39 protein-coding genes, 1 pseudogene and 1 riboswitch (2 of these 41 only partly in view) are annotated in these 57,671 nt (G+C 63.9%); of the genes and pseudogenes, 21 read left to right on the forward strand and 19 right to left on the reverse strand.

Going from position 1 to position 57,671, the window contains the following annotated elements:
* A protein-coding gene (locus AC1PLU_RS04595; RefSeq protein WP_481107837.1) for a GH92 family glycosyl hydrolase crosses the window boundary here: on the reverse strand, positions 1-3,161 show its 5' portion. Its footprint begins 208 nt before the window's first position; only the first 3,161 of its 3,369 coding nucleotides appear in the window; its start codon is at positions 3,159-3,161; the stop codon falls past the left edge of the window.
* A 314-nt stretch (positions 3,162-3,475) separates the two neighbouring features.
* On the opposite strand from AC1PLU_RS04595, the gene AC1PLU_RS04600 reads away from it, so the two are divergent.
* Genes AC1PLU_RS04600 through AC1PLU_RS04610 form a run of 3 tightly spaced genes read left to right on the forward strand, consistent with a single transcriptional unit; the run spans position 3,476 to position 6,111 of the window.
* The gene (locus AC1PLU_RS04600) at positions 3,476-3,673 is read left to right on the forward strand and encodes a zinc-finger domain-containing protein (protein ID WP_006451050.1); all 198 of its coding nucleotides are present in this window, start codon (positions 3,476-3,478) and stop codon (positions 3,671-3,673) included.
* 10 nt (positions 3,674-3,683) lie between these two features.
* On the forward strand, positions 3,684-4,796 hold the full coding sequence (locus AC1PLU_RS04605) for a glycosyltransferase (protein WP_481107838.1): 1,113 nt from the start codon (positions 3,684-3,686) through the stop codon (positions 4,794-4,796).
* Positions 4,777-6,111 (forward strand): O-antigen ligase family protein, encoded by a 1,335-nt coding sequence (locus AC1PLU_RS04610; RefSeq protein ID WP_481107839.1) that lies wholly within the window; start codon positions 4,777-4,779, stop codon positions 6,109-6,111. Before AC1PLU_RS04605 ends, AC1PLU_RS04610 begins: the two co-directional genes overlap by 20 nt.
* A gap of 187 nt (positions 6,112-6,298) precedes the next feature.
* Here AC1PLU_RS04610 and AC1PLU_RS04615 read toward each other — a convergent pair whose 3' ends face one another.
* Positions 6,299-7,219, reverse strand: a complete 921-nt coding sequence (locus tag AC1PLU_RS04615) for an LpxL/LpxP family Kdo(2)-lipid IV(A) lauroyl/palmitoleoyl acyltransferase (protein WP_268214232.1) — start codon at positions 7,217-7,219, stop codon at positions 6,299-6,301.
* 76 nt (positions 7,220-7,295) lie between these two features.
* On the opposite strand from AC1PLU_RS04615, the gene waaA reads away from it, so the two are divergent.
* Positions 7,296-8,612, forward strand: coding sequence for a lipid IV(A) 3-deoxy-D-manno-octulosonic acid transferase (gene waaA / locus AC1PLU_RS04620; protein WP_481094917.1), 1,317 nt, complete (start codon positions 7,296-7,298; stop codon positions 8,610-8,612).
* Positions 8,613-9,250: 638 nt separating this feature from the next.
* Here waaA and AC1PLU_RS04625 read toward each other — a convergent pair.
* From AC1PLU_RS04625 to AC1PLU_RS04635, 3 genes are all read right to left on the reverse strand, one after another.
* Positions 9,251-10,633, reverse strand: a complete 1,383-nt coding sequence (locus tag AC1PLU_RS04625; protein WP_481094918.1) for a TolC family outer membrane protein — start codon at positions 10,631-10,633, stop codon at positions 9,251-9,253.
* Between the two features lie 20 nt (positions 10,634-10,653).
* Entirely contained in the window at positions 10,654-11,310 is a 657-nt protein-coding gene (locus tag AC1PLU_RS04630) for a protein-L-isoaspartate O-methyltransferase family protein (protein ID WP_481094919.1), read from the reverse strand.
* Between the two features lie 128 nt (positions 11,311-11,438).
* Complete coding sequence (locus AC1PLU_RS04635; protein ID WP_481094971.1) at positions 11,439-12,092, reverse strand: TetR/AcrR family transcriptional regulator; 654 nt, start codon at positions 12,090-12,092, stop codon at positions 11,439-11,441.
* Between the two features lie 286 nt (positions 12,093-12,378).
* Here AC1PLU_RS04635 and AC1PLU_RS04640 point away from each other — a divergent pair, with 286 nt between their 5' ends.
* Positions 12,379-15,393 carry a two-component regulator propeller domain-containing protein gene (locus tag AC1PLU_RS04640; RefSeq protein WP_481107840.1) on the forward strand — a complete coding sequence of 1,005 codons (3,015 nt, stop codon included), beginning with the start codon at positions 12,379-12,381 and terminating at the stop codon, positions 15,391-15,393.
* 3 nt (positions 15,394-15,396) lie between these two features.
* Here the strand turns inward: AC1PLU_RS04640 and AC1PLU_RS04645 are convergent, their stop codons facing one another.
* Positions 15,397-16,281: a LysR family transcriptional regulator gene (locus tag AC1PLU_RS04645; protein ID WP_481107841.1), complete on the reverse strand. Its 885-nt coding sequence runs from the start codon at positions 16,279-16,281 to the stop codon at positions 15,397-15,399.
* A gap of 120 nt (positions 16,282-16,401) precedes the next feature.
* Between AC1PLU_RS04645 and leuC the strand changes: the two genes are divergently transcribed.
* The 4 genes from leuC to leuB all read left to right on the forward strand — a co-directional run bounded on the left by leuC (position 16,402) and on the right by leuB (position 20,457).
* Positions 16,402-17,850 (forward strand): 3-isopropylmalate dehydratase large subunit, encoded by a 1,449-nt coding sequence (gene leuC / locus AC1PLU_RS04650; RefSeq protein ID WP_481107842.1) that lies wholly within the window; start codon positions 16,402-16,404, stop codon positions 17,848-17,850.
* Between the two features lie 66 nt (positions 17,851-17,916).
* The gene (leuD, locus tag AC1PLU_RS04655) at positions 17,917-18,564 is read left to right on the forward strand and encodes a 3-isopropylmalate dehydratase small subunit (protein WP_481107843.1); all 648 of its coding nucleotides are present in this window, start codon (positions 17,917-17,919) and stop codon (positions 18,562-18,564) included.
* The gene (locus tag AC1PLU_RS04660) at positions 18,561-19,346 is read left to right on the forward strand and encodes a class I SAM-dependent methyltransferase (RefSeq protein WP_481107844.1); all 786 of its coding nucleotides are present in this window, start codon (positions 18,561-18,563) and stop codon (positions 19,344-19,346) included. Before leuD ends, AC1PLU_RS04660 begins: the two co-directional genes overlap by 4 nt.
* 37 nt (positions 19,347-19,383) lie before the next feature.
* The gene (gene leuB, locus AC1PLU_RS04665; RefSeq protein ID WP_481107845.1) at positions 19,384-20,457 is read left to right on the forward strand and encodes a 3-isopropylmalate dehydrogenase; all 1,074 of its coding nucleotides are present in this window, start codon (positions 19,384-19,386) and stop codon (positions 20,455-20,457) included.
* A 710-nt stretch (positions 20,458-21,167) separates the two neighbouring features.
* Here the strand turns inward: leuB and AC1PLU_RS04670 are convergent.
* The 6 genes from AC1PLU_RS04670 to AC1PLU_RS04695 all read right to left on the reverse strand — a co-directional run bounded on the left by AC1PLU_RS04670 (position 21,168) and on the right by AC1PLU_RS04695 (position 27,099).
* Complete coding sequence (locus AC1PLU_RS04670; RefSeq protein ID WP_023905033.1) at positions 21,168-22,730, reverse strand: 2-isopropylmalate synthase; 1,563 nt, start codon at positions 22,728-22,730, stop codon at positions 21,168-21,170.
* Positions 22,727-23,797, reverse strand: coding sequence for a threonine dehydratase (locus AC1PLU_RS04675; RefSeq protein WP_228996136.1), 1,071 nt, complete (start codon positions 23,795-23,797; stop codon positions 22,727-22,729). Before AC1PLU_RS04675 ends, AC1PLU_RS04670 begins: the two co-directional genes overlap by 4 nt.
* Positions 23,798-23,920: 123 nt before the next feature.
* The gene (locus AC1PLU_RS04680) at positions 23,921-24,178 is read right to left on the reverse strand and encodes an ACT domain-containing protein (protein ID WP_006451059.1); all 258 of its coding nucleotides are present in this window, start codon (positions 24,176-24,178) and stop codon (positions 23,921-23,923) included.
* On the reverse strand, positions 24,162-25,883 hold the full coding sequence (gene ilvG, locus AC1PLU_RS04685) for an acetolactate synthase 2 catalytic subunit (protein ID WP_023905031.1): 1,722 nt from the start codon (positions 25,881-25,883) through the stop codon (positions 24,162-24,164). The genes AC1PLU_RS04680 and ilvG overlap by 17 nt, the downstream gene beginning before the upstream one ends.
* A 42-nt stretch (positions 25,884-25,925) precedes the next feature.
* Positions 25,926-26,927 carry a ketol-acid reductoisomerase gene (gene ilvC / locus AC1PLU_RS04690; RefSeq protein ID WP_115040918.1) on the reverse strand — a complete coding sequence of 334 codons (1,002 nt, stop codon included), beginning with the start codon at positions 26,925-26,927 and terminating at the stop codon, positions 25,926-25,928.
* Positions 26,928-26,964: 37 nt separating this feature from the next.
* Positions 26,965-27,099, reverse strand: coding sequence for a hypothetical protein (locus tag AC1PLU_RS04695; RefSeq protein ID WP_274521486.1), 135 nt, complete (start codon positions 27,097-27,099; stop codon positions 26,965-26,967).
* A 472-nt stretch (positions 27,100-27,571) separates the two neighbouring features.
* On the opposite strand from AC1PLU_RS04695, the gene ggt reads away from it, so the two are divergent.
* Both ggt and AC1PLU_RS04705 read left to right on the forward strand, forming a co-directional pair.
* Positions 27,572-29,281 (forward strand): gamma-glutamyltransferase, encoded by a 1,710-nt coding sequence (ggt, locus tag AC1PLU_RS04700; protein ID WP_481107846.1) that lies wholly within the window; start codon positions 27,572-27,574, stop codon positions 29,279-29,281.
* 80 nt (positions 29,282-29,361) lie between these two features.
* On the forward strand, positions 29,362-31,200 hold the full coding sequence (locus AC1PLU_RS04705) for a methyl-accepting chemotaxis protein (protein WP_481107847.1): 1,839 nt from the start codon (positions 29,362-29,364) through the stop codon (positions 31,198-31,200).
* Positions 31,201-31,209: 9 nt separating this feature from the next.
* On the opposite strand, the gene AC1PLU_RS04710 is transcribed toward AC1PLU_RS04705, so the two are convergent.
* Positions 31,210-33,174 (reverse strand): S9 family peptidase, encoded by a 1,965-nt coding sequence (locus AC1PLU_RS04710; RefSeq protein ID WP_481107848.1) that lies wholly within the window; start codon positions 33,172-33,174, stop codon positions 31,210-31,212.
* A 301-nt stretch (positions 33,175-33,475) separates the two neighbouring features.
* Positions 33,476-36,246: pseudogene (locus AC1PLU_RS04715) on the reverse strand (TonB-dependent receptor).
* Between the two features lie 304 nt (positions 36,247-36,550).
* A riboswitch (TPP riboswitch) is annotated at positions 36,551-36,648 on the forward strand.
* A gap of 115 nt (positions 36,649-36,763) precedes the next feature.
* Here AC1PLU_RS04715 and thiC point away from each other — a divergent pair.
* The 4 genes from thiC (at position 36,764) to AC1PLU_RS04735 (ending at position 45,341) form a co-directional block, all read left to right on the forward strand.
* Positions 36,764-38,641, forward strand: coding sequence for a phosphomethylpyrimidine synthase ThiC (gene thiC, locus AC1PLU_RS04720; RefSeq protein WP_481107849.1), 1,878 nt, complete (start codon positions 36,764-36,766; stop codon positions 38,639-38,641).
* 422 nt (positions 38,642-39,063) lie between these two features.
* Positions 39,064-41,400 carry a winged helix-turn-helix transcriptional regulator gene (locus AC1PLU_RS04725; protein WP_481108466.1) on the forward strand — a complete coding sequence of 779 codons (2,337 nt, stop codon included), beginning with the start codon at positions 39,064-39,066 and terminating at the stop codon, positions 41,398-41,400.
* A 110-nt stretch (positions 41,401-41,510) separates the two neighbouring features.
* A complete protein-coding gene (locus AC1PLU_RS04730; RefSeq protein ID WP_268214245.1) occupies positions 41,511-42,404 on the forward strand; it encodes a helix-turn-helix domain-containing protein in 894 nt (297 codons plus the stop codon).
* A 48-nt stretch (positions 42,405-42,452) separates the two neighbouring features.
* Positions 42,453-45,341: a TonB-dependent receptor plug domain-containing protein gene (locus tag AC1PLU_RS04735; protein WP_481107850.1), complete on the forward strand. Its 2,889-nt coding sequence runs from the start codon at positions 42,453-42,455 to the stop codon at positions 45,339-45,341.
* Positions 45,342-45,663: 322 nt separating this feature from the next.
* Here AC1PLU_RS04735 and AC1PLU_RS04740 read toward each other — a convergent pair whose 3' ends face one another.
* Positions 45,664-46,812 (reverse strand): HDOD domain-containing protein, encoded by a 1,149-nt coding sequence (locus tag AC1PLU_RS04740; protein ID WP_043889416.1) that lies wholly within the window; start codon positions 46,810-46,812, stop codon positions 45,664-45,666.
* 113 nt (positions 46,813-46,925) lie between these two features.
* On the reverse strand, positions 46,926-47,462 hold the full coding sequence (gene ppa / locus AC1PLU_RS04745; RefSeq protein ID WP_006449843.1) for an inorganic diphosphatase: 537 nt from the start codon (positions 47,460-47,462) through the stop codon (positions 46,926-46,928).
* Positions 47,463-47,658: 196 nt separating this feature from the next.
* Here ppa and AC1PLU_RS04750 point away from each other — a divergent pair, with 196 nt between their 5' ends.
* Positions 47,659-48,141 (forward strand): hypothetical protein, encoded by a 483-nt coding sequence (locus AC1PLU_RS04750; RefSeq protein ID WP_023905018.1) that lies wholly within the window; start codon positions 47,659-47,661, stop codon positions 48,139-48,141.
* 193 nt (positions 48,142-48,334) lie between these two features.
* Here AC1PLU_RS04750 and AC1PLU_RS04755 read toward each other — a convergent pair whose 3' ends face one another.
* Complete coding sequence (locus tag AC1PLU_RS04755) at positions 48,335-50,362, reverse strand: sodium-translocating pyrophosphatase (RefSeq protein ID WP_481107851.1); 2,028 nt, start codon at positions 50,360-50,362, stop codon at positions 48,335-48,337.
* Positions 50,363-50,615: 253 nt separating this feature from the next.
* Here AC1PLU_RS04755 and AC1PLU_RS04760 point away from each other — a divergent pair, with 253 nt between their 5' ends.
* Positions 50,616-51,140 (forward strand): hypothetical protein, encoded by a 525-nt coding sequence (locus tag AC1PLU_RS04760; RefSeq protein ID WP_115040908.1) that lies wholly within the window; start codon positions 50,616-50,618, stop codon positions 51,138-51,140.
* A gap of 288 nt (positions 51,141-51,428) precedes the next feature.
* Here AC1PLU_RS04760 and AC1PLU_RS04765 read toward each other — a convergent pair whose 3' ends face one another.
* On the reverse strand, positions 51,429-52,685 hold the full coding sequence (locus AC1PLU_RS04765; protein WP_115040907.1) for a 6-phosphofructokinase: 1,257 nt from the start codon (positions 52,683-52,685) through the stop codon (positions 51,429-51,431).
* Between the two features lie 156 nt (positions 52,686-52,841).
* Here AC1PLU_RS04765 and AC1PLU_RS04770 point away from each other — a divergent pair, with 156 nt between their 5' ends.
* From AC1PLU_RS04770 to AC1PLU_RS04785, 4 genes are all read left to right on the forward strand, one after another.
* The gene (locus AC1PLU_RS04770; RefSeq protein WP_006451255.1) at positions 52,842-53,405 is read left to right on the forward strand and encodes an adenylate kinase; all 564 of its coding nucleotides are present in this window, start codon (positions 52,842-52,844) and stop codon (positions 53,403-53,405) included.
* Positions 53,406-53,765: 360 nt separating this feature from the next.
* Positions 53,766-55,133, forward strand: a complete 1,368-nt coding sequence (gene mpl / locus AC1PLU_RS04775) for a UDP-N-acetylmuramate:L-alanyl-gamma-D-glutamyl-meso-diaminopimelate ligase (protein ID WP_481107852.1) — start codon at positions 53,766-53,768, stop codon at positions 55,131-55,133.
* Positions 55,133-55,729, forward strand: coding sequence for an LON peptidase substrate-binding domain-containing protein (locus tag AC1PLU_RS04780; RefSeq protein ID WP_115040906.1), 597 nt, complete (start codon positions 55,133-55,135; stop codon positions 55,727-55,729). Before mpl ends, AC1PLU_RS04780 begins: the two co-directional genes overlap by 1 nt.
* Before the next feature lie 146 nt (positions 55,730-55,875).
* A complete protein-coding gene (locus tag AC1PLU_RS04785) occupies positions 55,876-56,760 on the forward strand; it encodes a bestrophin family protein (RefSeq protein WP_115040980.1) in 885 nt (294 codons plus the stop codon).
* Positions 56,761-57,311: 551 nt separating this feature from the next.
* On the opposite strand, the gene AC1PLU_RS04790 is transcribed toward AC1PLU_RS04785, so the two are convergent.
* Positions 57,312-57,671, reverse strand: the final stretch of a protein-coding gene (locus AC1PLU_RS04790; protein ID WP_481107853.1) for a bifunctional DedA family/phosphatase PAP2 family protein. Its footprint extends 1,743 nt past the window's final position; 360 of the gene's 2,103 nt are visible here — the last part of the coding sequence; its start codon lies off the right edge, out of view; it ends in the stop codon at positions 57,312-57,314.

Below are 57,671 nucleotides of genomic sequence, written 5' to 3' on the forward strand. Positions count from 1 at the left end.
CCACCTGCAGAAATCGCTGCATTGCCGCTGGTCAGTGTGTAGAGCGTCGGCGTACCGCGCGCAATGCCGCTGAGCGTCAGCGTCGATTTCGATGTCGATGCAATTGCAGCGACCGTTTCCGCATTGTCGTCATGCAACGCAGCGACATCGCCACCATCGTCCAGCGTAATGCGCGCGGTGTCTCCGAGCAGATCCTTCAGCGGGGCAGGGTGCTCCCCAGGCGCAGTCAATGACGGCGGCATATCGTCAGGACCGGTGCCCCAGCGCGACGGCGTCGGTCCCATTACGAAGTCCAGCGTCGCGCCCTTTGCAATGTCCGCATGCGGCAACCATGTCTTGCGCCAGGGTTTTCCATTGACCCTGAGCGATTGCACATACACGTTCTGCGCCGAATTCTGCGGCGCATTGACCACCAGCATGCCGCCATTGGGTAGACGCACGCTGGCATGCTTGAACAGCGGCGAGCCGATCACATACTCCGGCGCACCCATGCGCAGCGGATACAGCCCCAGCGCCGCGAACAGATACCACGCCGACATTTCGCCGTTGTCCTCATCGCCGGGATACCCCTGGCCGATCTCGCTGCCCAGATACAAGCGCGCGAGGATCTCGCGGGTAATGCGCTGTGTCTTCCATGGCTGCCCGGCGTACAGATACATCCACGGAAGATGGTGCGCAGTCTGATTGCTGTGCGCATACATGCCCATGCGCACATCGCGCGCCTCGGTCATCTCGTGGATGGTGTCGCCATACGATCCGGCAAACTTGGCTTCGGCGGTTTCGGGCGTGGCAAAGAATGTATCCAGTTTCGCGGCCAGTCCCGCGCGCCCGCCATACAGCGTGGCCAGGCCTTCGCCATCGTGCGGTGCGGTGAATGCAAACGTCCAGCCGCTGGATTCGGTGTAATCGTTGCCCCATACGCGCGGGTCGTAGTGCGCAGCATCCACGCGCCAATCGCCATTCGCCTTGCGGCCCTGAAAAAAGCCGATCGCTGGATCGAACAGTGCCGAATACCCGGCCGCACGATGACGAAAATACAGCGTTTCGGTGGCATAACGCTCGCGCGCTGTTGCCGTCGTCGCCTGCTTTGACAAGGCATCGGCCATGTTGGCAATACCGAAGTCGTTGAGCGCGCCTTCCATCGACCACGACATGCCTTCATGCGTCTCGGTATCGGCGTAACCGCGAAAGGTCGAACGCGCCATGCCTTTGCGGCCGACGTGGCGATCCGGCGCCACCACGGTCGCATTCTTCAGCGCGGCAGCGTACGCCTCGGCCGGGTCGAAACCCTGCACGCCCTTGAGCCACGCATCGGCAAACGCCACATCGGAACTGGTGCCCACCATCAGATCGGCGTAACCGGGCGAGGACCAGCGCGCCACCCAGCCACCTGCACGCGATTGCTCCAGAAAGCCCTGCACGAATGCGCCGGCATCGTCGGATGCGAACAACGCATACGCCGGCCACGCGGTGCGAAAGGTGTCCCACAAGCCGTTGTTGACGTAGACCCGGCCATCGCGGATCGGCGCGAAACTGCGCACCGCGCTGCCATCGATGTTGGTGTCCGACCAGCTGCTCTGGCTGGCGTAACGCCAGTCCGGCGCCGTCGCGCTGCCGACGTTTTCATGGCCGGAATTCGGATACAGATGCAGCCGGTACAGATTGGAATACAGCGTGGTCTTCTGGTCGGTCGTGGCGTCGGGCACCTCGAAGCGTCCCAGCAGCCCATCCCATGCATCCTGCGCATGCGCGGCGATCTGCTCGAAGGTCGCCTGCGGCGCGATCTCCAGCGCAAGGTTGTGCTTGGCCTGGTCGAGCGAGATCAGCGAGGTGGCGATGCGCATCTGCACCTGCCGCGTGCTGCCCGCATCGAACTTGATCCAGCCGGTGGGCCGGCCGGTGTCGCTCAGTCCGCTGGTTTTCCATGGTGTATCGAAGCTGGCATAGACATACATGCGCGTCGCGCCGGTTGACAGGCCGCTACGCACATCGGTGTAGCCGGAGAGCGTCTGTGTTGCAGCATCCAGGTGCAATCCACCGCGCGCGTCCACATTGTCGAACAGCAGATTGGCATCGCCCTGCGCCGGGAAGCGAAAGCGGAACAGCGCTGCATGATCGGTCGGCGCGATCTCGGCCTGGATCCCGTTGTCCAACTGCACTGCGTAGCGATACGGTCGCGCGATTTCAGTGTCATGCGAGAAGGGCAGGGCGCGCTTGCTGCGATCGGCCTCAGGCGCGCCCGTACTCAACGACGGCATCACCTGAAAGGTCTGGCGGTCGCCCATCCACGGACTCGGCTGATGGCTGAGCGATAGCGCCTGCAAGCGCGGGCGGTTGTCCGCAGCGTTGTGCTCGTTCCAGCGATACAGCCAGGTCAGCGTTCCTGCATCGGTCACCGGCGTCCAGAAGTTGAAGCCATGCGGCACTGCGGTTGCAGGGAAATTATTGCCGCGCGAGAACGTGCCATTGGACTGCGTGCCGCGCGTGGTCAGCACCCAGTCCGAAGGACGCGTTGCAGGAGTGAGCGGCACATCGGTAATGGCAATATCGTCGATCCAACCGGCACTGGCCGCACCTGCAGGCGGCGCAACCTCCAATTCGATCGCCACCACGCGGCGCCCACGTAAAGCGGCCACGTCCCCCAGCCGTACCGCCTTGCGCGCCCATTGCTGCGGATACAGCGTCTTCGAGTCGCCCTGCGCACGTGCACCAAGTGCGACGCCATGTTGATCCTGCGCGGCGCTGGCAGACACGCGCGTGCCGTTGTCCAGCAACAGATCCAACGACACATAGGTCGAGGCCACATGATCGCTGCCCACACTTTCCGGCAACACCAGCCACGACAGCGTCGTATCGGCACCGATCAAACTATCGCTACTAAACAAGGTGCGTCGCCCGCCCGCACCACGGCTGTCATACCGCAACGCATGGGCACCGCTGTAACCGGCGTTCGGCTTGGCTGCATACGGCGCAGCGGGGCCCGTGCCGATCGCAATCTGCACATCGCCTGCCGCAGCGCTGACCGGCAAGGGCTGCCCCTCTTCGAACGAACTCGAAAAGCCGGTCGCCGCCCCAACCGGCAGTGGCGCGACGCAAGCCAGGACAACGGCAATCGAGAACAACGAGCCACGCGGACGCAGCAGAACGACAGGCGAGGTCACGTGGTGATGTCTCCTTGGCTAGCGACGTAGCAGGGCGTGTACGGTTGACGGATGTGCGCGGTCTTTGCAGATCACCCAATCTGATCCCGATGCGCAATTGCCCAGCGATGATAAGCGCGATGTTCCGGCGTGGTGGCGTGGCGCTGCCACGCCGGCGGCGGGGCAGGTCATTGCCGGACCAGCCACATCGCCATCCGCCGCCCGGCCTCCCGCCGAGACCAGCGCAACCCTACCCACCCAGCCCGGTCAATGGGCCGATCACCACGCAGGCTGCTAGAATCCGCGCTCTGCCTTGCCTTTACGATCGTGCCGCCATGAGCCAGACCGCCACCGCGCCCGCCAATGCCGAATCGCGCTACACCGTGCACCGCGGCGATCTGCCGCTGAGCTGCCCGACGCCGCAGATGGCGCTGTGGAACTCGCATCCGCGTGTGTACCTGCCGATCGAAGACGAGCCCAACTGCGAAGCCAAGTGCCCGTATTGCGGCGCGTTGTTCGTGCTCGCCGACTGATCCTGGCCGGATGCACCGCCTGACCGTGGTGCAACTGCTGCCGGCGCTGCAGTCCGGCGGCGTCGAGCGCTCCACCCTGGAAATCGCCGCTGCGCTGGTGCGCGCCGGCCACCGCGCCGTGGTGGTCTCTGCCGGCGGTCGCCTGGTCCAGCCGTTGCTGGAGGCGGGCGGCGAACATCTCACTCTGGAGATTGGGCGCAAGTCGCTGCTGACCTTGCGCCACGTGGCCGGCCTGCGCCGGCTATTTGCCGAACTCGGTGCCGACATCGTGCACGCGCGCTCGCGCCTGCCGGCCTGGCTGGGCTGGTACGCGCTGCGCGGCATGCCCCAGGTCGCGCGGCCGCGCTTTGTCACCACTGTGCACGGGCTCAATTCGCCCAGCCGTTACAGCGCGGTGATGACATACGGCGAGCGGGTGATCTGCGTCTCGCAGACGGTGCGCGATTACGTCTGCACGCACTATCCGCAGACCGACACCACCCGCTTGCGCACCATCCCGCGCGGTGTCGATATCGCGCAGTTCCCGCGTCGCCCGCACCCCGATCACCGCGCACGCAAATGGGTGCAGACACTGTTGCCCGGTTGGCCGGCCGACGCCCCATTGCTGCTGCTGCCCGGCCGCGGCACGCGCCTGAAAGGCCATGCCGACGGCCTGCAATTGCTCGCCGACGTGCGCGCTGCCGGCGTGCCTGCATGGTTGTGGCTGCCGGGCGCGCGTGAGCCGGGCCGCGAAGCCTATGTGCGCGAGCTGGAAGCCGAGGCTGGCAGACTAGGCGTGGCAGAGGCGGTCGCCTTCACCGAGCCCACCGCACGCATCGCCGAGGCCTATGCGGCCAGCGATCTGGTGCTGCAGCTCTCGCGCAAGCCCGAAGCGTTCGGCCGCACCGTGGTGGAGGCCTTGTCGGTGGGCCGGCCGGTGTTGGGCTGGGCACACGGTGGTGTCGGTGAGTTGCTGGCCGAACTGCAGCCTGCCGGCGCAGTGCCGGCGTTCGATGCCCAGGCGCTAAGCGCCCAGGCGCTCGGCATGCTGCAGCAAGCGCCGACACCGCCAGCTGCGCTCCCCTATACGTTGCATGCCATGCAATCGGCCACCTTGAAGGTCTATGACGAACTCCGCCGCTGAGGCCATCCCACCCGCGCCCACGTTGACGCCCGATGCCGGTCGCTGGGCACCGCTGTGGGTGATCCTGTTCGTGGCGCTATGGCCCACGCCCGGGCTGGCCGAAACGGTGTTGTCGCTGGGCGCAGTGTTCGCCGCTTATCGCCTGTTGCATGCGCGTTTCCGTGGTGGCACGCGGTTGCTCAGCGGCGCGGCGTGGGCGCTGACCAGTGTGTTGTTCTTCGCGTACTGGTTGCCGCAGATGTTGTCGGCATTCGATGCGGTGGACGTAGGGCGCGCGTTGCGTAAATCGGCCACCGATCTGCGCTATCTGCCTTTCATGTGGTTGTGCGCGATTGCGGTGGCCAATGCGCAGCGCCGCCGGCGCACCTTCATCGGCCTGGCGGTGATCGGCGGGGTGTGGACGCTGGACGCACTGCTGCAGGCCGCATTCGGCAGCAGCCCGTTGTTCTTCGGCCTGGATCAGATCAAGCAATTGATCAGCGGGCATGGCCTGTGCACGGCGGAAGAATTGGCACTGGTCGACCGCCTCAGCGGCGTGCTGGGCCCGTGCAATCTCAAGTTCGGGCAGACCCTGGCCAGTCTGTCGCCGTTCCTGCTGCTTGCGCTCGGGCGGCGCACTGCCTGGGCATGGGCGGGCGCTGCGGCAGCTGTTGGCGTAGTGCTGGTATTGGCCGGTTCGCGCGCCTCGTGGATCACCTGCGGCGTGATCGTGCTGCTGTCCGGCTGGCAGTTGCTGGGCGGCCGTCGGCTGCTCGCGGTGGCGGTGGTCGGCGCGCTGTTGGCCGTTGGCGTGGTGGCGATGGCACCGCAAGCGCGCGAGCGCATCCAGCGCACCGCGTTGGCCTTCAGCAATGGCGAACAAGGCGTCGACCAGGCCTTGTCCGGGCGTGCGCAGATCTGGGGCGCGGCGCTGTGCATGATCCGCGCGCATCCGCTCAACGGTGTGGGCGCGCGCGGGTTCCGACAGGCATATCCGGCCTGCAATCCGGCACCCGAACAGGCGCCGGCATGGGGCGGTGGCCCGGCCTTCCATGCACACCAGATCGTGCTGGAAATTCTTGCCGAAACCGGCGTCATCGGTTTGCTGCTATGGCTGGCCGGTGCGGCGCAGGCGTGGCGCGCGTGGCGCTATTCCAGCGTTGCGGCGCGTGAGCAGGCGCGTCCGGCGATGATCGCGTTGGTGGCAACGGTCTTTCCGCTCAACACGCATCTGGCGTTCTATTCCAGCTTCTGGGGTGGCCTGAGCCTGATGCTGGCCGGCTTGTATGCCGGTGCCTTGCTCAACGACGACGCGGATCAGCCACCGTCGCGATAGGCGTGGCGTTCAAGACGATTGCGCCCAGCGCCAGATCGGCACGGCAGGCGGGAATCACGCGTCAACTGCGGTTGCTTGCGCGACGTGCGCACTCATCCCAACGCCCACTCGCGACGGACTCCTGGCTGGTTCTGTAAACCAAGGCAGTCATCTGCGAACGCATGCGTGACGCAGCTGCGCATCTACATCACCGATAGAAATCGCTGCGCCCGCCCGGCTGGCGTTTGAAGCGCCGATGGATCCACAGGTACTGATCCGGCGCCTCGCGCACCATGTCCTCGATTGCCGCATTGACCTGCGCGGTATCGGCGATCACATCCTCGGAGGGAATGCCTGCCAGCGGCGGTGCGATCTTGAGGATGTAGCGGCCACCTTCGCGCCGATGGAAATACGGCACCACCGCGCAACCGGTCAACCGCGCCAGCTGGTGCGTGGCGGTAATGGTGGAAGCCGGATGCCCGAAGAACGGCACGAACACGGTGTCCTTGCCGCGCATGTCCTGATCGGGCGCGTACCACAGAAAGCCACCGCGCTTGAGATGCTTGATGGTGGCGCGCAGATCCTCGTTGGCGAACATGTGCGTGGCATAGCGTAGCCGCCCGCGTTTGACCGCCCATTCGAACACCGGGTTGCGATGCTTGCGGTACATGCCGGCCAGCGGCACGTGATCGCACAGCAGCCGCCCGCACATTTCCAGCGTCATGAAGTGGCCGGACACCAGCAACACGCCGCGCTTCTGCTCCTGCAGACGCTGCAGATGCTCCAGCCCTTCGACCTGCACGCCCGGACGAATGGCATCGATACTGCCCCACCAGGCGCGTGCGAATTCGAACAGGCCCACGCCCAGCGCATCGAAACTATCGCGCAATAGCCGCGCTCGCCAGGCATCGTCCTGCTCGGGAAAACACAGCTTGAGATTGACCTCGGCAGCGCGCCGACGCGTGCCGGCCAGACGCAGCGTGAGCCAGCCGACCCCGCGGCCCAACGCGCGTTGCAGCATCCAGGGCAGGCGCCCGGCCAGTACCATCAATGCAAGGCCCAGATACATCGGCCAGTGCTTGGGGGTGCGCAGGGAAGGGCGGACGGCGACGTTGGCGGGCTCGGACATGGCCTAATTCTAAGTGATTGCGTGCGCCGGGCAGCGTGCACATGCGCACGTGTGGGCGCTCCCGTATCCTGCACGCATGCGGAAAGACCCGATCGAATGGCTGTTGCGCGGGCTGTACTCGGCGCTGTTGTACCTGTTGCTGCCGGTGACGGTGTACCACCTGGTGTGGCGCGGGTTTCGCGTGCGCGAATACTTCAATCGCTGGAACGAGCGCTATGCGTCCTACACGCATGCCTGCGGTCGCCCGCGCGTGTGGGTGCATGCGGTGTCGGTGGGCGAGGTCAATGCCGCCGCGCCGCTGGTCAATGCCTTGCGTGCGCAGCGTCCGGATATCCGTTGGGTCATCACCACCATCACCCCCACCGGCTCCGAGCGCGTGCGCGCGGTGTGGGGCGATGCGGTGGACCATGTGTATCTGCCCTACGACGTGCCCGGCAGCGTGGGCCGGTTCCTGGAGCATTTCCGCCCGCGGCTGGCGTTGATTCTGGAGACCGAGCTGTGGCCGAACATGTTGTTCGGTTGCCGCGACCGCAACATTCCGGTGTACATCCTCAACGCGCGGCTGTCGGCGCGTTCGCTGCGCGGCTATCGCGTGCTGGCACCATTGATCAGCCGCGCACTGCGCACCGTCACCTGCGTGGCGGCGCAATCGCACGACGATGCCGAGCGTTTCCTCACGCTGGGTGCGCGCTCAGATCAAGTGATCGCGTTGGGCAATCTCAAATTCGATATCGCCGCGCCCGCACAGTTGCAGGCCCTGGTCGCGCAGTTTCATACGCACGTGCCGGCAACGCGACCGGTGTGGATTGCCGCCAGCACGCACGAAGGCGAGGAGGCGGCTGTGGCCGACATCCATGCGCGCCTGCTGATGCAATTTCCTGATCTATTGATGTTGTGGGCGCCGCGGCATCCCGAGCGCTTTCCCAAGGTCGAGGCGCTGGCGCGCGAACGTGGTTGGTCCGTGTCCACACGCAAGATCCAGCAGTGGCCGCAAGCGCGCGACAAGGTATTCGTCATCGATACCTTGGGCGAGCTAATGAGTTTCTATGCCTGCGCGCAGGTCGCCTTCGTCGGCGGAAGTTTGCAGCCGATCGGCGGACACAACCTGCTCGAACCGGCAGCGGTTGGCACGCCGGCAGTCACCGGCCCGCATCTGCATAATTTCTCGGAGATCTCGCGGCGCATGCGCGAGGCCGATGCGGTGACCATCTGCGACGATGCCGACAGCGTGTATCACGATCTCGCGCGTCTGCTCGGCGACCCGGCCCAGCGCGAGGCGATGGCTTCCGCAGGCCTGGCGCTGGTCGCCAACGGCAAGGGCGCAGTGGCACGCACGCTGGTGCAGATCGCGCCGGACCTGCCGCCTGTGGTCAGCGAGGGTGTGGCGTCCTGAAGATGTAGCTGCGTTCGCTCTGCATCGTTGCGGTGAAACTGTGGCAGTCATGCTCAGTCACATCATCAAGCCGCCTTGGAGCTGCTAACAAGACGTGGCGATCGCACAGTCGGTTTGTTAGCCGTTTTCGGCGTCATCTGGAGAGTCTCAAGCCACATTGGTCGAGCGTGCGGTGCCCTCACCGCTCGCGGGACACGCCGCAAGTACGTCCATGTAGGCTCGGTGGCGGCATCCATGCCGCCACACGGTCCCGCAATCGGCAAGGACACCGCACCAGAGAGTTAATCGGTTGCTTTGTTCAAAACCATGCACACCGACCATCTTGATTGGTCCTTGCCCGCCCACCGTCGCGGGACCTTACGCGGCAAGGATGCCGCGTAAGAGCCTACACGGACGTACTTGCGGCGTGTCCCGCGATGGTGGGCGGGTAAGGGCCCTGCAGCGAAGCCGCAGATGCTCTGCCTTGCAGCGTATCCCGCGATGGTAGGCGGGCAAGGAAGGGGCCCTGCAGCAAAGCAGCAGATCACCCGCTGATGCGGCAGTCATCGCAGGTATCGCACGCAGCCAGGTATGCGCTTGCATCGGACATAAAAAAGGCGGGCCTGCGCCCGCCTTTTTTAGTTACCTATCCGCTCGCATTACTGCAGTGAACCACTGCCTTGCAGCTTGGACTCGGCATCCTGCGACAGCAGGCGATTGACGTCCTGCAGATCGGTGATGTCGAGCTTGCCAATCGCCTGGCCCAGCAGCAAACGGTTCTGCAGGAAGTTGTAGCGCGACTGCGCGTAGTTCAGCTGCGCCTGGAACAGCGTGCGCTGGTTCTGAACCACGTCCAGCACGGTGCGCGTGCCGACTTCCAGACCCACCTGCGACGCGTCGTATGCGGCCTGTGCGGAGACCACGGCCAGACGACGTGCTTCCACTTCGCTGATGCCGGCGACCACAGTCTGATAGGCATTGCGCGTGTTGCGATCGAGTGCGCGCTTCTGCTGCTCGTAGGTGTCCTGCTGGATATCGCGCTGCGACAGCGCCTGACGCACGGCGGACTGCGTGGCACCACCGGCGAAGATCGGAATCGACAGCGTGATGCCGATCGAATCGGTATCGATGTTGCGACTATCGCTAGTAAAGTTGCCGATGGTTTCATCCACCGGACCACCACCTCCCCAACTATTAGTACGACCGATGCTTCCGGAAAGATTGAGTGTTGGGTAGTGGCCCGCTCGCGCGGCGTTGACCTGCGCTTCGGCCGCGCTGACCTGCAACTGTTGCGCTTTCAGTGCCGGGTTGTCGGCAATGGCAGTAGACACCAGCTGGTCGACATTGGCATACGCGGCTGGCACTTCCGGACGGAACTCTTCCGGCAACGCACGCAGACTAACCACCGGCTGGCCGGTGAGCTCGGTCAGCGCTTGGTAGTAGTCTTTCAGCGTATTGCGGGCATTGATGGTGTCGGCGCGCGCCTGGTCGTACTGGGCGCGGGCTTCGTGCACGTCGGTGATCGGGGCCAGGCCCACTTCCAGCCGCTTGTCGGCGTAATCGAACTGCTTCTTGGCAGCCGCTTCGTTTGTTTCTGCCGCAGCTAGCGATTCAATGCCGACCAAGACCTGGAAATACGCCGCCGAGGTGCGGGTGATCAGATCGTTATTGGCCGATGCCAGCGTGAAATCTGCCGCCTTGGCAACCTCGCGCTGCGCACGCAAGTTGGCGAACTGCGCCCAATTGAAGATGGTCTGATTACCCTGGATCGCGTACTGGCGTTGTTTGGTGGTAGAACGCCCCGGCAGGCCTTCCAGTTCACGATGCGACTGGGTAAAACCAGCGCTACCATCCAACTGCGGCAGCAACGCCGCACGCGCCTGTACCTGTCCCTCCCGATTGACCAGGCGAGTGGACTCGGCCACGGCCAGCTGCGGATCGCCGTTGCGGGCCATTTCGTAGACCTGCAGCAGATCGGTGGCATGTGCTGCCATCGGAGACAGGGCGGCGGCCAGGGCCAGAACGAGGGATCGGCGGATCATCGGGGAAGCTTCCTTGGGAATCAGAATTGGAATCGGGGCGTCGGTGCGGCGCCCTGAAGATAGGCGAGGTCGGTTTCGAATAACGATTCGATGCGCGGAGCGTTGACGTCGCCACGCACCAGGACTGCTTCCATCACCGGTTCGTGACCACGCACGACAAACAGCCGGCCATTCGGGCGCAACCACTGCAGCCACTGGGTCGGTAGCGTGTCGACTGCGCCGGTGATGCAGATGGCATCGAAACGACGCTCGCTCTGCCAGCCGAACACGTCGGCGGTTTCAATGCGGACGTTGCTGCCCAGGCCGGTGCTGTCCAGATTGGCGCGTGCGGCGGTGGCCAGTGCCGGATCGATCTCCAGGCTCACCACTTCGCGGGCCAGTGCGGCCAGGCAGGCGGTGGAAAATCCACTGCCGGTGCCGATTTCCAGCACGTCTTCGCCCGGCTGCAGATCCAGCGCCTGCAGCATGCGGCCTTCGACCACCGGCTTCATCATCTTGTGGCCGGCCGACAGCGGAATTTCCACATCGACGTAGGCCAGGGTCTTGTAAGCCTCCGGCACGAAGGCCTCGCGCGGCAGGCGCGCCAGCACCTCGAGCACGCGCAGATCCAGCACATCCCACGGCCGGATCTGCTGTTCGACCATTTTTTCGCGGGCTTGGGAGAAATCGATCGTCATGGTGCGGCTATCCAACGCAGTGGGGCAGGCATTTTACCGGTGCGCGAGGCAACTGGCGCATCTAGCATCGCCGCGCGCGGCCAAAGCACGCAGTGCCGGAAGTCATCGCCACCAACGTCTCGGTGCAATCAGCGCGGCGCATACGCCCTCAAAAAGAAATCCACACTGGCCTGAATGTGCTCATCCACCTGCGCGCGGGTGGGCTGACCATGAAGGCCGCACATCATCAGCGCATACAGCTCGCCTTTGAGCAGGCAGAAAAACTGTGAAGCAGCGCGCTCCAGCTCGGGGATTTCCAATTGGCCATCGGCGACCCGCGCCGACAGGAAATCCGCCAGCGCCTGTTGGGTGCGCTTGGGACCGGCATCCCAGAACATCTCGCGGACATGCACATCGCCGGTACCGGGCGCCATCATCATGCGATGGGTGGCGATTGCAGAGTCGGCGCTGACCATCGTAAAAAAGGCGTTGGCGATTTCGATCAGCTGGTCGCGCAAGTTGCCTTTGGGCGCGTGGTCGAACAGATCGTCCGGCATCATGTGTTGGCATTGTGCGCGGATCGCCTCGGAAAACAGGCTTTCTTTGTCGCCAAAGTGACTGTAAACGGTCAGCTTGGAGACGCCGGCGGCTGCAGCGATGCCGTCCATGCTCACCCCTGCAAAGCCCTGCTCCATGAACATGGTACGGGCGGCGCCCAGGATGGCGGCGCGTTTCCCAAGATCCTTGGGACGCCCAGGACCGTTGCTCTTGGTCTTGGACTTGAGGGGGGGCAAACTGGACATATCGCCAATACTAGACCATCGGGTTCTATATTTATACTCGGCGCCTATGGAATGCATTGAAGCGCTCATAAACTGTGGCGTCTGCCCCGCCACCGATGCTGAGCGTCGCGCACCAGCTTGCTTATCGCCGTTAATTGTTTCATCTGAATGCCTCTCGGTGTCATTACTCGCCGGGCCGCTGTAGGGGATACCCCTAGGGCGCTGAAAAAACCCCGGTGATAGATTGACTGACGGTACGTCGGCGTATGTCGGCGACCTTCAGACGGGACAGACGAGGGACGAAAGCGTGGACAGGGTCGGGGCGCAAACGCGTACAGGCTGCGTCCGCAGCAGGTACGTGCTGCGGATCGGGCCGTTGTGGCCGTCGCTGTGGCGATGCGCGTTGCTGTGCTGCGTGCTGCTCGGCGGCTGGCCGACCTTCGCCCAGCCGCTCAAACACACCGCGTATCACACCGTCACCCGCTGGAGCATGGACGACGGCCTGCCGCACAACCTGGTGCATGCGGTGGCGCAGGGCGAAGATGGCCTGATCTGGCTCGGCACCTGGGAAGGCGTGGCGCGCTTCAACGGCCGCGATTTCACGGTCTACGACCGTCAGAACACCCCGGGCGTCGAGCTGGGCGGTGTGTTCGTGGTGGTGCGCGACAGCACCGGCGGGATGTTGTTCGGCACTGCGTTCGATGGGGTCTACCACTATCAGGACGGCCACTGGCAGCAGCTGGGCGATGCCTCCGCGCGGCATCTGGCGGTCAGCGCATTGCTGCGGCGTGCCGATGGCGCGTTGTGGGCGGGCACCCCGCAGACGCTGTACCGGATCGAGGCCGATGGGCGGGTGGTCGATGTGGGCCGCCAGGCCGGGCTGCCGCGTGCACGCGTCACGGCCCTTTCGGCCGACGACGACGGCGATCTGTGGGTCGGCACCGAGGTCGGGCTGTATCGCCTGCCGCAGGATGGCAGCCCGGCAACCGCCTGGGGCAAGGCGCATGGCATGCGCGATGCGCCGGTGCGACGGCTGGCCAGCGACCGTGAAGGCGGTTTGCTGGTGGCTGGCGACGACGGGGTGTGGTGGTGGAGCCGCGGCGGTGGCCTGCAACGCTTCCGTCAGGGCCAACGCGTGGATTCGTTGTTGCTGGATCGACGCGGGCATCTATGGATGAGTCTGTCGACCGGGCTGCTGGTGGTGCACAGCGGCGCAAACGATCCGGACGAGCAGATCGCCATTTCCGGTGTGGCCAGCCCGGCCTTGCTGGAAGACGCCGAAGGCCTGATCTGGGTCGGCAGCACACACGGTTTGTTCCGGGTTGCCGAAGGCGCCGCGCATGGCGTCACCCACGAGGATGGCCTCACCTCCGATTACGTGCGCAGCGTGCTGCAGACGCCCAATGGCACGGTGTGGGTGGGCAGCGCGGTGGGCCTGGACCGCTGGCGCGGCGAGCAGATCAGCCGGGTGTCGTTGTCGCCCAGCGAGGGCGGGCGCGTGCTGGAACAGTCGGTGCTGGCGCTGGCCGACGCCGGCGACGGCGGTGTGTGGGCCGGCACCTATAGCCAGGGCGTGGTGCGTCTGGATGCGCAAGGCCGCGTGCTGGTGCGCATCGGTGCAGCCGAGGGCTTGCCGTCGATGTCGGTGCGCGCGGTGCTGCCCGATGGCGAGGATCTGTGGATCGGCACCACCGCCGGGCTGGTGCGTTGGCGCAACGGCAAGGCGCGCCACTACACCGCCGCCGACGGCGTGCCGGACGGTTCGGTGCAGGTGCTGTATCGCGATGCGCAGGGGATTGTGTGGAGCGGCACCGATCGCGGCATGACCGCGCTGTCGCCTGACGGCAGCACCCGCGCATGGCTGGGCGAGCAGGATTTCCCCGGGCAGAACGCGTTCGATTTCCTGCGCGATACCAACGGCGATCTGTGGATCGCCAGCGATCGCGGCCTGTTGCGCTTGCGCGGAGAAACGTTCCGCGTCTACGACCACCGGGTCGGGCTGCCGCGCGACAAGGTGTTTCGGGTGATCGACGACGGCCGCGGCTATTTCTGGTTGTCGAGCAACCATGGCGTGTTCCGCATCGCGCGCAGCGATTTCGACCAGCTCGATGCGGGCACGCGCGACCAATTGAGTGTGGAAGTGGTGGATCGCAGCGACGGCATGCCTGGCAATCAGGGCAACGGCAGCAGCGCGCCGGCCGGCTGGATGACACGGTCCGGGCAGCTGTTGTTTCCTACCGCAGCCGGTCTGGGGGTGATCGATCCGGCGCGCGTGGGCACCTTGCAAGGCCATCGCTTGCCGATCGTGTTCGAGCGCTTGCTGGTCGATGGCATGGTGCAGCCGTTGAACGGCCCGCATCGGTTTGGCGCAGATACCCGACGGATCGCCATTGGCTATGCCGGGTTGAATTTTCGTGGGCCGGACAAGGTGCGTTATCGCTACCGGCTGGAAGGCTTCGATCCGGAGTGGGTGGATGCCGACAGCGCCATCGAGGCGATCTACACCAATCTGCCGCCGGGCCGTTTTCGTTTCCGTGTGCAGGCGATGTCGCTGCCGGTGGACTGGCGGCAGACCGCGTTGCTGGGCGAATCCAGCCTGGTCATCGAACTGGCGCCGCCATGGTGGCGGCGTGGCGAAGTGATCGCGCTGGGCATCCTTGGCCTGGGCAGTGTGATCTACATGTTTTACTTATGGCGCACGGCCAGTTACCGCCGACGCCAGCGTCAGCTCAACACGGTGATCGACCGGCGCACACGCGAGTTGAGCGACAAGAACCTCGCGCTGCAGCAGGCCAGCCAGGAGCGCGAAGCGTTGATGCGCCAGCTGGAGTATCGCGCCAGCCACGACGTGCTCACCGCGCTGCCCAACCGGCGCGAGGCCGAGCGCGTGCTGCAGCAATGGTTCGACGAAGCGCGCGCCGGTGGTGCGGCATTGGCGTTGGCGCTGATGGATATCGATCACTTCAAACGCATCAACGATGCCTACGGCCATGAGGTCGGCGATGCGGTGTTGTCTGCGATTGGCGAGGCATTGAGCGAACACGATCAGGCGCAGTGCTTTGCCGCCCGGCATGGTGGCGAAGAGTTCCTGCTGGCGGCCATCGGGCTGGACGCGGCGCAGGCGCGCGCGCTGTTCGAGCGCATGCGCCAACGGCTTGCAACGATCGATGTCGACGCCCAGGGCACCACCGTGCGTTGCACCGCCAGCATGGGCATGGCGATGAGCGATGAAGCCCCGAGCCGGCGCGAATTGCTGGCATTGGCCGATCGCCGTCTGTATCAGGCCAAGCGGCAGGGGCGGGATCGCTTGGTGGGGCGATGATGTTTACAGCTGCCCCTGATCCGCCTGCGCATGCAGTAACGCAACAAACGCCTGCGCCGCACGCGACAAGGTGCGCCCGCCATGCGTCACGCAACCCAGCTCACGCGACAGCGCGACATCGGCCAGCGGCAGCGCCACGATCTGATGATCGATCATGCGCTCCGGCAACACGCTCCAGGCCAGGCCCACCGACACCAGCATCTTGATCGTCTCCAGATAGTTGGTGGTCATGCGCAGGCTCGGCACCAGCCCGCGCTCGGCGAACAGGCCGGCGACGATGCGATGGGTGAAGGTGCCCGGGTCCGGCAGCACCGCCGGGTGCGCCACCACATCCTCCAGCGTCACTGCGCGCATCGCCGCCAACGGATGATCCGGCGCCACCACGAACTGCAGGCGGTCATGCCAGATCGGCTCCGCCCGCAGCGGCGCACGTGTGTCTGGCGCCAGCGTGGTCACCGCCAGTTCCACCTCGCCGCGCAGCACAGCTGCATAGGCCAGTTCCGAATCCAGAAACTGGATGTCCAGCGCCGCCTGCGGATGTTCTGCAGCAAAGCGGCGTAGCAGGGCGGGCAGGCGATGCAGGCCCACGTGGTGGCTGGTGGCCAGGCTCAGGCGCCCGCCGACCGCCGCACCAAGGTGTTCCAGCACGCGGCGGGTGTCCTGCAGCTCGGCCAGGATGCGTTGCGCGCGTGGCAGCAGGGCCTGGCCTGCTTCGGTCAGCACCACCTGGCGGCCGAGGCGATCGAACAGGCGTGCAGACAATTGCCCTTCCAGCAAGGCGATGCGCTTGCTCACCGCCGGTTGGGTGAGGTGCAGCGCCTCGCCGGCGGCAGAGAAGCTACCGCTCTCTGCAATTGCCACGAACGCGCTGAGGCTGCCCAGGTCCATTACTATTCCTGAAATTCATTTGTTGAATAAACAATATGAATTTGCGTTATCCAAGGCAAGCTCCTAGCATCGAACTCAGCCAGGTGGGCGCACCCACCATCCGCCAATCGGGTTGCTGCGATGACTGCCAAGACGCTGTACGACAAGTTGTGGGAACTGCACGAGGTCACGCGCCGTGACGATGGTTCGTCGCTGATCTATATCGACCGCCACATCCTGCACGAAGTGACCTCGCCGCAAGCCTTCGAAGGCCTGCGCCTGGCCGGGCGCAAGCCTTGGCGCATCGACGCCAATATCGCCACGCCCGATCACAACGTGCCGACCACGCGCGCCGAGCGTCAGGGCGGGCTGGAGTCGATCACCGACGAAGTCTCGCGCTTGCAGGTGCAGACCCTGGACGAGAACTGCGACGACTTCGGCATCCTCGAGTTCAAGATGAACGACGCGCGTCAGGGCATCGTGCATGTAGTCGGGCCGGAGCAGGGCGCCACCTTGCCGGGCATGACCGTGGTCTGCGGCGATTCGCATACCTCCACGCACGGCGCGTTCGGCGCGCTGGCGCACGGCATCGGCACCTCTGAGGTCGAGCATGTGCTGGCCACGCAATGCCTGATCGCCAAGAAGATGAAGAACATGCAGGTGCGGGTGGAGGGCACGCTGCCGTTCGGCGTGACCGCCAAGGACATCGTGCTGGCGGTGATCGGTAAGATCGGCACCGCTGGCGGCAACGGCCATGCGCTGGAATTTGCCGGCAGCGCGATCCGCGATTTGTCGATCGAAGGCCGCATGACCATCTGCAACATGTCCATCGAAGCCGGCGCGCGCGTCGGCATGGTGGCGGTGGACGACAAGACGATTGCCTACGTCAAAGGTCGCCCATTCGCGCCCAAGGGCGCCGACTGGGACGCGGCGGTCGCGTTGTGGAGCACGCTGGTGTCCGATGCCGATGCGCACTTCGACACAGTGGTGGAATTGCGCGCGGAAGATATCAAGCCGCAGGTCAGCTGGGGTACCTCGCCGGAGATGGTGCTGGCGGTGGACCAGCACGTGCCGGATCCGGCCGTCGAACAGGATCCGACCAAGCGCGACTCGATCGAGCGCGCGCTGAAATACATGGGTTTGCGCGCCAATCAGCCGATCACCGACATCCATCTGGATCGCGTGTTCATCGGCTCGTGCACCAACTCGCGCATCGAAGATCTGCGTGCGGCCGCTGCGGTTGCCAAGGGCCGCAAGGTCGCTTCCACCATCAAGCAAGCATTGGTGGTGCCGGGCTCCGGTTTGGTGAAAGCGCAAGCCGAAGCCGAAGGCCTGGACAAGGTGTTTCTGGACGCCGGCTTCGAATGGCGCGAGCCGGGTTGTTCGATGTGTCTGGCGATGAACCCGGACAAGCTGGGCAGCGGCGAGCATTGCGCTTCCACTTCCAACCGCAATTTCGAAGGCCGCCAGGGCGCCGGCGGCCGCACCCATCTGGTCAGCCCGGCGATGGCAGCGGCTGCTGCGGTCAGTGGTCACTTCGTTGATGTGCGTGAGCTTGGGGATTTGGGAGTGGGGATTCGGGATTCCTAAAGACCAGTCTGCGCATTCCAGCTTTTTCGAATCCCCAATTACCAACCCCTAATCCCGGCACTCCTAATGACCCCTTTCACTCAACACACCGGACTGGTCGCGCCGCTGGATCGCGCCAACGTCGATACCGACCAGATCATTCCCAAGCAATTCCTCAAGTCGATCAAGCGCACCGGCTTCGGTCCGAACCTGTTCGACGAGTGGCGGTATCTGGATATCGGCGAGCCTGGTCGCGACAACAGCCAGCGCCCGATCAACCCGGAATTCGTCCTCAATTTCCCGCGCTATCAAGGCGCCAGTGTGTTGCTAGCACGCGAAAACTTCGGCTGCGGTTCCTCGCGCGAGCACGCGCCGTGGGCGCTGGACGAATACGGCTTCCGCACGGTGATTGCGCCGAGCTTTGCCGACATCTTCTTCAACAACAGCTTCAAGAACGGCCTGCTGCCGATCGTGCTGGCAGAAGCGGAAGTGGATGCGTTGTTCCAACAATGCCTGGCGACCGAGGGCTATCAACTCACCGTGGATCTGGCCGCACAACGCGTGCGCCGCTCCGATGGCGTGGAATACAGCTTCGAGATCGATGCGTTCCGCAAGCACTGCCTGCTCAACGGGTTGGACGACATCGGCCTGACCTTGCAGGACGCCGATGCGATCGGTCGCTTCGAACAAGGCCATCGCGCGCGTCAACCGTGGTTGTTCGGCGCACTGCAATGAACTCGGTTGCCAACGCCACCGATGCGGGAGCGCAGCGCGCGCATGTCGCTGCGCAGTTCGGGCCGCAGGCGCAGGCCTATCTGCATAGCGACGTGCATGCGCAAGGCGCCGAGTTCGCCGAACTCCGCGCTGGTCTGGCCGGTCATCGCAACGGCCGATTGCTCGACCTGGGCTGCGGTGCCGGGCATGTGAGTTTCCAGCTGGCGCCGTTGATGGCCGAGGTGGTGGCCTATGATCTGTCTGCCGATATGCTCACCGTGGTGGCGGCCACCGCCGTCGAGCGTGGGCTGACGCAGGTGCGCACCATGCAAGGTATCGCCGAGCGCTTGCCGTTCGAGAGTGGCAGCCTGGATGCAGTGGTCAGCCGCTACTCGGTGCACCATTGGAGCGACCTGGGACAGGCACTGCGCGAAGTGCGGCGCGTGCTACGTCCAGGCGGGATCGCTGCCTTTATCGACGTGGTGGCGCCTGGGCTGCCATTGCTGGACACGCACCTGCAGGCGATCGAGCTGCTGCGCGATACCAGCCATGTGCGCGACTACAGTGTGGCGCAATGGTTGCAGATGCTGGGCGATGCCGGCTTGCAGGTGCAGCGCCATCAGTGCCAACGGCTGCAGCTGGACTATCAGAGCTGGGTAGACCGCATGCGCACACCCGAGGTGTTACGTGCGGCCATTCGCGCATTGCAGGACGCGGCGGTGGACGAGGTGCGCGACTACTTTCAGATTGCCGCCGATGGTTCCTTCAGCACCGATGTGCTGGTTGTATGGGCCACACGTTGATTTTCAGGGCGCTACGGCGCCAACTCACGAGGATTGCATGAGCAAGCAGATTTTGATTCTTCCCGGAGACGGCATCGGCCCGGAGATCATGGCCGAAGCGGTCAAGGTGCTGACGCGGATCGATGCGCAACATGGCCTGGGTTTCAGCCTGGTGTACGACGAACTGGGTGGCGCGGCCTACGACAAGTACGGCAGCCCGCTGGCCGACGAAACGCTGGAGCGCGCGCGCGCTGCCGACGCGGTGCTGCTGGGCGCGGTCGGCGGGCCGCAATGGGACAGCATCGATCCATCGCTGCGTCCGGAGCGTGGGTTGCTCAAGATCCGCTCGCAGCTGGGTTTGTTCGCCAACCTGCGTCCGGCGCTGTTGTATCCGCAGCTGGCCGATGCCTCCACGCTCAAGCCGGAGGTCGTTGCGGGGCTGGATCTGCTGATCCTGCGCGAGCTCACCGGCGGCATTTACTTCGGCCAACCGCGTGGTACGCGCACATTGGAAAATGGTGAGCGTCAGGCTTACGACACCTTGCCGTACAGCGAAAGCGAGATCCGTCGCATCGCCAAGGCCGGCTTCGAGATGGCGCGTTTGCGCGGCAAGAAGCTGTGTTCGGTGGACAAGGCCAATGTGCTGGCATCGAGCCAGCTATGGCGTGCGGTGGTGGAGGAAGTCGCGAAGGATTATCCGGACATCGCGCTGTCGCACATGTACGTGGACAACGCGGCGATGCAGCTGGTGCGCGCACCCAAGCAGTTCGACGTGATCGTGACCGACAACATGTTCGGCGACATCCTGTCCGATCAAGCATCCATGCTCACCGGGTCGATCGGCATGCTGCCCTCGGCCTCGCTGGATGCCAACAACAAAGGCATGTACGAGCCGTGTCATGGCTCGGCACCGGATATCGCAGGGCAGGGCATTGCCAATCCGTTGGCGACCATCCTGTCGGTGGCGATGATGTTGCGTTACACCTTCGCGCAGGCCGCCGCTGCCGATGCGATCGAGCGCGCTGTCGGCAAGGTACTCGACCAGGGCCTGCGCACCGCCGACATCTGGTCGGAAGGCACGACCAAGATTGGCACCATGGCGATGGGCGATGCGGTGGTTGCTGCGCTGTAAGCGTGATCGTACAGCTTGTCTTTCGTTGAGCTAGCAGCGGTCATCGCTTTATTGGGCGATGGCCGCTTTCGTTTTTGAGGGTCATCGATAGCGCGGTGCCGCATCCAGTGTCGGGACACGCCGCAAGTACGTCCATGTAGGCTCGGTGGCGGCATCCATGCCGCCACACGGTCCCGCCCCTGGACGCGACACCGCGCTCTCACTCTTCGCGGCTGCTGATCGGCAAGCAATGCCTTTTGGTAGGCGTAATGCTTGCAGATTCCGCAGTCGGTAGTCGGTAGTCGATGCAGTTTTTCGTCTATTGCTTTGCCATGATTCCGCCAGCGAAGGGCGCGCTCCAAAGCATGATCAATCAACCAAGTAACGCTTCTCCTTCAGCCACCAACAATATTCGGAGGTGCTTGCGCGCGTACCGGCGTGGGACCTTACGCGGCATGGATGCCGCGTAAGAGCCTATACGGACGTACTTGCGGCGTGTCCCACGCCGGTACGCGTGCAAGCGCCCTCAGTGATCGAGGCATTTGCGCGAAACCGGCAGACGTCGTGCGTGGGATTGGTCGATGCGGCACCGCGCTCCAACTCTTCGCGGCTGCTGATCGGCAATCAATGCATTCTTAGAAAACGTTCAAATCACCAACTACCGAAAAGCAAGACGGCCAGCAGATCACTCCGCTAGCCGTCAGGTTTACATCGTCGAGTTGATTGCAGCGTTACGCCACTGCTGCCGTCTTACCGGCAACCACGCCACGCTGGCGCTGACGCAACAGGCGATTGGCCACGTCCAACCACGCCAGCGCGCTGGCTTCGATGATGTCCTTGCTGGTGCCGGTGCCTTCGTATTCCACGCCGTCGTGGCGCACGCTCAGGCTGGCTTCGCCACGTGCGTCCGCTCCGATGCCCACGCTGTGGACCTGATAGCTGTCCAGTTCCAACTTCACACCAGTGGCCGACGCCAGCGCACCGAATAGCGCATCCACCGGACCATTGCCTTGCGCGGTTTCGGCAACACGATTGCCTTCCGGATCGGACAACTCCACCAGCGCGTTCGCGCGGCTGCCGACATCGCTGATGGTCATCGAGGCCAGGCGGTAGCCTTCCTGCACGGTGGCATCCTGCATCAACGTTTGCAGATCGGCGTCGGTAACCACGCGCTGCTTCTCGCACAATGCCTTGAACTGCTCGAAGACCAGCTTGACCTCGTCTTCTTCCAGCAAATAGCCCAACGCGCGCAGACGCTGCTCCACTGCCGCACGGCCGCTGTGACGGCCCAGCACCATCTGCGAGGACTCCCAGCCCACGTCTTCCGGGCGCATGATTTCGTAAGTGCCGCGATGGCGCAGCATGCCGTGCTGGTGGATGCCCGACTCGTGCGCGAACGCATTGCCGCCGACCACCGCCTTGTTGCGCTGCACCGGCATGCCGACCAGGCGCTGCAGCAACTGCGAAGTGGACACGATGCGCGGCGTGTTGATCTCGGTATCGATGTTGTAGAACGCACCGCGCACCTTCAGTGCCATGGTGATTTCTTCCAGTGCGCAGTTGCCCGCACGCTCGCCGATGCCGTTGATGGTGCATTCGACCTGGCGCGCGCCGCCCTCGATCGCCGCCAGCGAATTTGCCACCGCCAGACCCAGATCGTTATGGCAGTGCGCGCTGAAGATGACGGTGTCGGCCCCTTCCACGCTGGCGATCAGGCGCGAGAACATGCCGCGGATTTCTTCCGGCGTGGTGAAGCCCACCGTGTCCGGCAGATTGATCGTGGTGGCACCGGCGGCGATCGCCACGCGGGTGACCTCGGCCAGGAAATCCTCTTCGGTACGGGTGGCATCTTCGGCGGAAAACTCGACATCGTCGATATAGCCACGCGCCAGCGTCACATGCCTGTGCACCGATTCCAGCACCTGCTCGCGGCTCATGCGCAGCTTGTGCTCGCGGTGCAATGGGCTGGTGGACAGGAACACGTGCAGGCGCGGATTGGCGGCTGCTTCCAGTGCGCGGGCGGAGGTTTCGATATCGGCCTGCAGGCAGCGCGACAGCACCGCCAGCGTGGGGCGACGCAACTCACGGCCGATCATCGCGACGGCTTCGCGGTCGGAATGCGAGCTGGCCGGGAAGCCGGTTTCGATGATGTCCACGCCGAGCTCGTCCAGCGCGCGCGCCATCACCAGCTTCTGCTGGGGCGTCATGCTGCAGCCGGGGGATTGCTCGCCGTCGCGCAGGGTGGTGTCGAAAATTCGGATACGCGGGGTCTGGTTGGATACGGTCGTGTTCACCAGGAAGACTCCTCTACGGCGATGGCGGTGACAGGCGTTGGAGCGACTGCGGATGGGCGGGAAAGAACGGGTGTTTCGGGAAGTGACTTGGCGCTGCGTTCGTTGCGCAGTCGCTCGGTATTGCGACGACGCGGCTTGCGTGGCGGACGCGGCCGCACCTCGGACAAGAGGGTGGCCAGCACAGTTGCGTCGATATTACCGCCAGAGACCACTGCACATTTGCGTTTGCCTGAAACGCGACGACCGGCGGCCAAGGCGAGTGCCCCGGCGCCCTCGGCGATGACGTGTTCTTCCAGCGCCAGACGCACCAGGGTTTCGCGCAATTCGGCCTCGCGCACGATCACCACATCGTCTAGCAGACTCGCGCATAAACGGCGTGTCAGGAAGCCGGGAATCTTGACCTTCACGCCGTCCGCCAGCGTAGGCACCGGGGTGATTTCGCGGAAGTCGCCGCGTACGGCGCGGGCCATCGAATCCACGCCTTCCACCTGCGCGCCGACGATGCGCACGCCTTGCGATTTCAGTGCCAGCGCCACTCCGGAGGCCAGCCCGCCGCCGCCGATCGGCACGATCACTACATCCGGCGCATGCGCGGCCAGTTCGATGCCGACCGTGCCTTGCCCGGCGATCACATCCGGGTCGTCGAAGGCCGAGAGAAAGCGGTAGCCGTTCTGGTCGGCCAGCTCGCGCGCAAACGCAAACGCCTCGTCGTAGCTGTTGCCATGCTGGCGCACGGTAGCGCCCCAGTGCGCGACCCCGGCAATCTTGGTCTGCGGCGCGCCGTACGGCATCACCGTGATGGCCTGCACGCCCAGCCGATACGCCGACCACGCCACCCCTTGCGCGTGGTTGCCGGCCGAGGCGCAGATCACCGGGCGCTCGTCGCCGCGTTCCAGTCCGGCCAGCAACGCGTTCAGTGCGCCGCGCACCTTGTAGGAGCCGGTGCGTTGCAGGTTTTCCAGCTTCAACCACACACCGAAGCGCTCGGCGTAATGCAGCGGCGTGGGCGACAGGTATTTGCGCAGACGCGCCTGCGCAGCCAGCACGTCGGCCACGCTGATGGCCACGTCGCTTACGTCTGGCTCCTGCGAAGAAGGGCGGCCGGAATCAGGCATTGCGGCACGCGCGCGGCCAATCCGGAAGAAGACACCTCCGGACAGCGATCTGATGGTCACGCGAGGTCTGCATGGTCATGCCGCAGCCTCGACCGATTCCAGCGCAGTGATCACCACCGACTCGCAGTCGTACACCTTTTCCAACTGCAGGCGCAGCGTTTCCGGTGGGCGCGTGCTGTCCACGTCCAGTTGCAGATGCCAGCGGCCGGCATCGTCGGGCGCGGCGGCGCCCTGGATGGCGCACGGGCGGAAGCCGCGTCGCTCGGTCATGCCGAGCACGCGCACCAGCGCGCCTTCGGCCGGCTTCAGCACCAGATCAAGCCGGTAACGCATGTGGCGTCTCCTTGACCGCATGTGCGGGATTGCTGTCCAGCATGGTGCTGTTGGCATTGTTGGGCGGCACCAGCGGCCACACATTGGCACGCGCGTCGATGCTCACATGCAACAGGCCGGGGCCGGGCTGTGCCAGCAGCTCGGCCAGTGCGCCATCCACATCGCCGCGCGCGATGATGCGCTTGGCCGGGATGCCGAACACCTGCGCCAACGCCGCAAAATCCGGGTTGTCGGACAGGTCGATTTCGCTGTAGCGCTCGGCAAAGAACAATTCCTGCCACTGCCGCACCATGCCCAGCGAGCTGTTGTCCAACAGCACGATCTTCACCGGCAGCTTGCAGCGCGCAATGGTCACCAGCTCCTGCACGTTCATCATGAAACTGCCGTCGCCGGAGACCAGCACCACGGTGCGGTCGGGGCAGGCGAACTGCGCGCCCATCGCCGCCGGCAGGCCGAAGCCCATCGTGCCGAGCGCGCCGCTGGTGAGGTGATTGCGCGGGTCGTTGAAGCGGCAATGCTGCGCCACCCACATCTGATGCTGACCCACATCGCAGGCGATGATGGTGTCGGCCGGGGCCACTTCGCTCAGGCGCTTCAGCAACGCCGGTGCGTAGATGTCGGTGCCGGGCGCGTCGTAACGCGCACCGAATTTTTCGCGGTTGGCAAAGCAGCGCGTGCGCCAGGCCTGGCAGTTGCCGCGTGCCGCACTCAAGGCTTTCAGACTCAGTGCCACATCGCCAGGCACTGCGATGTCGGCAGTGCGCAGTTTGGAAATTTCATAGGCGTCGGCATCCAGATGGATGACGCGCGCAAACGGAGCGAACTCGCTCAATTTGCCGGTGGCACGGTCGTCGAAACGCGCGCCTACTACGACCAGCAGATCGCATTCCTGGATCGCCATATTGGCTGCACGGGTGCCGTGCATGCCCAGCATGCCCAGATAATCCGGATGCGCATGCGGCAACGCGCCCAGACCGCGCAAGGTCAGTGCGGTCGGGATGCCGGTGGCTTCGACAAACCGCCGGAACGCGTCCACCGCGCCTGCCAATGCAATCCCGCCACCGCCGTACACCACCGGGCGTTCGGCGCTGGCGATGGCGGCCAGCGCTTCGGCCAATTTCGCGTCTTCCGGGGCCGGAGGCGGCAGCACCGCTGCCGGCACGTGATCGGGCAGATGCGACGCATCGGCGATCTGTACGTCCTTGGGCAGGTCGATCAAGACCGGCCCGGGACGGCCCTCGCGCGCGATGCGAAACGCCTCGCGCACGATCTGCGGAAGTTCCTCCACCCGCCGCACCAGAAAGCTGTGCTTGACGATCGGCATGGTCATGCCGAACACGTCCAGTTCCTGGAATGCATCGGTGCCCAGCAGGGGCGTGGCGACCTGGCCGGTCAGGCACACCATCGGCACCGAATCGAGCATCGCATCGGCGATGCCGGTGACCAGATTGGAGGCGCCCGGGCCGGAGGTGGCCACGCACACGCCGACCCGGCCGCTGGCACGGGCGTACCCGTTGGCGGCCAGGGCGGCGCCCTGTTCGTGACGGACCAGGATGTGCTTGAGCCTGGAATCCACCAGGGCGTCGTAGAACGGCATGATGGTGCCGCCCGGATAACCGAACAGCGTTTCCACGCCCTCGGCTTCCAGGGCCTGCGTCAGCCAGCGCGCGCCATTGCGGGGCGTGCTGTGTGCGGAGGTGTTCATGCGTTGCGGACCTTCGGTGTTAGCGGTGGGGGTGCGGCGGCATTACGCCGCTTGTTGATTCGCAGGTGCGGCAGCGGCCTGTTGTTCGCCGTTGAGCCACACCATCTTGGCGCGCAGCTTCTTGCCCACTTCCTCGATCGGGTGCTCCAGATCGGCCTGCTTGAACTTGGTGTAGTTCGGCAGGCCGGCTTCGTATTCGGCCACCCAGTTCTTGGTGAAAGTGCCGTTCTGGATGTCGGTCAGCACGTCCTTCATGCGCGCCTTGGTGCTGGCGTCGATCACGCGCGGGCCGCTGACATAGTCGCCGTATTGTGCGGTTTCGGACACGAATTCCAGCATGCGGGTGATGCCGCCTTCGTAAAACAGGTCCACGATCAACTTCAGTTCGTGCAGCACTTCGTAATACGCGATTTCCGGCTGGTAGCCGGCTTCCACCAACACTTCGAAACCGGCCTGCACCAGCGACGAGGCGCCGCCGCACAGCACCGCCTGCTCGCCGAACAGATCGGTCTCGGTCTCTTCTTTGAAGGTGGTCTTGATGATGTTGGCACGCGCGCCGCCCAGGCCGCCGGCATAGGTCAGCGCGAACTGCTCGGCCTTGCCGCTGGTGTCCTGATACACCGCATAGATGCACGGCACGCCGCGGCCGATTTCATATTCGCGACGCACCAGCGCGCCCGGGCCCTTGGGCGCGACCAGCACCACGTCCAGATCGGCGCGCGGCTTGATCATGTCGAAATGCACGTTCAGTCCATGCGCGAACAGCAGGCAGGCGCCTTGCTTCATGTTCGGTGCGATGACCTCTTCGTAGAGCTTCTTCTGCACCATGTCCGGGGTCAGGATCGCAACCAGATCGGCGCTTTTCACCGCCTCGGCCGGCGCCACGACGGTGAAGCCGTCGGCCTGGGCCTTGGATTCGGTCGGGCCGCCGGCACGCAAGCCGACAGTGACGTCGAAGCCGGAATCGCGCAGGTTCAGCGCATGCGCGCGGCCCTGGCTGCCGTAGCCGATGATCGCGATTTTCGGTTGGATGTCGTTGCTCATGGAGTTAAGTCCTTGCGGGGTTGGCAGTGAAAAAGAATCAGCCGGCAGTGGAGACACTGGCCGGCCGAACAAAGCGGGGATGGACGATGGCACTGGCCATGCAGGCACATGCACCGGCGCAGTTGTCGGCGCGGGTGGTGCAGATGGCGGCGATGTCAGTGATGTCGTTCATGTCATTCGAAACTTTTGGTGGTCCCTGAAACGCGAAACCCCGCGCCGTTGCCGGTGCGGGGTCTGATCGAAGCCTTGTGTGTCTGTTGCCTACACGAAGTCTCGTCCCGCAGCGGTTGGCGAGGTAATAAGTACGAGCACGAGAAGCGACGCTGCCAACGCGCCGGAGGGCGCGGACACTGGGGCGTTCGAGGTGGTGTGGCGGTGCGGCATGGACTGAGATAACCATCGCCACCGGTGGGGTGTCAACCCTTGCGCGTGAAACGGCCACGTCCATGTGCAAGTTGCCGTGGGAAACCCCATTGCAGCAGCATGGTTACCGCTGAAACCGGATCGATGCAGGGTAGTGAGGGTCGATGCAAGTCACTAAATGCGCGGCATTCGCGCTGCCGAACAATGGTGATCGAACGAGGCGGCATGCGCCGCTGGTATGGTTGGCGACTCATTCTGCTGTGTCATGGAGGCCGCCTGTCATGCGTCGCGTACCTGTTCTGTTGGTGTCTGCTCTGGTGCTGCTCGCGCCGCCTCTCATCGCCGCGGACCGCATCACTGGGCAGCCGTTTGCGACACGTTCGGAAGTGATCGCCCCACATGCGATGGCGGCCACCTCGCAACCGCTGGCCACCCAGATCGCGCTGGATGTGATGAAGAACGGCGGCTCGGCGGTGGATGCGGCGATTGCCGCCAACGCCGCGCTGGGCCTGATGGAGCCCACCGGCAACGGGGTGGGCGGGGATCTGTTCGCCATCGTCTGGGACCCCAAGACCAGCAAGCTGTATGGCTACAACGGCTCGGGCCGTTCGCCCAAATCGCTGACCCTGGCCGAGTTGCAGCGCCGCGGCTTGAAGGACATCCCGCCGACCGGCCCGCTGCCGGTGTCGGTACCGGGCGCGGTGGATGGCTGGTTTGCGCTGCACGAGCGCTTCGGTCGCAAGCCGATGGCACAGAACCTGGCCCCCGCCATTCGCTACGCCCGAGAAGGCCATCCGGTGGCCGAGACCATTGCCTATTACTGGGACCGCTCGGTGCCGCGGCTGTCGCAATACCCCGGCTTCAAGGAGCAGTTCACCATCGACGGCCACGCCCCGCGCAAGGGCGAGCTGTGGAAGACCCCGAACCTGGCCAACACGCTGCAGCAGATCGCCGATGGCGGCCGCGATGCGTTCTACAAGGGCGACATCGCGCGCACCATCGGCGCCTACTTCAAGGCCAATGGCGGCTACCTGAGTTACGAGGATCTGGCCAGCCACACCGGCGAGTGGGTGGAGCCGGTGTCCACCAACTATCGCGGCTACGATGTGTGGGAGTTACCGCCCAACAGCCAGGGCATCGCCGCGCTGCAGATGCTCAACATCCTGGAAGGCTACGATTTTTCCAAGATTCCCTTCGGTTCGGCCGAGCATGTGCACCTGTTCACCGAGGCCAAAAAGCTGGCGTTCGCTGATCGCGCGCGTTTCTATGCCGACCCGGCCTTCCAGCCGGCACCGCTGGCCAGGCTGGTTTCCAAGGACTACGCCGCCCAGCGCCGCGCACTGATTTCCATGGACAAGGCGCTCAAGGAAGTGCAGCCGGGCACGCCTAAACAACTGGAAGAGGGCGACACCATCTACATGACCGTAGCCGATGCCGACGGCATGATGGTGTCGCTGATCCAGTCCAACTACCGCGGCATGGGCAGCGGCATGGCCCCGCCTGGGCTGGGCTTCATCCTGCAGGACCGCGGCGAGATGTTCGTGCTGAAGAAGGACCACCCGAACGGCTACGCGCCGGGCAAGCGCCCTTTCCAGACCATCATCCCCGCCTTCGTCACCAAGGATGGCAAGCCATGGCTGAGCTTCGGCGTGATGGGCGGGGCGATGCAGCCGCAGGGGCACGTGCAGATCGTGATGAACCTGGTGGACTTCCATATGAATCTGCAGGAAGCCGGCGATGCGCCGCGCATCCAGCATGAAGGCTCCACCGAGCCGACCGGCCAGGCCACTGCGATGAGCGACGGCGGCGAGGTCAATCTGGAAACCGGCTTCTCCTACGACACCATTCGCGGGTTGATGCGCAAGGGCCACCCGGTGATCTTTGCCGACGGGCCGTATGGCGGCTATCAGGCGATTGCACGCGACCCGGCCAACGGGGTGTATTACGGCGCCTCGGAAAGCCGCAAGGACGGGCAGGCTGCCGGTTACTGAGCAAGCGCTTGCGGGTGCGTCGCGCTGCTCAACTCCAGCCGCAGCGGGCCGCTAATGATCGTGATGGATTAGGAACTGCCATGAGCTCGATGCAACCGCCTGACCTGCCGTCGCAAACGCGTGCGGCGCTGCTCCCCGATGCGCCGGTCGCCTTGCTGCGGCTATCGGCCGAGGCGTGCGTGGTGGCCTGCAACCGCGCCGGCCTGGACGTCCTGGGCAAGACCGCCAGCGAGCTGCAAGGCGTGCCGGCGTCGGTGTTATGGGGCTTGAGTGCAGCCGATCTGGTCGGCGAAGAGGGCGTGTGGGCCGCCCCGGGCGACGACCCGGCCCGGCGCGTGCGCTATGTGCGCGACCGCGAGCATGGCGGCTGGATGCTGTCGCTGCCGCATGTGGAAACCGCGATCTTGCTGCGCGAAGCAACCCGCCTGGCCGAAGACAGCCGGCCGGTACCGATCTCGCCACTGCTGCAGCCACTGGTTGCACGCCTGCAGGCCGAACACGAAGACCGCACCGTGCTGGAGCGCACCGCACAGGCGCTGGCCGGCTGCGAGCTGGAACTGTTGTTGCCGCCCGGTCTGGCAGAGACCGAGATGGGCCGTCGCCTGCAGGCCGGCTTCGGCAATCTGGCCGAAGCGATCCGCCAGGCAGTGGCGCTGTCGGTGCAGATCGCTGCCGAAGTGCCGCCGCTGGTGGCAGAGAACGACGAGATGGTGCGCCAGTCGCAGGCACAGACCGAAGCATTGGACGGCGCCCGCACCGCAGTGGAACGGCTGTCGTCCAGCCTGCAGGACGTCAACGCCGATCTGGCACAGGTCATCGCGTTGGCCGCCAGCGCCGATGAAAGCGCACGTCAGGGCGTCGCCGCCGCACATGCGCTGGGCCAGGCCATGCACGAAGTGGAACGCCGCGCCGCGCGTGCCGGCGAGGTCATCGAAGTCATCGACTCGGTGGCATTCCAGACCAATATCCTGTCGATCAACGCCAGCATCGAAGCGGCGCATGCCGGCGATGCCGGACGCGGGTTTGCGGTGGTCGCCACCGAGATCCGCCGCCTGGCCGAACGCGCCGCCGCCGCAGCGCGCGATGTGCGTGCGATCCTGGCCGAAACCAGCGCCGCAGTGGGCGAGGGTGCCGCCTCCGCACGCGGCACCGAAGCGGTGCTCGATGGCATCACCCGCGTGCTCGGCCAGGCCAGCAGCGCGATGACTACGGTGGCCGGGCGTATCCAGGCGCAGGACAGCGAGATTCGCGGGATCGAAAGCGCCGTGGATGGCGTTGTCGCGTTGGGGCGCAGCAACTTGCAGCACGCCGCACATGTGGCCGAACGCAGCGAAGCGTTGGAGCGCGGTACCGAAACCCTGCGCGATTGCGTGGGATTGTTCCGCTTGCCGGCCGACCCGCTGAAGGTGCCCCGACACGCACGCGTCAAGGAACTGGCCGTTTCCACTGCGGGCAAAATCGGCACCGCATTGGCGCAGGCCATTGCACGCGGCCAGATCGATGAAGCGTCGCTGTTCGCACGCAGCTACACGCCGATTGCCGGCGTGGAGCCGCCCAAGTTCAGTACCGATTTCGACGCGCTGTGCGACGAGGTATTGCCGGCCTTGCAGGAGCCGCTGCTGGATGCGCATCCGTGGATCGTGTTCGCCATCTGCGCCAATCCCGACGGTTACGTGCCCACGCACAATCTGCGCTTCACCCAGCCGCTGACCGGCGATCCCAAGCGCGATCTGGTCGGTAACCGCACCAAACGCAAATTCACCGACCGCGTCGGCCGCAGCGTCGGCGCGCACACCGACCCGTATCGCCTGCAAGTGTATCGCCGCGACACCGGCCAGATCATGTTCGACCTGTCGGCACCGATCTTCGTCGGCCGCAAGCACTGGGGCGGTCTGCGGGTGGGCTACACGCTGGAATAGCTCGCCTCGCTACTGGGGCGCGGCCGAAACAGCGGAAGCCGCTGCCGCGTCACCCAATTGCTCGCCGAGAAAGCGTTCGAGAGTGCGATAGAACGTCACCTGGTTGGCGTCTTTGTAGAAACCGTGTCCTTCCTTGGGAACAGCCATCCATTGCGGAGCGTTGCCGCTGCGGGTCAGCGCCGCGCGCAAGCTCTTGGCCTGGGCGAATGGTGCGCGCTCGTCTTCTTCGCCGTGCACCAGCAGCACCGGCACCTTGATGCGATCGGCCAGCATCACCGGCGAGTGCGCGGCCAGCTCGGAAACGTCGCGGCCGATGGCGCGTTCCAGATAATGCATGCCGTAGTCGCTGCGATTGATGTCGCCCTTGCTGTACATCATCTGCAGATCGTAGATGCCGGCAACACCGACAGCGCAGCGGAACAACGCCGGTGCCTTGACCTGCACCATCATTGCCGCATACGCACCGAAGCTGGCGCCATAGCTGCAGATGCGCGACTGATCGGCGAGCCCCTGGGCAACCGCCCAGCGCACGCCGTCGATCAGGTCGTCCTGGATACGTTCGCCCCACTGGCGATAACCAGCACGCTCGAACCGATTGCCGCGGCCAAGGCCGCCGCGGTAATTGACCTGCAGCACCAGATATCCGCGGCTGGCCAGGAACTGGGCGTCGGTATCGAAGGCCCAGCCATCTCCCTCGGCATGCGGGCCGCCGTGCGGCAGCAGGATCATCGGCAATGGCACACCCTTGGCGGCAGCGCCGGGCACGGTGAGTACGCCGTCCAGGGTCAGGCCGTCGCTGGCCTGAAACGTCACCATGCGACGCTCGCTCATCTGCGCCGGCTGCAATGCGTTGCGTGCCCTGATGACGAGTTTGAGCGTGTTGCTCGGCCGGTCGAACACGTACCACGCTCCTGCATCGCGATCGCTGTAGGCCTTGAGCAACAGGCCATTGCCGTCCTCGGTGAAGTTGATGAAATCCACGTACTGACCGGACAAGGTCTGGCTCAGGCTACGGTGCAGCTGTGCTTCGGCAGCGTCCTGCTCGACATACCGCAGCGTTGGCCGCCCCGGTCCCAGCCGTGCGGCAAACGGCATTTGCGGCGCCGAGCCCCATTGCAGGTCGTCCACGTCGTAGAACGGGTCCGAGGCGAGCACGCTGCGTTGCTGGCCATCGGGGTCGCTGGCGACTAGAGCCGTAGGGCCACCAGCCTCGTTGTACCAGCCATAGACGCGCCCCGGCTGTCGCGCAAAGGCGATCGGGCGCCAGCTCGCCTGCACCTGGGGCATCGGCGACCAGCCGTTGCCCGCACGCCGGAACAACAGCGAGTTGTCGTTGTCGTCGGTGCCATATGCGTACTGCGGCACGCCATCGTGGTCGAGGACGAACCTCAAATCGGGCACGTCGATGTCGGCCATCAAGCGATGCGTGGTCGTGGTCGCGTCGACGTCGTAGAGCATCGAGTGGCGCGAATCCAGCGACAGACGCCGCATGTAGAAATGGCCGTTGCGACGACTGGGCAGGCCCTCGATGTAGCCGAACCCGCGCTCCAGCCCCGCGTTGCGGGTGCTCTGCAGATAGCCGTAGACATAGCGCTGATTGCTGCCGTCCAGGTCGGTGGCAATGATCTCGCCCATCGGCATGGGCTCTTCCAGCGAGCCGAGCTTGCGCCCCTTGCCGATCACCAGACGACGCTCACTGACCCAGGCGATGCGCACCGGCAGTTCGTAGCGCGGCAGGCGCAGCATCGTGGTGGATTGCATGTCGGCGATGCGGTAAACCACCAACGCGTAATTGCCGTCCCCTAGATCCGCACTGACCGCCAGATGCTTGCCATCGGGCGACATGGAGGGCGAGGAGATCGGGCCCGACTCGACGAAAGCTTCCACTGGCGGCGGGGACGCAGCCAGTGCGCCACCGCTCAGCACTCCCAGCAGCATTGCCGCTGCCCAGGCACACCATTGCATCCGTTGCATTTGCGTTGTCCGTTTTATTTCACTGAACGATAACGAAACGGCACTGGCGGTGACAAGTGGGCGACAAAAAAAAGCCGCCGAAGATCGGCGGCAGGGGAGAGAGAGCAGGTTTCTTGTTTTAGTGACTGCAGGCTAGCGGTGCGATGTGCCGTGGAAATGTCCTCGCATGCCGCCATCGCCGTGCTGCGTGCCAAGCGGCCGGTTACGTGTCAGCACTGGCATAAACACAACGACGCCGGAAGGCGGCCGTTGTGACGACACACGTGTCCAGACAGCGGATCAGCGCGTCAACGGCGGCGGATCAGAAGCGCTGGATGTATTGCAGGTAGCTGTAGCGCCCCGGAATGGCATAGGCCGAATCGAACGAGTTGGCAGAGGCGCTGAGCGCTACCGGCGGGTCGCGGTCGAAGACGTTGTTCAGGCCTACACGCACGGTGGCATTCCACGGCAATTGATAAGACACCTGCATGTCGTTGAAGGCAGTCGCCGCGACGTGGCGATAGTTGCCGTTGTCATCCAGCTCCGAGTCGTCGTCCCTCATGCCGGAGTAGTAACGCACGGCCCAGTTGGCAGCCAGATTGCCGTAGCTCCAGTCCAGGTGAGCGTGCCGCGCGTGCGCCAGTTCGGGTTGTCGGTGTGATAGATGCCGTTGTAGCTTTCCCACGCCGAGGTGTCGTCCTGCTTCTGCTCGTTGACGGCCACGTAGGTCGAATCCAGCGTGAGCATGAACTGGCCGATCGCCGTTTCCGGCAACTTGTAACGCGCGGTGAAGTCGTAGCCCTGCATGCGCTGCTCGCCGACGTTCACCGGCTGGATCACCAGGCCGGTGATGGCGCCGGTGGCATCGCGTCTGACCAGATCGCAGAACGCAGATACATTGAACTCATAGCACTGCGACAGGATCTGGTTGGCGCTGAATTCGGTGATGGCATCGGTGATCTTGATCTTCCACCAGTCCAGCGACAGATCCAGGCCTTGCACCGCGGCGGGGCTGTAGACGAAACCGAGCGTGGTGTTCTTGGATTTTTCCGGCTGCAGGTTGGTGTTGCTGGTGTAGGTGAACGGATAGATGGTCTGGCCGGAGTTGCCGTTGGCGCTGTTGTATTCGGCGACGTAGTTCGCCGGCACACCACCGCTTGCACATGCCGCGGCAATCGCGCTGGTATAGGACGTGCTGTTGGTCGAGCAGGGATCCGAATACGTATCGAAGCTGTCCGACGCGCCCAGGTACAGATTTTCGATCGATGGTGCGCGGAAACCGGTGGCGTAGTTGCCGCGAATCAACAGGTCAGCGACAGGTTTCCACTTGAAACCGAACTTGCTGTTGGTGGTGCTGCCGAAGGTGTTGTAGTCGGAGTAACGCACCGCTGCGCTCAACTCCAGCAATTGCGCACCGGCCACATCTTTCAATAGTGGAATCGCCACTTCGGTGTAGTAGTCGTTGAGCGTGTACGCGCCGGAAGTCGGGGTGAACGCATTGCCCGAGGTATAGCCGGCTGAGATCAACGCATCGGGCGAGGAGAAGCCGCTTTCTTCGCGATGTTCAACGCCGGCCGCAAAGCGCATCCAACCGGCGGGAAGTTCGAACAAGTCGCCGGTGATGTTGGCGGTCACGCTGCTGTTCTTGTACTGATAGGTGTTGTGCGCAGTGAATAGAATGTAGTCCAGCATTTCCTGGGTCACGCCACCGGCCGGCGACAAGGGATTGAACGGCACGCAGCCGGTGATCACCGCGCCGCCACTGTCCAGACACGACAGGGTGCCGTTGACGATGCCCGATTCACCGAGTGCATTGCCGAGGTTGAGCAGATTGACATCGCCGTATTGCGTTTCAGTTTGATCGGTCTGGTTGTGCGCAAAGCCGACGTCCCAACCGAACTGCCTGTCCGCGAATTGGAAGTCTCCTTCCAGCCCGGTATAGACGTGCGAGGTCTTGACGTCCTGCTGGTAGGTGCGCGCGAACTCGGTCAACCGGTGCGACCAACCCACATCGCGGCCATCGCCGCCATAGGCGCTGTTGTAGGGGTTGTAGTAACTGTCGCCACTCATCAGGATGCCGGTGTTGACCGAGGCCAGTGGAAAGCCGGCCAACTGTTGCGAGGATTGGCGGCGGTTGTAGAGCCCGTCGAGCTTGAAACGCACGTTGTCGGTGAGTGCGTAGTTGCCTTGAACATAGAGCGCATCGCGCTTCTGCGGCGTGACCAGATAATTGTCCTTGGCGTAGTTGTAGCCGTACTAGGAGGTGTTGAAGGCGGTGTATTGATCCAGTCCGTAGCGTGGGTAGTTACTGTCGCCGCTGGCGGTTGCGCTGCCGGGCAGCACCGTCCACGCAGCGCTGTTGCCATCTGCACGTAGACGGCCGCTGGCCGAATAGCTGCTGTAGGCGGACGAACCGGCGCCGTACACCGGCTCGGCCGAGATCTCGCGGTCGCCTGCCATCACCGCATCTTCGGTGACGCTGGATAAACCGATCACCAGATTGCCGCGCTCGCTGGTGGCGCCCACAGTGGCATCGAACGAGGTGCGCTGCCCGTCGCCCTGACCATACTGGCCGACATAGGCGTTGACTTCGGCACCATCGAAATCGCTGCGCGTGATGATGTTGACCACGCCGGCGATCGCATCGGAGCCATAGATCGACGAGGCACCGTCCTTGAGCACCTCCACGCGTTCGACGATTGCCGAGGGAATGGTGTTGAGATCCACCGAGCCGGACAGTCCCGACACCCAGCGCCGCCCGTTGACCAGCACCAAGGTGCGCGATGCGCCGAGATTGCGCAGGCTCACCGTGGCCGAGCCATCGCCGCCGTTATTGACGGTGGAGTTCATCGTCGCGCCGTTGGAGGGGATGCGCTTGAGCACGTCGGCCACCGAGGTCAGGCCCTGCTTTTCGATGTCCTGGCGCGTGAGCACCAGCACCGGTTGCGAATTTTCCACATCGACCGAGCGGATGCGCGAGCCGGTGACCTCGATCTTGTCCAGGTTGGTCGGACTCTTATCGGTCTCTTCCTGGGCCACCGCACTATTGGTGACGCACAGGCCAATGGCGATCGCGAGCGAACCCCGACGCAGGGTCGGGTGGAGCATGGGCATATTCATGTGTACGGCGGTTCCCGGTAGAAGAGGAGGCGAGGCGATTCCCGTTGAATGACACCGCCGTGACATGCGATTTCAGCTGCATGACACGAAGGCTTAGCGAGAATTTAACGAGCGGGTGTCGCCACCGTTTTTCGCGAATCGGCGCCTTGTTGCGGCGCAACGCGCGCAATGCGTGGGCGCGTCATGCAATGCCGGTGCATCGATGCGCGTGTGCCGCGTTGACCTGCGATGACGCGCGCGGACACATGCCGCGAGCGGGTGCGATGTGGTTTAATCGCCGCCGAAGTGGGGGTACCGCAGCGCGCTGCGGTTGAGATAGTCCCTTCGAACCTGATCCGGTTGATACCGGCGTAGGGAAGCTTCGTTAGATGCGATGGTCCGTGCGCTGCACGGGCACCTTGTGTTGAGCGCCGCCGCTTCGTCCGCACTGCGAATCCTTCGCAGAGCCAGCGCCGTTGGTGCTGGTTTTCCAGCACACAGGACGAACGCCATGAATGCCGCGCCTACCGTTTTGCAGCAACAAGCCCAGTCGCTGTCCGAGGCTGTGACCCAGCCGATTCCCGGGTCCCGCAAGATCTTCGTGCAGGGCTCGCGCGCCGACCTGCAGGTACCGATGCGCGAGATCGCATTGACCCGCACACCGACCCTGTTCGGTGGCGAAGACAATGAGCCGCTCAGTGTCTACGACACCTCCGGGCCGTATACCGACCCGCACGCCGCGATCGATCTTGCCGCCGGTCTGGCGCCTCTACGCGCGCGCTGGATCGCCGAGCGCGGCGATACCGTGGCGCTGGATGACCTGAGTTCCAGCTTCGGGCGCGGCCGTGAGCACGATGCGCGCCTGGATGCAGTGCGCTTTCCTGCGCGGCACTTGCCGCGGGTGGCGCGCGAAGGCGCCAATGTCACCCAGATGCATTACGCGCGGCGCGGCATCATCACCCCGGAGATGGAGTTCGTGGCGATTCGCGAAAACCAGCGTCTGGAAGCGGTGACCGACGCGATCCTGCGCAAGCAGCATGCAGGCGAAGCCTTCGGTGCGGCGATCCAGCAACGCATTACACCGGAATTCGTGCGCGACGAAATCGCCCGTGGTCGCGCGATCCTGCCCAACAACATCAATCATCCGGAAAGCGAGCCGATGATCATCGGTCGCAATTTCCTGACCAAGATCAACGCCAACATCGGCAACAGCGCGGTGTCTTCAGGCATTGCCGAAGAAGTGGAGAAACTGGTGTGGTCGATCCGCTGGGGCGGCGACACGGTGATGGACCTGTCCACCGGCAAGCACATCCATGAAACGCGCGAGTGGATCATCCGCAACTCGCCGGTGCCGATCGGCACGGTGCCGATCTATCAGGCGCTGGAAAAAGTCGACGGGCGCGCCGAAGAACTCACCTGGGAGATCTTTCGCGACACCTTGATCGAGCAGGCCGAACAAGGCGTGGATTACTTCACCATCCACGCCGGTGTGCTGTTGCGCTACGTGCCGCTGACGGCCAAGCGTGTCACCGGTATCGTCTCGCGCGGCGGGTCGATCCTGGCCAAGTGGTGCCTGGCCCATCACAAGGAAAACTTTCTCTACACCCATTTCGAAGACATCTGCCAGATCATGAAGGCCTATGACGTGGCGTTTTCGCTTGGCGATGGCTTGCGCCCGGGCTGCATTGCCGATGCCAACGATGCAGCGCAGTTCGGTGAGCTGGAAACGCTGGGCGAGCTGACCAAACTGGCGTGGAAGCACGACGTGCAGACCATGATCGAAGGGCCTGGGCATGTGCCGATGCAGCTGATCAAGGAGAACATGGACAAGCAGCTGCGCGGATGCGGCGAAGCGCCGTTCTATACCCTGGGGCCGCTGACCACCGATATCGCGCCCGGCTACGACCACATCACCAGCGCGATCGGCGCGGCGATGATCGGCTGGTTCGGCACCGCGATGCTCTGCTATGTCACGCCCAAGGAGCATCTGGGCCTGCCCAACCGCCAGGACGTGCGCGACGGCATCATGGCGTACAAGATCGCCGCGCATGCGGCCGACCTGGCCAAGGGCCATCCCGGTGCGCAGGTGCGCGACAACGCCTTGAGCAAGGCGCGGTTCGAATTCCGTTGGGACGACCAGTTCCATCTTGGCCTGGATCCCGAAAAGGCCAAGGAGTTCCACGACGAGACCTTGCCCAAGGATGCGCACAAGCTGGCGCATTTCTGTTCGATGTGCGGCCCGCACTTCTGTTCGATGAAGATCACCCAGGACGTGCGCGATTACGCGGCCGAGCATGGCATGGGCGAAGCGCATGCCTTGTCTGCTGGCATGGAAGAGAAGTCGGTGCAGTTTCTCGCGCAGGGCGCGCAGGTGTATCGCGCTTTGTGACACCTGTGTGCAGTGAGTTTCGGCGGCGTAATCTGAAGGCTGCTTAAGAAAAGTTCAGCTTCGCATTAAACAGAACCCGTCGCGGTGCGCAAGTGCCGTGGCGTGCCCTGCCTGCAAACGGTTACAGCGCATCAACATTTCAGGGCATTTACCTGAATCGCAGATAAAAAAATCGCGCCGGAGGCGCGAAGGGGAACGTCGTAATTATTTGAATTCGTCGGCGAGAGAGAGAGCCTGACGTCGCCACCTGTCGTAGGAAGCAACGAGGCATAGCGTAAAATTTGCACCAATTGGATGCATGACACAGTTGGTCGTGGTCCTTTGCTGAATTTGGCGTTTCGCGCAATGTGCGTGATGCGTTCTTTGTCGTCCTTGCATGCCGATGCGTTCTGTTGCCGATGAGTGTTTCTTCCGCTAATGCAATGTCATCGGGCCGGCTGCGTGTCGGTCATTGCGTGGTCGATATCGCCTCGCGCGAAGTGCACGCTCCTGGTGCGAAGAGGCCGCCACGTCTGGCGCCGAAATCCTTGGCGGTGTTGCTGACCCTGGCCCGGCAGCCAGGGCAGGTGGTGACGCGCGAGCAGTTGCTCGCCGAGGTCTGGCCCAACACCTTGCCGAGCAACGATGTGGTGACCCAGGCAGTCACCCAATTGCGCAAGGCACTCGCCAGTCACGGGGGGCAGCGCTCCGAGCATATCGAGACCATCGCCAAGACCGGCTATCGCCTGATGGCGCCGGTGGTGTGGGAAGCGCCGGCCGATGTTTCAAGGCATGCGGTTGCAAGCGCGCTTGCTGCAGTGCCGTCGAGTGGTCTACAGACCGATGTCGATGCGTCCCCTGCGGTCAATGAAATGGCCTTGTCGCAGCAACCTGAGGCTGTCAGCAAGCGCTACGCAGCACCGTCGGCCGTCGCGCCACACGCATCGCGCAAACGCCGCCGGATAGCGTTGCTGATCGCCGCGGTGGCCGTGCTGGTGCTGCTTGGACTGGTTGCGCACACGCTGTGGCTGCGAGCGCCAGTGGAGGGCGCCACGGCGGCGTCTGCAGTGCTGGGCAGCCCAAAGCGCCCGTACCAGATCATCACAGCAGGTGGCGGTTTCGATCTCACACCAAGCTTGTCGCCGGATGGGGCGATGGTGGCCTACGCCTCGCTGACCAGCGACCGCGCCGGCACCTCGATCCTGGTCAAGACTACCAATAACGCCTATCCGCGGGTGCTGGACACGCCAGCGGCGGGCATCTCTGATCGACTGCCGGCCTGGTCGCCGGATGGTCGCGAAATCGCCTTCTCGCGGCAGGCGCCGGATGGCAGCTGTCGCATCATGATCGCCGCCGCAAACGGCCCGGCGGCCGCGCGTGAAGTGGTGCGTTGCGATGGCGCGGACATGCTGAGTTTCAGCTGGTCGCCAGATGGCCGCGGCTTGTTGTTTGGCAGCATGACCGGCGCGCACGGCGCACCGCGCATTCGCCGCCTGGATCTGGAAACCGGGCAGTGGCAGCCACTTGTCTACAGCGCGCAGCCGCAGGATTTCGATTACGCACCGCGCTATTCGCCAGACGGGCACTGGATCGTGTTCCTGCGTAATCCACAACTGGGCGATCTATGGCGCATCCCTGCAACCGGCGGCGCCGCCGAGCGCCTCACTCACGACAACGCCGATATCCGCGGCTGGAGCTGGTTGCCGGATGGCAGCGGATTGATTTTCGGGCGCCGTGTGGACAGCGAGGCGCGCTTGTATCGACTCGACCTGCGCGACCGTAGCCTGCACGACCTGGGCGTGGACGATGCCCAGGCGCCGGACGTGGCACACAACCATCTGGTGTTCGTGCAACGCAAACCGCAGTTCGGCGTCTACCAGGTCATTCGCGACCCGATGAATGGCGGTTACATCCGGCGCCGCCTGTTCCCCTCCAGCGGTCGAGACGACCAGCCGATGATCGCGCCGGACGGGCGCCAGCTGATCTTCGCCTCCAATCGTTCCGGTGCGTATGGGCTGTGGTGGGGCGATGTCGGCAAGCCCGGTTCGGTGCGTTTGATCGAAGGGCTGCGGCCGGATGCGCGTCAGGCCGCCGATTGGTCGGCCGATTCGCAGCACGTGCTGGTCAGCGGTAGCGATGCGGACGGGCATGCGGCCCTGTTCGAGGTCACCCCGAGCAGCGGCAAGGTGGTGCGTCTGCCGGTGCCGCAACCGCGGCCGTTGCAGGCGATTCACCTTCCCGATCCCAATCAATTGCTGGTGCTCGCTGCGGCAGAAGACGGGCACACCTTCGCCACCCTGTACGACAGACGCAGCAGTCCGTGGCGTGCGATCGCATCGCTGCAGGATGTCTCGCAGCTGCGCCTGGACCGCATCACCGGGCAGGTGCTGCTGACGCGCCTGACCGGTGGCGGCTTATGGCAGATCGCGCCCACCTTGGCAGCCCAGACCCTGCAGTCGATCGATCCCCAACAGCCATCGCGCTGGCGTTATCGCAGTTGGGCACCGGGAGCGCACGGCCAACTGCATTACCTGTCGTCCAATGACAGCTGTGCCACGCATGACAGCGACTTGCGGAGCGGGCACGGGCAGTGTCTGGATGTGAGCAAGTTCACTACCATCAACGGCTTCAGCGTGGACCAGCGCAGTGGGGCGTTGTACGTGGCGTTGGCAGAAGAAGACGGCAGCGCGATTGCCTTCATGCCATTGCCGCAACGTACGGGGGTGACCACCGGTTTCATCTCCAACGCGTTGTTCTTACTCAGGAAATTGGCTTCGTAAGTTTTTCGGAAAGGCTTCGTGTCAATTTCGGCACACCTTCGTCATAACTTCCTGACTCGCGCCAGATTCGGCAAAACACTACGCCCTCTTTCGTACAGGGGGCTGCCAGCATGCAACAGGTCATCACCGCAGATCGCGGGCTCGCACTTTCACTGGATGGTGCCAGCGAGTCGACATCGACGACCTGTCTGGCGGTCTCGCGTCTGGGCAGCATCCGCACCATGGCCACCACCTTTACGTTGTGGGTGCAGTTGCGTGGCCGCGCATGGGTGGAATCCAAGGAAGGGCGCTTCCGTCTGCGTGCCGGCGACTGGATCGCCTTCGACAAGGACTCCCATCCCACGGTACAAGCGGACCGCAACGCACTCTGTGTCGGTGTCAGCCTGGATAGTGAAAGCCTGCAATCGTTGTCCGAGTTGACCGATGCGACCTTGTATCCAGGTCGCAGCCAGCTCTCGCGTAGCGATCTGCGCATCGCCCTGCGTCTATGGCGCAATGCGTCCGCACAAAACGGCAGTGCGCCGGCGCGTCCGTTGCTGCTGCACTTGGCGGCGATGCAGCGCGATTTCATCGAACAGGAGCAGCGCTGCCCAGGCCGCTCGCGTAGCCGTCGCCGTCAGGTGTTTGGCCGCATGCAGCGCGCACGCATGTATCTGGAAGGCAACAGCGACCGCGTGGTGCGCATTGCCGAGCTGGCGCAGCTGACCAACTTCTCCAGTTGGTATGTCTCCAAGACGTTTCAGAGCCTGTACGAAGAGAGTCCGCAGGCCTTGTCGGCACGTCTGCGCCTGGAGCGTGCATCCGATTTGTTGCGCGATACCTCGATGATGATCGGCGAGGTTGCGGCGGCAAGCGGCTTCGACAATTGCTGCAGCTTCGCACGTGCGTTTCGTGCGCGCTTCGGTGTCTCCGCATCGCGTTATCGCGACCAAACGACAAATCCGCCAGATTCGGCAAAGCCACGGAACGTGACGCGCAAAGCGACGATGTTCACGCAATCGTAATTTGCACGGGGGCGCTTAACGCGCCACTAACGAACCCTGGAGAGATTGATGAACCTTCGCACCTCCGCAGTGCGGCTGGGCCTGTTGCCCGCCGGTATTGCGATCGCGTTGACGCCGGCTTTTGCCGCCAATGCACAAGAGCAGTCCGCCCCGTCGACCACGACGCTGGACCGCATTGAAATCACCGGCTCGCGCATCCGCTCGGTCGACGTTGAAACCGCACAGCCGGTGTTCACCGTCACCCAGCAGGACATTCAGAAGTCGGGTCTGGTCAGCGTTGGTGACATCCTCCAGAACCTGTCGATTGCCGGCACCCAGACCTATAGCAAGGCTGCAGTGCTGACCTCCGACCCGGAGCAGGGCGGCCAATACGTCAATCTGTATAACCTGAACGAGAACCGCACCTTGGTGCTGGTGAACGGCAAGCGTTGGACCAGTAGCCTGAACGGCCTGACCGACATGTCCACCATCCCGAGCTCGTTGATCGAGCGCATCGAAGTGTTGAAGGACGGCGCCTCGGCGATCTACGGCTCCGACGCCGTGGCCGGTGTGGTCAACATCATCCTGCGCCAGAACTACGACGGTGCAGAAGCCTCGGCGTATTTTGGCCAGAACGGTCGTGGCGACGGTTCCAAGGAGCAGTACTCCTTCACCGCCGGCACCACCACCGACCGTGCGTCGCTGGTGTTCGGCGCCAACTACACCAACGAAGATCCGGTGTGGGCCAAGGATCGCGCGCTGACCCGTTACTCGGCCGGCCCGAACCACATCGAAGACAGCCTGAGCGCGACCGGCCCGTGGGGTCGTTTCACCTCCAATGGTGAAACCTACATCCTCAACCACACCGGTTCGTTCGACGGCCGTGGCGTGGGTGCGGATTCGCGCAACATCGCCAACTACCACAACGACATCACCACCGACGACTATTACAACTCCGTCGACCAGATGATGTTGCAGCAGTCCAGCCGCAACAAGTCGATCTTCACCACCGGCAGCTACAACATCACCGACAGCATCACCTTCAAGTCGACGGCGATGTACTCCGAGCGCGACTCGAACCGTCAGATCGCCGGCTACCCGCTGCAGGCCTCTTCGCAGCCGCAGTTCCCGGTTGCCATCAGTGGCGGCAGCTACTACAACCCGGTCGGCCAGGACATCAACAGCTGGTTCCGTCGTACGGTTGAATTGCCGCGCACCACCGAAAGCAACGTCAAGACCCTGCATTTCGATGCAGCGCTGGAAGGCGTGTTCGACGTCGGCAGCCACGGCTGGAACTGGGACGTCGGCTTCAACTACAACAAGTACGATGTGACGCAGGTTTCGCGCGGCAACATCAACCTGTTGGCGTTGCAGAAGGCGCTGGGCCCGTCGTTCCTCAATGCACAGGGTCAGGTGCAGTGCGGTACGGCTGCCAGCCCGCTGCCGCTGGGCACCAGCAACGCGCTGGGCCAGTGCACCCCGTTCAACATCCTGGGCGGCCCGTCGGCCTCCACACCGAACGCGCTGCAGTACATCAATGCACTGGGTCAGTCCACGCAGCAGAGCCTGAGCAAGCAGTGGACCGCCAACGTTACCGGTGGTCTGTTCGATCTGCCGGCCGGTGAGCTTGGCTTCGCCGCAGGCGTCGAGCACCGCGAAATCAGTGGCTACGACTACCCGGATCAGCTGTCCAGCGCCGGTTACACCACCGACCTGGCTGCACAGGCCACCGAAGGTCGCTACCAAACCAACGAAGCCTATCTGGAGCTGTTGATCCCGGTGTTGAAGGATCTGCCGGGCGCCAAGGAACTGTCGTTCGACGTGGCCGCGCGTTACAGCAACTACAGCCGCTTCGGCGATACCACCAACAGCAAGTTCAGCTTCACCTGGAAGCCGATCGACGACCTGCTTGTGCGCGGTACCTACGGCACCGGGTTCCGTGCGCCGACCCTGTCGGACACCTTCGGTGGCGGCTCGCAGACGTTCGATACCTTCACCGATCCGTGCGATGCGACCTTCGGTTCGCTGGGCAATGCGGGTGTGGCAGCACGCTGCGCCGGCGAAGGCCTGCCGGCTGGTTTCCGTCAGACCGACACCGCAGGCAATCCGGTCACCCGCCGCGACGTGCAGGGCAATGCGCCGTTCAATTCGGGCGTGGGTAATGCCGAGCTTGAGCCGGAATACAGCATCACCCGCACCGTGGGCATGGTGTACAGCCCGCATTGGGTGCAGGGCCTGGACTTCTCGCTGGATTGGTACCGCATTTCGATCTCCAACATCATCACGTCGCTGACGGCCAATGATGTGTTGAACAACTGCTACCTCAATAGTCTGGCCAGCTACTGCGCCGACTACGGTCGCGACGCGGTCACCGGGCAGGTCACCACGCTGAGCCGCGGCAACGTCAACCTGGGCCGTCTGGAAACCGAAGGCTACAACTTCGGTGTGCGTTATCGCATGCCGGAAACCGCGTACGGCAAGTTCGCTGTCAACCTGGACACCAACTACCTGGCGACCTACAAGTCGCAGGCAGAAGCCGGTGCCGAGTGGGCAAACTCCGCCGGCTACTGGAACTTCCCGCGCGTACGTGCCACCTTGGGTCTGGACTGGTCGTTGGGCGCGTTGTCGGCCAACTGGAACCTGCGTTACTACGGCGGTTTCCGTGATTACTGCTGGGATGCAGCGGCAGGCATCGAGTGCAACAACCCGAACTACCAGACCCCGAATCCGGGCTGGGGCGGCGGCACCGGTTCCAACAAGAAGGGCTCGATCTCCTACCAGGACGTCTCTGTCACCTGGCAGGCTCCGTGGGATGGCAGCGTGACCGTCGGTGCACGCAACATCTGGAACAAGCAGCCGCCGATCACCTACTCGATCACCAACAGCAGCACTGCGGCGATCGATCCGATGCTGGATTACGACCGCTTCCTGTTCGTGCAGTACAACCAGCGCTTCTGATCATCGAAGCGTCGTAAGGTGAAAAAAAGACGGGCCGAAAGGCCCGTTTTTTTGTCTATCGTTTGTCGATTGCCTTGTCTTGACTGCAGGTAGCGTGAGGCCTGCGATGCAGGCAACTACGTGAGTCATAGAGTGCGTATGGATGTGTTTCGATGCGCGAGTAATGCGAGGCGAGCGACAGCTATATTCGCTGTGTTTTGTAGCCAGTTGTTCAAGAAAATGGCCTGGAAAAACAGCTGGAAGCAGCCAAAGAAAAAGGGCGCGACCATGTCGCGCCCTTCTTGTTATATAGGCTTGCTAGATCAGCAGTAGCGCCTTGGTTTCAAGCCTCGGCAAGCCCCAACAACGTCTCGGCCTGCTCGCGCCACTTCGGCAGGCGCGTGATCACGCCCACCTTGGACAGATACTCTTCGTCCACGGCTTCGCCGCTGGCCAGGGCCGTGGCGACATGCACCGCGCCGGTCACCCAGAAGCTGCGCAGGCTGGAGCGCTGCGGGTGGCGATGGAAGGCCACCGCTTCGATGATCGGCATCGGCAGGCCCCACAGACCGAGCAGGTACGCACCGGCCTCAGTATGGCCCAGGCGCTCGTCGCCGCCTTCGGCCGGCGGTTCGCGCTCGTCGCGCACGCCGGGCAGCAACAGGCCGATATCGGCCAGCAGTGCGGCGGTGGAGCCGAGTTCTGCACTGGTCGGTGGCAACACTTTTGCAGCCAGACGCGAAGAGAGCAGGGCGCGGCGTTGCATCGCATTGCGCTCGGCCGGGGTCAGGGTCTGCACCGAAAATACTTCGCTGGCCAGCACCAGATCGCGCAGCGTCGCCACGCCCAGACGGGTCACTGCTGTGCGCAGATCGGTGATGCTGCGGCCACCGGAGAAAAATGCCGAATTGCACAACTGCAGCACCTTTGCGGCAATCGCCGGGTCGCCGGCGATCAGCTTGGCGATGTCGGCCGCGTCGGCGCCTTCGTCTTCTTCCAGCGCGTGCATCAGGCTCAGATACAGATGCGGCGGCGACGGCAGTTTCTCGATCCGCCCGATCGCGGCGCGCAAGCGCGGATTGGTGAGCAGGTCGCGCAGCTCTTCCAGGCTGGTGACCGCCTCAAGCAGGACTTCCGGCGCCAGCGGCATCGGCAGGAAGCGATGTGCCACCCCGATGATGCGGGCCGGCGGGGTGCGCTGACCATCCTGCGCATCGATCAACGCAATACGAATGGTGTCCGGGCGCAACGTACGGATTTGCCCCAGTAACGTGGCGGCAGTGAGATCCGGCAGCACCGGTGCAACGATGACGGCATCGAACGGCGATAACGCGGCAGCTTCGATCGCCGAATTTCCGTCGGCCACTTGCTGCGCCTGCCACTGATCGCCCAGATCAGAGACATAGTCGCTCAGGTCGGACGGAAGACTGGCTTCGTCCCCAACAAACAGAATACGCAAGACACTTCCCCAAGAGTCACCGGCGACAGACACCGGCCATACGCTGTCGGCAATGTACCCAATCTGCCGACGGCGGTCACCGGGATCACGCGAAAAGCGTGATCCCGATCGCCCTGCATCTGCAGGACTGCATCACGCTCGATCGATCAGGCTGCGTCGGAATTGTAGCGTTCCACCGACTCCACCAGGATGCGCTTGGCCTCGGCCGCGCCGCCCCAGCCATCCAGCTTGACCCACTTGCCCTTCTCCAAGTCCTTGTAATGCTCGAAGAAGTGGCCGATGCGCTCCATCCAGTGGCTGGACACCTGATTGATGTCCTCGATGTGCGCATAGCCGGAGAAGATCTTCTCGATCGGCACTGCCAGGATTTTTTCGTCGCTACCGGCTTCGTCGCTCATGCGCAGCACGCCCACCGGACGGCAACGCACCACCGAGCCAGGCACCAGCGGCAGCGGCAGCACCACCAGCACATCGGCCGGGTCGCCATCGCCACACAAGGTGTTGGGCACGTAGCCGTAGTTGCAGGGGTAACGCATCGGGGTAGACAGGATGCGGTCGACGAAGATCGCGCCGCTGGCCTTGTCCACTTCGTACTTGACCGGCTCGGAATCCTTGGGGATCTCGATGACGACGTTGATTTCGTCCGGCAGATTCTTGCCGGCGGTGACCAGTTCCAGTCCCATGCGCGTAGCTCCGAGGCTTCAGCAGTGTGTGGAGCGCGATTCTACGCGTTCGGCTGTTGCGGTGCAGCGACCCTGAATGGGCAATGCGCCGACCCCGGCACGCGGCATAGTCCGCATTCATCATGAGCAGCTCCCCGATCGTTGCGGCCAAAGGCGCGGCGCACGCTGCAGGCTCATACACTGCAAGGGAATTGCCATGTCCAAGCTCGCACGTTTGCTCGTTGTCCTGCTGCTGTCGGTGTTCGCCCAGGTTGCCGCCGCGGCAACACCGCCGCCGACCTTCGTCGACGCGGTGGACTGGCCCGCCAATGGCGAAGGCTGGGAGGCGTTCGTCGATCTGGAGCAGCGGCTGGAACGCGATTTCGACAATATTTGCGGCGACACCTTTTGCGGTGGCGAATTCAGCGACTACCAGCCGCTACGCTTCCGCTGCTCGGTGCATCGGGTGACCGGTGTGGTGCGCAGCTGCATCTGGACCTTCGGCGCCAGCGAGGTCAGCGTCGATCCCCGCAGCGGGTACCTGCGCTCCGATAGCCGGGTCTGGCGTTGCACGGCGCCGTTGAAGGCCGGGACCGGTCTGGACGAGATGTATCGCACCTTGGCGGTGACCAACCCGCTATTCGAGCCGCTGCCGAATGGCGCGCCGCCGATCTATGACGGCCTGATCGGCTGCCTCTGAGTATGAGATAGATGGAGCTGCGCATCTCGCGCAGCTCCATCTGTCGCCGGCCCGGCCGCATGCCAATGGCAGCGGAGTGCTGCGATGACCGCATCAGCCGCGCTCTACTCCGTCATCCGTCGTCACCGGCCAAGATGCTGGAGGCCTGCGTGCTTGACGCCGGGTTACACACGTTCAGAAGGCATGGAACGCACTAAAGCAAAGGCACCAGCAGCAAGGCCACGATGTTGATGATCTTGATCAACGGATTGATCGCCGGCCCTGCGGTGTCCTTGTAGGGGTCTCCCACTGTGTCGCCGGTGATCGCGGCCTTGTGGGCTTCGCTGCCCTTGCCGCCAAAGTGGCCGTCTTCGATGTACTTCTTGGCGTTGTCCCAGGCACCGCCGCCGGTGGTCATCGAGATTGCGAGGAACAGGCCAGTGACGATCGTGCCGATCAACAGCCCGCCCAGCGCACGTGGCCCGAGCAGTAGGCCGATCACGATCGGCACCACGACCGGCAACAGCGAAGGCACGATCATTTCGCGGATCGCCGAGCGGGTCAGCATGTCGACTGCGCGGTCGTATTGGGGTTTGGCAGTGCCGGCCATGATTCCCGGGATCTCGCGGAACTGGCGGCGGACTTCCTCGACCACTGCGCCTGCCGCACGCCCCACCGCTTCCATCGCCATCGCCGCGAACAGGTAGGGGATCAACCCGCCGATCAACAAGCCGATGATCACCGTGTGGTCGGACAGATCGAAGGCGAAGACTTCGCCAGGATTGGCCGCCTGCAGATTGTGGGTGTAGTCGGCAAACAGCACCAAGGCAGCCAGCGCTGCCGAGCCGATCGCATAGCCTTTGGTCACCGCTTTGGTGGTGTTGCCCACCGCATCCAGCGGGTCGGTGATGTTGCGCACTTCCGGTGGCAGCTCGGCCATTTCGGCGATGCCGCCAGCGTTGTCGGTGATCGGCCCATACGCATCCAGCGCGACGATCATGCCGGCCATCGACAACATCGCCGTCGCTGCGGTCGCAATGCCGTACAGCCCGCCGAAATAAAACGCACCCCAGATCGCCGCACACACCGCAATCACCGGCAGCGCAGTGGATTTCATCGAGATGCCAAGCCCGGCGATGATGTTGGTGCCATGGCCGGTGGTGCTCGCCGCTGCCACGTGCTGCACAGGCTTGTATTGGGTGCCGGTGTAGTACTCGGTGATCCAGACGATCAGGCCGGTGAGCACCAGGCCGATCAATGCGCACACATACAACGACGTCGCGCCATGGATGTTGTCGCGCATCAGCGTCTGGGTGATTGGCCAGTAGGCGAATGCGGCCAGCACGCCTGAGACAATCACGCCTTTATAGAGCGCGCCCATGATCGAGCCGCCGGCTTTGACCTTGACGAAGCCCGCGCCCACGATCGAGGCGATGATCGACACGCCACCGAGTACCAGCGGATACAGCACTGCATGCGGCCCGGTGTCGGCCAGCGTCAGACTGCCCAGCAACATCGTGGCGATCACGGTGACGGCATAGGTTTCGAACAGATCCGCCGCCATGCCTGCGCAGTCGCCGACGTTGTCGCCAACGTTGTCTGCGATGACCGCCGGATTGCGCGGGTCATCCTCGGGAATGCCGGCTTCGACCTTGCCGACCAGATCCGCACCCACGTCCGCGCCTTTGGTGAAGATGCCGCCACCCAGGCGCGCGAAGATCGAGATCAGCGAAGACCCGAACGCCAGCCCCACCAGTGCGTGGAGGTTTTGCTCCAGCGGCAGGCCCATCGCTTGCAGCACCGCGTAATAACCGGCCACGCCGAGCAATCCCAAGCCCACCACCAGCATGCCGGTGATGGCGCCGCCGCGGAAGGCCACATCCATCGCCTTGCCGATACCATGCCGCGCGGCCTCGGCGGTGCGCACATTGGCGCGTACCGACACGCTCATGCCGATATAGCCGGCCAGCCCCGACAGCACTGCGCCGATCGCAAAACCCACGGCGGTGTACCAACTCAGAAACAGCCCCACCAACACGAACAACACGCCACCGGCGATTGAAATCGTGAGGTATTGTCGGTTGAGATAGGCGCGTGCGCCTTCCTGGATCGCCGCGGCGATCTCCTGCATGCGTGCATTACCACTCGGCTGCGCGATCACCCAGCGTGCCGACACAATTCCATAGACGATTGCCAGGACCGCACAACCCAGTGCAAGCAGTAATCCGTAATGTTCCAGCATGACCCCTCCCAAGAGAATGGATGTCGTCCGGTCGGGACGAACCAAGGGCGATGCACGCAGCGAGTGGACTGGCGAATACGGACTCGACGGCCACAATGACCGTAACGCGCGTCGCGATGTTCATGTGGCCGGATCGCGGCCGAGTATGCGCCGCACCTTGTGAGGCCGCCACCACCACGGCTTTGGCACGTTGTTCAGTCGCGGCGTGACAGCCTGCGGCCCAACGTGATCGACCCGATCCAGGAGTTTTCTTATGTCGAACAATGCCGCGTCCAGATATGCCGTGACGATTGCAGCCCTGTTGCTCAGCACCCACGCGTTTGCCGCCGAGCCGACGCCTGAGTTGAAACAGCGCGCTGCCGGCACCGCGCAAGCGGTCGGTGCCGTGCACACCTTGCGCCAGATTCCAGAAGCCTGCGCTCGTCTGGAAGGTGTGTTCACAGGCAACGCCGCGCAGCCATACACCTTCTCGGTCGTGCGTAGCAGCCCGACCTGCCAGCCACGCGCACGCTTCGTGGATTTCGCCAAGGCCACGCCCAGCGTCGCATCGGGTTGGATCTTCAACGACGTGATCCGCGTCCCGAGCGCCGCCTGCCCAGCGCAGCAGGCCGTGGTGCGCATCTGGCGCAAGCCGGTGGAGGCAAAGCCACAGCTCGATGGCCAAGGCCAGTCGCGCATCTATCTGGAAGATGCCAAGCAGCAGGCCGCTGCAGGAAAGATTGCGCAGGTGCCGATGTTTGCTGCGCAGATGACGGTGGAAGGCAAGGCTTGTCAGTAAACGAGCCATTCTGTTTCGTTTCGAGATATTAAAAACAGCGCACCCTGGCAATGTTGGAGTGCGCTGTTTTGTCTTTTGGTCGGCTTCGAAAGCCGACGATGTAGTGCTGAAGTGATTGCGCAATCAAGCGAGTTCTAGCTGCCAGGCTCCATTGGCGGAATCAGCTAATCCACCGATGCCTTTTGCTCTCGGCTTTCTGCAACAGGATGCTGAGAAGGCTAGTACGGCTTGCTCATGCGGTCCTCTCGATGGAAGCGACGGATTCTTCCGCCTGGCAACACCTGAAACTCAGCCCTCCCAAGCTGGCAATTTCTTCGCCACCGCCACATTCTTCAAGGTCACATACTTCGGCAGGCCATCGCTGCCGTAAGCCAATGGCGCTTCGCCCTTGATTAGCGGTGCGAAGTAGCGGCGGGCGCGTTCGGTGATGCCGAAGCCGTCCTTGCGCAGGAAGCTGGGCGGCATCTTCTTTTCGTGGTTGGCCACCTTGTGCAGCGGGGCGGGCACGATCTTCCAGCGGTACGGTGCGTCGCTGAGGCGTTCGATCACCGGAATCACCGCGTTCATGCCCTTGAGCGCGTATTGCACCGCGGCCTTGCCGACGGCCTGCGCCTGCTCCCAGTCGGTCTTGGAGGCCAAGTGGCGTGCGGAGCGTTGCAGGTAATCGGGCAGCGTCCAGTGTACCTTGTAGCCGAGTTCCTGCTTGACCTGCGCGGCGAGAAACGAGGCCACGCCGCCGAGCTGGGCATGGCCGAACGAGTCGGTTGCGCCGCCTGCGTCGGCGACGAAGCGGCCGTGTGCGTCCTGGATGCCTTCGCTGGCGACCACCACGCACCAGCCGACTTTTTCCACTACCTGTTTCACCTTGGCCAGGAACACGGTCTGGTCGTAGGCGCGCTCGGGCAACAGGATGATCTGCGGGGCATCGTCCGGGCCCTGACCAGCCAGACCTGCCGCGGCGGCGAGCCAGCCGGCGTGGCGGCCCATCGCTTCGTAGATGAAGACCTTGGTGGAGGTGTCGGCCATCGCGGCGACATCCAGGGCGGCCTCGCGCACCGAGACCGCGGTGTACTTAGCCGCCGAGCCGAAGCCGGGGCAGGTGTCGGTCACCGCTAGATCGTTGTCGATGGTCTTGGGCACACCGATGCAGTGCAGCGGGTAGCCGTAGGCCTTGGCCAGTTGCGAGACCTTCCACGCGGTATCGGCCGAGTCGTTGCCGCCGTTGTAGAGGAACCAGCGCACGTCGTGCGCACGCAGCACGTCGAGCAGGCGCTCGTACTTGGCGCTGTCTTCTTCCAGCGACTTGAGCTTGTAGCGGCACGAGCCGAATGCGCCGCCGGGGGTCTGCGCCAGCGCGGCGATCGCGGCGGCGGATTCTTTCGAGGTGTCGATCAGCTCCTCGCGCAATGCGCCCAGGATGCCGTTGCGTGCGGCCAGCACCTTGATCTTGCGCGCGCGCGCCTCGGTGATCACACCGGCGGCGGTGGCGTTGATGACGGCGGTGACGCCGCCGGATTGGGCATACAACAAGTTGCCAGTGGTCATAGGGGACGGGCTCCTCAATGGGGCATGGCGCAGGGGACAGTGCCGGGACATTCCCCGGATGCGGTAAGCTGCACGACCATACGGTCAGCGCTGGCGAAGACCTGAGTCTAACGCCGCCAACCGCAACGCGTTTTTATTCGAAAGTGGAGTCCACTGATGCGATTGGTTCTGTTGGGACCGCCCGGTTCGGGCAAGGGCACCCAGGCGACACGGCTCAAAGACACCTTTGAGATCCCGCATATTTCCACTGGCGATCTGCTGCGCGCCGAAGTGGCCGCTGGTTCACCGCTTGGCCTGAAGGCCAAGGAAGTGATGGCGCGTGGCGATCTGGTGTCCGACGAAATTCTGCTCGGCATGCTGGAGGCGCGGCTCGGCCAGGCCGATGTCGCCAAGGGGTTCATCCTCGACGGCTATCCGCGCAATGTGGCGCAGGCCAATGCGCTGGACGAATTGCTCGGCAAGATCGGTCAGCCGTTGGATGCAGTGGTGCAGTTGGACGTCGCCAGCGAGTTGCTGGTCGAGCGCATCGCTGGTCGTGCCAAGGCCGAGGGCCGCGAAGACGACAACCCCGAGTCGGTACGCAAGCGCCTGCAGGTCTATACCGATTCCACCGCACCGGTGATCGGCTTCTACGAGCAGCGCGGCAAGCTGGCGCGCGTCGATGGCGTGGGTTCGCTGGACGAAGTGCTCGAGCGCATCAGCAAGGCGCTGGGTCGCTGAGTCGGCTGGGGCCGGGCGCGTGCCTGGCCCGCGCACCTGGTTCACAAGGCCGCGCGCCATCAGGCTGCGCGGCTTTTTCGCATGTGCGATGCCGCAAAAAGAAAAACCCCGGTCGTACAAGACGGCCGGGGCGAAATAACGCCAGTAATGGGCTTGCTCAGAGCCCCGACAGCATGAGCCCCCTGGGGATTTTGGCCACTTGGGGAGTAGGACCAAAAGGGTGCTGCGACTGGCGTTCAGCATAGTGAGATATGTGACGAAGTTCGCATATCGGGAAATTCCCGACAGTACGGTAGGGGTTTCCTGACAGCGCCGTTGGCGATGGATCGGAATGTCCCGCAACTCCGGCGATCGGCGACAATGTGCGGCATGACCAAACTCCACATCCTCGGCATCGCCGGGACCTTCATGGGCGGTGTCGCCGCCCTTGCGCGCGAGCTGGGCTGGCCGGTAGAGGGCAGCGACCAGGCCATCTATCCGCCGATGTCCACGCAGCTTGAAACGCTGGGCATCGCGCTGGCGCAGGGCTACGCGCCGTCCAATATTTCGGCCGATACCACCGATGTGGTCATCGGCAATGCCTTGTCGCGCGGCAACCCGGCCGTGGAAGCGGTGCTGGACGCGGGGCGTCGCTACACCTCCGGTGCGCAGTGGCTGGCCGAGCAGGTGCTGCCGGGCCGCGACACGCTGGCGGTTGCCGGTACCCATGGCAAGACGACCACCACCACCATTTTGAGCTATCTGCTTGAGGTGGCCGGGCGTGCGCCGGGCTTTTTGATCGGTGGGGTGGCCGAAGACTTCGGCGTGTCGGCGCGGTTGGGGCAGGGGCGCGAATTCGTGGTGGAAGCCGACGAGTACGACACTGCGTTCTTCGACAAGCGCAGCAAGTTCGTGCACTACCGGCCGCTGGTGGCGATCCTCAATAACCTGGAATACGACCATGCGGACATCTTTCCCGACGTGGCGGCGATCCAGCGCCAGTTTCATCATCTGGTACGCACGGTACCGGCGCGCGGGCGGCTGATCGTCAACGGCGAAGATGCGCGCCTGGCCGAGGTGCTGGCGATGGGCTGCTGGACGCCGGTGGAGCGCTTCGGCTTCGATGCGGCGTTGGAGTGGAGCGCACGCTTGATCGCCGCCGATGGCAGCGTGTTTGCAGTGCTGCATCGCGGTGTGGAGATCGGCCAGGTGCACTGGCCGCTGGTCGGGCGGCATAACGTGCTCAACGGGTTGGCGGCGCTGGCCGCCGTGCATGCAGTGGGCGTGGATCCGGCGAGTGTGATGCCGGCGCTGGCGCGCTTCCAAAGCGTCAAACGGCGACTGGAAGTGCTGGGGCAGGCGCGCGACATCACCGTGTACGACGATTTTGCGCATCACCCCACCGCGATTGCGACCACGCTGCAGGGCTTGCGTGCGAAGGTCGGCGCGGCGCGCGTGCTGGTAGCGATGGAGCCGCGCAGCAATTCGATGCGGCTGGGCGCGCATGCGCAGGCGTTGGCGCCATCGTTACAAGATGCCGATGCGGTGGTGTTCCTGCATCGGCCCGAATTGGCCTGGGATGCGGCGCCGATCGTTGCGCAGGTGCGCGGTGATGCACATGTGGCGCACGACGTGGATGCGTTGTTGCACACCTTGGGCGAGATTGCGCAGCCCGGCGACCATGTGGTGTTCATGTCCAATGGCGGCTTCGACGGCGCGCCGCGTCGCTTTCTGGCGCAGCTGTCCTGATGAACGAAATGACCACCACTGCCGACAGCAGCGCACTGCCGCTGTTTCCGCTGCACAACGTGCTGTTGCCGGGCGCTGCGATGGGTTTGCGCGTGTTCGAGCGGCGCTATCTGGATCTGGTGCGCGAGTGCGGCCGCACCGGCACCAGTTTCGGGGTGTGTCTGATTCTGGATGGCGCAGAAGTCGGCGTACCAGCGACACCGGCGGCGTTCGGCACCGAAGTGCGTATCGAGGATTTCGACGTTGGTGCCGACGGTGTGCTGGTACTGCGTTTGCGCGGGACGCGGCGCTTCCATGTGCAGCGTTCGCGCATCCGCGACAACGGGCTTGTCGTGGGCGAGGTAAGTTGGTGCGAGCCTGACAGCGATGACGAGTTGCGCCCCGAGCACAGCCTGCTGGCCACCGTGCTCGAGCGCATGCTCGAACAGGTGGGTGGCGAATTCGCATCGGCCGGACCTGGCCTGCTGGATCAAGCGGCCTGGGTGGGTTGGCGGTTGGCCGAGTTGCTGCCGCTGACCGAGCAACAACGCCTGTCGTTGTTGCAGCAGGACGATCCGCATCGGCGCCTGGATCAGTTGCTGGCGTGGATGCCGTAACGCGGTGATGCTGTGGCGCGGGTGACCCATCACCGCGCTTGCACCGCTGCAGCGGCACACTCGCCACGCTTGAGTGCGCTGGCGATGGCATCCATGCGCTGGACGCGCGCAACGGCGTCACTCGTTATCGATCCATGGAGTGTGCCTTGATCATCGATGTCAAACCGCGTGTATCCGATGTGTTCGACCAGGTCTGGCGGACCCTGGCGGTGTTGTTCGTCTGGGACGTGTTGATCACGATCATCTACTACGTGCTGCCGTTCCGCGCGCCTGCGTTGCCGCTGACCATCTTCGGTTCGGCGTTGGCGTTGTTTCTGGGGTTTCGTGCCAATTCGACCTACCAACGCTGGTGGGAAGGGCGCGTGCTGTGGGGCCAGATGATCAATGCATCGCGCAACCTGGTACGTCTGAGTATCAGCGTGTTGTCTGCGCCGGAAGCCGCAGCGCTGGGGCGCACGATCGCGTTGCGCCAGGTCGCGTACGTGCATGCGCTGCGCTGTCAGTTGCGCCGGTTGCCAGTGGATGCGGTGCTGGAATCGCGGCTGGATGCCGATGAGGTGGCTTCGGTGATCAAGCGCACCAACGTCGCCAATGGCCTGCTCGACAATACCGGGCGCAGCGTCGAGCAGGCGCGTCGCGATGGCTGGATCGACAGCATCCAGCAGGCCAGTGTCGAGCGCATTCTGGTGGACATCGCCAACGCACAAGGCGGTATGGAACGGCTGAAAAATACGCCGCTGCCGTATCAATATCGCTTCTATCCGAACCTGTTTACGCGGCTGTTCTGCGTGTTGCTGCCGATCGGCCTGGTGGAGACGCTGCAATACGCCACACCGGTAGGTTCGACCGTTGCGGGCTTGATGTTTTTGGCAGTGCTCAAGATCGGCGACGAGTTGGTCGATCCGTTCGCCAACACCATTCACGATCTACCGCTGGACAGCATGTGCCGCACGGTGGAAATCGATGCATTGCAGGCGATTGGCGAGCAGGCGCCGGAGCCGATGCAGCCGGTGGATGGTGTGCTGTGGTGAGTGCATCGCGCCCTTGACCAATGTGGCTTGTGCTCATCCGCGGCGCTGAAGCGCGAGCTCTCAGGTAATCAAACGGTGCGGATGCGTCGGTTGTGGAGCGGCTGATCTTCGGTTTGGCTGTAGGGCCCTTGCCCGCCCACCATCGCGGGACACGCCGCAAGTACGTCCGTGTAGGCTCTTACGCGGCATCCATGCCGCGTAAGGTCCCGCGACGGTGGGCGGGCAAGGACTAATCAAGATGGTCGGTGTGCATGGTTTTGAACAAAGCAGCCGACTAACTTTCTGGTGCGGTGTCCTTGCCGATTGCGGGACCGTGTGGCGGCATGGATGCCGCCACCGAGCCTACATGGACGTACTTGCGGCGTGTCCCGCGAGCGGTGAGGGCACCGCGCACTCGACCAATCAGGCTGTTGACCTAAACATTCGACTGCGTCCAAGTGACGCGAACGTGTTGCCGCCATCGATACAGCGTTCAAGACGTTTTATTAGCAGCTCTTATCTACAGGACTGCGCGTTTGCCGGCCGCTCGCCGCCGCTGATCAATCGATCGATCAACGACGCTGTTGTAACGGATCCGATGCAGTCGAATCGGACCCAGTCGAATCGGATCCTGTGGTTTCCGTCTGCGGTGCGGCGTTGTCTTTGTCCTCTCGCCGCACCGCATTTCCGGAAGTGCTGTCGATCAGGATCACTGGTACCTGCGAGCGCCGACGCTGTTCGACGCGATGCGGCAATGGGCCGAGTGCTTCACGCAAAGCGCTCAGCGCCGGGTCCACGCCACGCAGCGGATACCACAGCCCGATCAGGCTGAAATGGCGGCTGTAGCGCAGCGTCTGGGTGCTGCCCACCCACAGCGGTTGTGCACCTGGCTGCAGACGTGCCGCTGCCGGCCACAGGCGCAGCACATGCAC

The sequence above is a fragment of the Xanthomonas sp. NCPPB 2933 genome (assembly GCF_056725225.1).

What these genes read in the sequence shown, in the direction of transcription:
- AC1PLU_RS04600 (WP_006451050.1), top strand. Translation starts at nt 3,476, where the DNA reads ATGAGCCAGACCGCCACCGCGCCCGCCAATGCCGAATCGCGCTACACC.
- AC1PLU_RS04605 (WP_481107838.1), top strand. Translation starts at nt 3,684, where the DNA reads ATGCACCGCCTGACCGTGGTGCAACTGCTGCCGGCGCTGCAGTCCGGC.
- AC1PLU_RS04610 (WP_481107839.1), top strand. Translation starts at nt 4,777, where the DNA reads ATGACGAACTCCGCCGCTGAGGCCATCCCACCCGCGCCCACGTTGACG.
- AC1PLU_RS04615 (WP_268214232.1), bottom strand. Translation starts at nt 7,219, where the DNA reads ATGTCCGAGCCCGCCAACGTCGCCGTCCGCCCTTCCCTGCGCACCCCC.
- waaA (WP_481094917.1), top strand. Translation starts at nt 7,296, where the DNA reads ATGCGGAAAGACCCGATCGAATGGCTGTTGCGCGGGCTGTACTCGGCG.
- AC1PLU_RS04625 (WP_481094918.1), bottom strand. Translation starts at nt 10,633, where the DNA reads ATGATCCGCCGATCCCTCGTTCTGGCCCTGGCCGCCGCCCTGTCTCCG.
- AC1PLU_RS04630 (WP_481094919.1), bottom strand. Translation starts at nt 11,310, where the DNA reads ATGACGATCGATTTCTCCCAAGCCCGCGAAAAAATGGTCGAACAGCAG.
- AC1PLU_RS04635 (WP_481094971.1), bottom strand. Translation starts at nt 12,092, where the DNA reads ATGTCCAGTTTGCCCCCCCTCAAGTCCAAGACCAAGAGCAACGGTCCT.
- AC1PLU_RS04645 (WP_481107841.1), bottom strand. Translation starts at nt 16,281, where the DNA reads ATGGACCTGGGCAGCCTCAGCGCGTTCGTGGCAATTGCAGAGAGCGGT.
- leuC (WP_481107842.1), top strand. Translation starts at nt 16,402, where the DNA reads ATGACTGCCAAGACGCTGTACGACAAGTTGTGGGAACTGCACGAGGTC.
- leuD (WP_481107843.1), top strand. Translation starts at nt 17,917, where the DNA reads ATGACCCCTTTCACTCAACACACCGGACTGGTCGCGCCGCTGGATCGC.
- AC1PLU_RS04660 (WP_481107844.1), top strand. Translation starts at nt 18,561, where the DNA reads ATGAACTCGGTTGCCAACGCCACCGATGCGGGAGCGCAGCGCGCGCAT.
- leuB (WP_481107845.1), top strand. Translation starts at nt 19,384, where the DNA reads ATGAGCAAGCAGATTTTGATTCTTCCCGGAGACGGCATCGGCCCGGAG.
- AC1PLU_RS04680 (WP_006451059.1), bottom strand. Translation starts at nt 24,178, where the DNA reads ATGCGTTACCGGCTTGATCTGGTGCTGAAGCCGGCCGAAGGCGCGCTG.
- ilvG (WP_023905031.1), bottom strand. Translation starts at nt 25,883, where the DNA reads ATGAACACCTCCGCACACAGCACGCCCCGCAATGGCGCGCGCTGGCTG.
- ilvC (WP_115040918.1), bottom strand. Translation starts at nt 26,927, where the DNA reads ATGAGCAACGACATCCAACCGAAAATCGCGATCATCGGCTACGGCAGC.
- AC1PLU_RS04695 (WP_274521486.1), bottom strand. Translation starts at nt 27,099, where the DNA reads ATGAACGACATCACTGACATCGCCGCCATCTGCACCACCCGCGCCGAC.
- ggt (WP_481107846.1), top strand. Translation starts at nt 27,572, where the DNA reads ATGCGTCGCGTACCTGTTCTGTTGGTGTCTGCTCTGGTGCTGCTCGCG.
- AC1PLU_RS04705 (WP_481107847.1), top strand. Translation starts at nt 29,362, where the DNA reads ATGAGCTCGATGCAACCGCCTGACCTGCCGTCGCAAACGCGTGCGGCG.
- AC1PLU_RS04710 (WP_481107848.1), bottom strand. Translation starts at nt 33,174, where the DNA reads ATGCAACGGATGCAATGGTGTGCCTGGGCAGCGGCAATGCTGCTGGGA.
- thiC (WP_481107849.1), top strand. Translation starts at nt 36,764, where the DNA reads ATGAATGCCGCGCCTACCGTTTTGCAGCAACAAGCCCAGTCGCTGTCC.
- AC1PLU_RS04725 (WP_481108466.1), top strand. Translation starts at nt 39,064, where the DNA reads ATGTCATCGGGCCGGCTGCGTGTCGGTCATTGCGTGGTCGATATCGCC.
- AC1PLU_RS04730 (WP_268214245.1), top strand. Translation starts at nt 41,511, where the DNA reads ATGCAACAGGTCATCACCGCAGATCGCGGGCTCGCACTTTCACTGGAT.
- AC1PLU_RS04735 (WP_481107850.1), top strand. Translation starts at nt 42,453, where the DNA reads ATGAACCTTCGCACCTCCGCAGTGCGGCTGGGCCTGTTGCCCGCCGGT.
- ppa (WP_006449843.1), bottom strand. Translation starts at nt 47,462, where the DNA reads ATGGGACTGGAACTGGTCACCGCCGGCAAGAATCTGCCGGACGAAATC.
- AC1PLU_RS04750 (WP_023905018.1), top strand. Translation starts at nt 47,659, where the DNA reads ATGTCCAAGCTCGCACGTTTGCTCGTTGTCCTGCTGCTGTCGGTGTTC.
- AC1PLU_RS04755 (WP_481107851.1), bottom strand. Translation starts at nt 50,362, where the DNA reads ATGCTGGAACATTACGGATTACTGCTTGCACTGGGTTGTGCGGTCCTG.
- AC1PLU_RS04760 (WP_115040908.1), top strand. Translation starts at nt 50,616, where the DNA reads ATGTCGAACAATGCCGCGTCCAGATATGCCGTGACGATTGCAGCCCTG.
- AC1PLU_RS04765 (WP_115040907.1), bottom strand. Translation starts at nt 52,685, where the DNA reads ATGACCACTGGCAACTTGTTGTATGCCCAATCCGGCGGCGTCACCGCC.
- AC1PLU_RS04770 (WP_006451255.1), top strand. Translation starts at nt 52,842, where the DNA reads ATGCGATTGGTTCTGTTGGGACCGCCCGGTTCGGGCAAGGGCACCCAG.
- mpl (WP_481107852.1), top strand. Translation starts at nt 53,766, where the DNA reads ATGTGCGGCATGACCAAACTCCACATCCTCGGCATCGCCGGGACCTTC.
- AC1PLU_RS04780 (WP_115040906.1), top strand. Translation starts at nt 55,133, where the DNA reads ATGAACGAAATGACCACCACTGCCGACAGCAGCGCACTGCCGCTGTTT.